This window comes from Kluyvera sp. Awk 3 (assembly GCF_028069715.1).
Lineage (GTDB): Bacteria > Pseudomonadota > Gammaproteobacteria > Enterobacterales > Enterobacteriaceae > Kluyvera > Kluyvera georgiana_A.
In genome coordinates, this window is the sequence record NZ_JANEWH010000024.1 from 1 (window position 1) to 45,652 (window position 45,652).

At 56.3% G+C, this 45,652-nt stretch carries 38 protein-coding genes and 1 other RNA gene; 20 read left to right on the plus strand and 19 right to left on the minus strand.

The window, feature by feature from the left end:
• The first annotated feature begins 46 nt into the window (after positions 1-46).
• Positions 47-898 carry a helix-turn-helix domain-containing protein gene (locus tag NNN71_RS07420; protein ID WP_163446498.1) on the plus strand — a complete coding sequence of 284 codons (852 nt, stop codon included), beginning with the start codon at positions 47-49 and terminating at the stop codon, positions 896-898.
• Positions 899-1,101: 203 nt separating this feature from the next.
• Positions 1,102-3,474 (plus strand): glycoside hydrolase family 3 N-terminal domain-containing protein, encoded by a 2,373-nt coding sequence (locus NNN71_RS07425; protein ID WP_271458205.1) that lies wholly within the window; start codon positions 1,102-1,104, stop codon positions 3,472-3,474.
• A gap of 45 nt (positions 3,475-3,519) precedes the next feature.
• Here NNN71_RS07425 and rprA read toward each other — a convergent pair.
• Positions 3,520-3,619, minus strand: an RNA gene (gene rprA / locus NNN71_RS07430) — antisense sRNA RprA.
• A gap of 175 nt (positions 3,620-3,794) precedes the next feature.
• A complete protein-coding gene (gene ydiK, locus NNN71_RS07435; protein WP_271458206.1) occupies positions 3,795-4,916 on the minus strand; it encodes an AI-2E family transporter YdiK in 1,122 nt (373 codons plus the stop codon).
• Between the two features lie 246 nt (positions 4,917-5,162).
• On the opposite strand from ydiK, the gene ydiJ reads away from it, so the two are divergent.
• Positions 5,163-8,219, plus strand: coding sequence for a D-2-hydroxyglutarate dehydrogenase YdiJ (gene ydiJ, locus NNN71_RS07440; RefSeq protein WP_271458207.1), 3,057 nt, complete (start codon positions 5,163-5,165; stop codon positions 8,217-8,219).
• Entirely contained in the window at positions 8,216-8,626 is a 411-nt protein-coding gene (menI, locus tag NNN71_RS07445; protein ID WP_163446494.1) for a 1,4-dihydroxy-2-naphthoyl-CoA hydrolase, read from the plus strand. Before ydiJ ends, menI begins: the two co-directional genes overlap by 4 nt.
• 42 nt (positions 8,627-8,668) lie before the next feature.
• On the opposite strand, the gene NNN71_RS07450 is transcribed toward menI, so the two are convergent.
• From NNN71_RS07450 to NNN71_RS07460, 3 genes are all read right to left on the minus strand, one after another.
• Positions 8,669-8,962: a putative quinol monooxygenase gene (locus NNN71_RS07450; RefSeq protein WP_271458208.1), complete on the minus strand. Its 294-nt coding sequence runs from the start codon at positions 8,960-8,962 to the stop codon at positions 8,669-8,671.
• Between the two features lies 1 nt (position 8,963).
• Positions 8,964-9,971: a zinc-binding alcohol dehydrogenase family protein gene (locus NNN71_RS07455; RefSeq protein WP_271458209.1), complete on the minus strand. Its 1,008-nt coding sequence runs from the start codon at positions 9,969-9,971 to the stop codon at positions 8,964-8,966.
• A 109-nt stretch (positions 9,972-10,080) separates the two neighbouring features.
• Positions 10,081-10,893: a DNA-binding transcriptional regulator gene (locus NNN71_RS07460; protein ID WP_271458210.1), complete on the minus strand. Its 813-nt coding sequence runs from the start codon at positions 10,891-10,893 to the stop codon at positions 10,081-10,083.
• Between the two features lie 188 nt (positions 10,894-11,081).
• On the opposite strand from NNN71_RS07460, the gene NNN71_RS07465 reads away from it, so the two are divergent.
• From NNN71_RS07465 to NNN71_RS07505, 9 genes are all read left to right on the plus strand, one after another.
• The gene (locus NNN71_RS07465; protein ID WP_249023208.1) at positions 11,082-12,746 is read left to right on the plus strand and encodes a bifunctional 3-(3-hydroxy-phenyl)propionate/3-hydroxycinnamic acid hydroxylase; all 1,665 of its coding nucleotides are present in this window, start codon (positions 11,082-11,084) and stop codon (positions 12,744-12,746) included.
• A 1-nt stretch (position 12,747) separates the two neighbouring features.
• Complete coding sequence (mhpB, locus tag NNN71_RS07470) at positions 12,748-13,692, plus strand: 2,3-dihydroxyphenylpropionate/2,3-dihydroxicinnamic acid 1,2-dioxygenase (RefSeq protein WP_271458211.1); 945 nt, start codon at positions 12,748-12,750, stop codon at positions 13,690-13,692.
• Between the two features lie 17 nt (positions 13,693-13,709).
• Complete coding sequence (gene mhpC, locus NNN71_RS07475) at positions 13,710-14,576, plus strand: 2-hydroxy-6-oxonona-2,4-dienedioate hydrolase (RefSeq protein ID WP_163446488.1); 867 nt, start codon at positions 13,710-13,712, stop codon at positions 14,574-14,576.
• A 9-nt stretch (positions 14,577-14,585) separates the two neighbouring features.
• Positions 14,586-15,389 carry a 2-keto-4-pentenoate hydratase gene (gene mhpD, locus NNN71_RS07480; RefSeq protein WP_271458212.1) on the plus strand — a complete coding sequence of 268 codons (804 nt, stop codon included), beginning with the start codon at positions 14,586-14,588 and terminating at the stop codon, positions 15,387-15,389.
• On the plus strand, positions 15,386-16,336 hold the full coding sequence (gene mhpF / locus NNN71_RS07485; RefSeq protein WP_223802699.1) for an acetaldehyde dehydrogenase: 951 nt from the start codon (positions 15,386-15,388) through the stop codon (positions 16,334-16,336). The genes mhpD and mhpF overlap by 4 nt, the downstream gene beginning before the upstream one ends.
• Positions 16,333-17,352, plus strand: a complete 1,020-nt coding sequence (gene mhpE, locus NNN71_RS07490; RefSeq protein ID WP_271458213.1) for a 4-hydroxy-2-oxovalerate aldolase — start codon at positions 16,333-16,335, stop codon at positions 17,350-17,352. Before mhpF ends, mhpE begins: the two co-directional genes overlap by 4 nt.
• A 105-nt stretch (positions 17,353-17,457) precedes the next feature.
• Positions 17,458-18,675, plus strand: a complete 1,218-nt coding sequence (gene mhpT, locus NNN71_RS07495; protein WP_271458214.1) for a 3-(3-hydroxy-phenyl)propionate transporter MhpT — start codon at positions 17,458-17,460, stop codon at positions 18,673-18,675.
• 95 nt (positions 18,676-18,770) lie between these two features.
• On the plus strand, positions 18,771-19,637 hold the full coding sequence (locus NNN71_RS07500) for an aldo/keto reductase family oxidoreductase (RefSeq protein WP_163446483.1): 867 nt from the start codon (positions 18,771-18,773) through the stop codon (positions 19,635-19,637).
• Positions 19,638-19,645: 8 nt separating this feature from the next.
• Positions 19,646-20,056 (plus strand): GFA family protein, encoded by a 411-nt coding sequence (locus NNN71_RS07505; protein WP_249023212.1) that lies wholly within the window; start codon positions 19,646-19,648, stop codon positions 20,054-20,056.
• A gap of 71 nt (positions 20,057-20,127) precedes the next feature.
• Here NNN71_RS07505 and azoR read toward each other — a convergent pair whose 3' ends face one another.
• The gene (gene azoR, locus NNN71_RS07510) at positions 20,128-20,730 is read right to left on the minus strand and encodes an FMN-dependent NADH-azoreductase (RefSeq protein WP_064545170.1); all 603 of its coding nucleotides are present in this window, start codon (positions 20,728-20,730) and stop codon (positions 20,128-20,130) included.
• A gap of 200 nt (positions 20,731-20,930) precedes the next feature.
• On the opposite strand from azoR, the gene hrpA reads away from it, so the two are divergent.
• Entirely contained in the window at positions 20,931-24,833 is a 3,903-nt protein-coding gene (gene hrpA / locus NNN71_RS07515) for an ATP-dependent RNA helicase HrpA (RefSeq protein WP_271458215.1), read from the plus strand.
• Between the two features lie 90 nt (positions 24,834-24,923).
• Here the strand turns inward: hrpA and NNN71_RS07520 are convergent, their stop codons facing one another.
• From NNN71_RS07520 to NNN71_RS07555, 8 genes are all read right to left on the minus strand, one after another.
• Entirely contained in the window at positions 24,924-25,031 is a 108-nt protein-coding gene (locus NNN71_RS07520) for a type I toxin-antitoxin system toxin Ldr family protein (protein WP_163446480.1), read from the minus strand.
• A 271-nt stretch (positions 25,032-25,302) separates the two neighbouring features.
• Positions 25,303-26,604: a penicillin binding protein PBP4B gene (gene pbp4b / locus NNN71_RS07525; RefSeq protein ID WP_271458224.1), complete on the minus strand. Its 1,302-nt coding sequence runs from the start codon at positions 26,602-26,604 to the stop codon at positions 25,303-25,305.
• A 104-nt stretch (positions 26,605-26,708) separates the two neighbouring features.
• Positions 26,709-27,368, minus strand: coding sequence for an O-methyltransferase (locus NNN71_RS07530; protein ID WP_271458216.1), 660 nt, complete (start codon positions 27,366-27,368; stop codon positions 26,709-26,711).
• A 21-nt stretch (positions 27,369-27,389) separates the two neighbouring features.
• The gene (locus tag NNN71_RS07535) at positions 27,390-28,766 is read right to left on the minus strand and encodes an efflux transporter outer membrane subunit (RefSeq protein ID WP_271458217.1); all 1,377 of its coding nucleotides are present in this window, start codon (positions 28,764-28,766) and stop codon (positions 27,390-27,392) included.
• Positions 28,763-29,848 (minus strand): HlyD family secretion protein, encoded by a 1,086-nt coding sequence (locus NNN71_RS07540; protein ID WP_163446477.1) that lies wholly within the window; start codon positions 29,846-29,848, stop codon positions 28,763-28,765. Before NNN71_RS07540 ends, NNN71_RS07535 begins: the two co-directional genes overlap by 4 nt.
• Before the next feature lie 24 nt (positions 29,849-29,872).
• Entirely contained in the window at positions 29,873-31,525 is a 1,653-nt protein-coding gene (locus tag NNN71_RS07545; protein WP_163446476.1) for an MFS transporter, read from the minus strand.
• Complete coding sequence (locus NNN71_RS07550; protein ID WP_163446475.1) at positions 31,525-31,956, minus strand: MarR family winged helix-turn-helix transcriptional regulator; 432 nt, start codon at positions 31,954-31,956, stop codon at positions 31,525-31,527. Before NNN71_RS07550 ends, NNN71_RS07545 begins: the two co-directional genes overlap by 1 nt.
• Positions 31,957-32,103: 147 nt before the next feature.
• Positions 32,104-33,426: an MFS transporter gene (locus NNN71_RS07555; RefSeq protein ID WP_167575744.1), complete on the minus strand. Its 1,323-nt coding sequence runs from the start codon at positions 33,424-33,426 to the stop codon at positions 32,104-32,106.
• Between the two features lie 360 nt (positions 33,427-33,786).
• Between NNN71_RS07555 and NNN71_RS07560 the strand changes: the two genes are divergently transcribed.
• A complete protein-coding gene (locus NNN71_RS07560; RefSeq protein ID WP_271458218.1) occupies positions 33,787-34,581 on the plus strand; it encodes a YdcF family protein in 795 nt (264 codons plus the stop codon).
• Positions 34,582-34,629: 48 nt separating this feature from the next.
• On the opposite strand, the gene NNN71_RS07565 is transcribed toward NNN71_RS07560, so the two are convergent.
• The 4 genes from NNN71_RS07565 to gap form a co-directional block, all read right to left on the minus strand.
• Positions 34,630-35,148, minus strand: a complete 519-nt coding sequence (locus NNN71_RS07565) for a hypothetical protein (RefSeq protein WP_411908126.1) — start codon at positions 35,146-35,148, stop codon at positions 34,630-34,632.
• A 194-nt stretch (positions 35,149-35,342) separates the two neighbouring features.
• Entirely contained in the window at positions 35,343-36,407 is a 1,065-nt protein-coding gene (locus NNN71_RS07570; protein WP_271458219.1) for a bifunctional transcriptional activator/DNA repair enzyme AdaA, read from the minus strand.
• Positions 36,391-37,167: an isocitrate lyase/PEP mutase family protein gene (locus tag NNN71_RS07575; protein ID WP_271458220.1), complete on the minus strand. Its 777-nt coding sequence runs from the start codon at positions 37,165-37,167 to the stop codon at positions 36,391-36,393. The genes NNN71_RS07570 and NNN71_RS07575 overlap by 17 nt, the downstream gene beginning before the upstream one ends.
• A gap of 118 nt (positions 37,168-37,285) precedes the next feature.
• Positions 37,286-38,287 carry a type I glyceraldehyde-3-phosphate dehydrogenase gene (gene gap, locus NNN71_RS07580; RefSeq protein ID WP_271458221.1) on the minus strand — a complete coding sequence of 334 codons (1,002 nt, stop codon included), beginning with the start codon at positions 38,285-38,287 and terminating at the stop codon, positions 37,286-37,288.
• Positions 38,288-38,511: 224 nt separating this feature from the next.
• Here gap and cybB point away from each other — a divergent pair, with 224 nt between their 5' ends.
• The 5 genes from cybB (at position 38,512) to NNN71_RS07605 (ending at position 43,133) form a co-directional block, all read left to right on the plus strand.
• Positions 38,512-39,039 (plus strand): cytochrome b561, encoded by a 528-nt coding sequence (gene cybB, locus NNN71_RS07585; protein ID WP_163446469.1) that lies wholly within the window; start codon positions 38,512-38,514, stop codon positions 39,037-39,039.
• A gap of 74 nt (positions 39,040-39,113) precedes the next feature.
• Positions 39,114-39,752 (plus strand): leucine efflux protein LeuE, encoded by a 639-nt coding sequence (leuE, locus tag NNN71_RS07590; protein ID WP_065357142.1) that lies wholly within the window; start codon positions 39,114-39,116, stop codon positions 39,750-39,752.
• 130 nt (positions 39,753-39,882) lie between these two features.
• Positions 39,883-40,158, plus strand: a complete 276-nt coding sequence (locus tag NNN71_RS07595; RefSeq protein WP_163446466.1) for a metal/formaldehyde-sensitive transcriptional repressor — start codon at positions 39,883-39,885, stop codon at positions 40,156-40,158.
• Positions 40,159-40,181: 23 nt separating this feature from the next.
• Positions 40,182-41,300: an S-(hydroxymethyl)glutathione dehydrogenase/class III alcohol dehydrogenase gene (locus tag NNN71_RS07600; RefSeq protein ID WP_163446465.1), complete on the plus strand. Its 1,119-nt coding sequence runs from the start codon at positions 40,182-40,184 to the stop codon at positions 41,298-41,300.
• Between the two features lie 138 nt (positions 41,301-41,438).
• Entirely contained in the window at positions 41,439-43,133 is a 1,695-nt protein-coding gene (locus tag NNN71_RS07605; RefSeq protein ID WP_271458222.1) for a methyl-accepting chemotaxis protein, read from the plus strand.
• A gap of 44 nt (positions 43,134-43,177) precedes the next feature.
• On the opposite strand, the gene NNN71_RS07610 is transcribed toward NNN71_RS07605, so the two are convergent.
• Positions 43,178-45,553, minus strand: coding sequence for a membrane-bound PQQ-dependent dehydrogenase, glucose/quinate/shikimate family (locus NNN71_RS07610; RefSeq protein WP_271458223.1), 2,376 nt, complete (start codon positions 45,551-45,553; stop codon positions 43,178-43,180).
• Between the last annotated feature and the right edge of the window lie 99 nt (positions 45,554-45,652).

A 45,652-nucleotide genomic window follows, 5' to 3' on the forward strand; every position in this document is an offset into this window, starting at 1 on the left:
CTGCAATGTATAGCAGTAAAGCTTAATTTTATTGTCATGGTGAAAAATGAGTGAACCGCAAAAGCTGGAAAGAATTGCGCTAGGAAATGAGGTGGTGTCGTTTCAGAGGCCAATGGGGTCAAGCGCTCATTATTATCACTGGCATCAGTGTGTTGAGTTTCTATATATCTCAAAGGGTTATGGGATTGTTGTCGTAGACAAGCAGCACTACACGGCCAGGCCCGGCCGGCTTTTTATCTTCCCACCATTTCGCCTGCATAAGGTGCAGGTTGAGGTGGCAGAGAACAACCCTTCTTATCGCACGGCGATGCATATTGAGCACAATGAAGTGAATAGTGCCTTGCGAATGTTCCCACGTCAGCAGGCGCAATTTGCTGCACTGTCTGGCACGCACGCGCCTGCGCAAATTCACGATCTCAGCGAACATGCAGATTATGTCGCTCATATCCTCGATCGCTTCGAAGCGCTGGAGCGTAAAGGCTATAACTCCGCCAGCGATGTCGCTTTTCTGGTGATGCAGTTACTGGATTTTCTCCCTGAACAACTGCAAGGCGAGGCCCATCAGCAGCAGACGATCGCTGCCCGCATCATGCATTGGGTGGAAGAACATTATCAGCAGAAATTTTCGCTGGATGAGCTGGCATCGGACATGGGATTTTCACGCAGCTACACCTCGCGAATTTTCCGCCAACAAACGGGAGGAGGGATTCAGGAGTATATTCTGACGCGCAGGATTAAAAAAAGCTGCGATTTGTTGCGCTATTCGTCACTGAACGTGACGGAAATTGCCCATACCGTAGGTTTTACGGATATGACCTATTTTATTACCTGTTTTAAAAAAATGTTGGGCCAGTCCCCTTTGCAATACCGTAAACAATATGCCGAAGAAAACCATTGAACGCGCGCCATAGCGCTAAGAAATGCCTGTAATCATGCTACAAGAGTTGCGGGCGATCACACTCCGCAAAGAAAACCAAATATCGTAAATCTTCAGGCAATTTCAACAATTGTTCCCCATCCGTCACTTCTGAATACTGCTACCTGGACCACAAGCTTAGCGGAATATTTTCGGCTATTTATCAGCGAATCAGGAGAATGGCTATGACCCCGATTTACAAAGATCCTCAACGTCCCATTAAGGAACGCGTCGCCGACTTATTGGCGCGAATGACGCCTGAAGAGAAATACGCCCAGATGCATGCCTGGTGGCTGGTGCTGTCGGAAGATGGCAACCATCGTGAGCGTACCGACATGAGCGATGAGTTTGCGGGCGTCAGTGAGCAAACTTCCCTGAGTGAACGTTTAAAGATGGGCGTCGGGCAGATCACCCGCCCGCTGGGTACCCATATTGTCGACGCCAAAACCGGCGTGCGCGCGGCTAACCGCCTGCAAAAAATGATGATGGAGGAAACGCGTCTGGGGATTCCCGCACTGTTCCATGAAGAATGTCTGGTGGGGCTCCTGTGCAAGGATGCAACGCTGTTTCCTTCGTCGCTAAATTATGGTTCCACCTGGGATCCTGAACTGGTGAAACGCGCGGCCCGGCAAATAGGGGAGGAGGCGCGCTCCACGGGCTGTAAGCAAGGGCTGGCGCCGGTACTGGACGTTTCACGCGATGTGCGCTGGGGGCGCACGGAAGAGACATTTGGCGAGGACCCGTGGCTAGTGGGCGTGATGGCCTGCGCCTATGTTGAAGGCCTGCAGGGCGAGAAACGCGACGTGCTGGCGACGCTGAAGCACTATGTCGGCCACTCTTTCAGCGAAGGGGCGCGTAACCACGCGCCGGTGCATCTCGGCTTTCGTGAACTGAATGATACCTTCCTGCTGCCGTTTGAGATGGCGGTGAAACGTGCGCACGCCGGTTCGGTGATGCCGGCCTATCACGACATTGACAACCAACCCGGCCACAGTGACAGCTTCCTGTTGACCACCATATTGCGTGAGCGCTGGGGCTTTGACGGCATTGTGGTGGCCGATTACGGTGGCGTCAGCCTGCTGCATCAGCACCACGGCGTGGCGCAGGATGCGGCGGAATCGGCGGCGCTGGCGTTTAACGCCGGACTGGACGTTGAGCTGCCGAAAGATGACTGTGCGCGTCACCTGGCAGAGGCGGTTGCGCGTGGGCTAATCACCCCGGAAAAAATCGACGAAATCGTCTCGCGTACCTTAACGGAAAAATTCCGTCTTGGTCTGTTTGAGCATCCTTACGTTGATGAAAACGCTATCTCGCTACAGTCCGACGCTACGCGACAGGTGGCCAGAGAGGTGGCTACCCGATCTATCACGTTGCTGGAGAATCGCAATGTGCTGCCAATCGCCGGAAATTCACGCGTTGCGGTCGTTGGCCCAACCGCGGACGACCCGCTGGCACTACTTAGCGGCTACAGTTTCCCGGTGCATTTGATTATCAGCGATATGGTCGACAACACCTCGCAGGTCACCACGCCGCTGGCGGCGCTGCGTGACTATCTTGGCGACAGCCATGTACGTTATGCCAAAGGCTGTCACATCATCGAGCAGAGAATGGCCGGTGCGCCGGTTTTCCCCGGCGACAGCTCCGGCAAACCGATGCAGTCCTCCCCGGTGTCACAGGAGCTCAGCCTGATTCCCGACGCGGTGCGTGCTGCGCAGGACAGCGATGTGGTGGTGGCCTGCGTCGGCGATCTGGCGGGGCTGTTCCAGAGCGGCACCGTTGGTGAAGGCTCGGATACCGACAGCCTGAGCCTGCCAGGCGTTCAGCAACAGCTGCTTCAGGCGCTGGTCGATACCGGCAAACCGGTGGTAGTGGTGATGACCGGCGGACGGCCATATAACCTGCAAGGCTTGGAGAAGAAAGTGGCGGCGCTACTGCTGGCCTGGGCACCGGGGCAGGAAGGCGGTTGGGCGATTGCTGATGTGCTTACTGGCCGCGCTGAACCGCAGGGGCGTCTTGTGGTGAGCGTACCGAAAAGCGCGGGCGCGATGCCGTTTTACTACAACCACAAGTTGAAGAGCGGCGGTACGCCGTTTGCGTTCCATTTTGGCGCGCTGTATCCATTTGGCTACGGAAAAGGCTGGGGGGATTTCCACTACGGTGAGCCGCAGTTAGCGCAGTCTGAAGTGTCTATCGACGGTGACATCACGCTACGTGTGACGGTGAAAAACCACGGTGAACGCAGCGGCAGTGAAGTCGTTCAGGTCTATGTCCGCGATAAGGTCGCCTCAATGGTTCGCCCACTTCAGGAACTGAAAGCGTTCCAGCGCGTTACGCTTGCGCCGGGTGAACAGGCGACGCTCATCTTCACGCTGCCGGTCGATATGCTCAACTTCACCAGCTACGAAGGCCAACGCATTGTTGAGCCCGGCGAGTTTGAACTGCAGGTGGGGAGTTCTTCGGCGGACATTCATGGCCGCGCGACGGCGAGGGTAACCGGTGAGACCCGCGTTCTGCCTTTCAACTGGCAAATGATGAGCCGCTGCGAAGTGGGACGTTAATCGCGAACCCGGGTGTGATGCATCCGGGGATTGCTGTGCAACAGGCAAAAAAAAGGCCCATCGTGGGAGATGGGCAAAGACTACACACAGCAATTCGTTGTTTCACTCAGGGGATATATAAATCAAGGGGTTGATCTATTGCCTTGGTCCTTATAGTAGGCATGGCCGATTTTTGCGTCGATCGGATTCGTCTCAATAGTTAAATAAATGTGAATGATTTCCGCGGTATGTCGCAGAGAGAGGGCGCTTCAGGGGCAAAAAAGAGGAAATAAATCAGCGGTACTTAAGTAAAAGGCGGGTTTCCCCGCCTTTTATCTATCTTATTGTTTCGGATAGTTATCTTTTTCCAGCTCGTTGAGCTCTTCCAGCACGTCGTCCGGGTCGGTCGATGGCGGTGGCACTTCGTGTAGCCAGGCATCAAACAGACGCCAGGAGACAGCGAGCAACACCGGGCCGATAAACAGGCCAATCATGCCGAAGGCGACCAGACCGCCGATAACGCCGGAGAGAATCAGAATCATCGGCAGGTCAGCGCCCATACGAATCAGCATCGGGCGAATCACGTTATCCATCGTGCCCACCACGCAGCTCCACACCAGCAGCACCGTGCCCCAGGTGGTGTCTCCGGTCCAGTACAGCCAAATAATGCTCGGGACTAAAACAATCAATGGCCCCAGTTGCACCAGGCAGGAGAAGATCATCACCACCGTCAGCAGCGTGGCGTAGGGTACGCCGGAAATACCAAGGCCAATCCCGCCCAGTACCGCCTGGACCAGCGCGGTGACTACCACGCCGAGCGCCACGGCGCGGATGGCCTGTCCCGCCAGCAGCACCGCCGCGTCGCCGCGCTTGGCGGCAAGGCGCGTAGCGAAGTAGCGCATCCCGAAGGCGACTTTCTCCCCCTGCCAGTACAGCAGGGCGCTAAACAGCAGCATCAGCGCGCTGTGCATCAGGAAACGGCCGACGTGCGCCGCCTGGCCGACAAACCAGGTGGTCGTAGTGCCGATGTAAGGGCGAACTTTCGCCATCAATGCGCTGCCCCCCATGTCCAGCAGACTATGCCAGCCGCTGTAGAGCTTCGCGCCAATAAACGGAATACTGTTTAACCAGGCCAGGTCCGGCGGTGTCAAATTGCCGCTGGTGATGGCATGCACCAACGGGGTACTGCCGTCAACGAGGCTGTTGACCAGCAGAGAGATGGGAATAACAAACAGTAAAAAGAGCAAAAGCGTCATCACCAGTACGGCGAGCGAACGGCGACCGAAAAGCAGGCGCTGGAACCAGAGCAGCACAGGCCAGGTGGCAATCACGATAGTCGCCGCCCAGGCGAAGCCCAGAATAAACGGCTGAACAATCCATAAACAGGCGATGATCATCAACGCTAAAAACAGCACCGATAGCAGTATTTGTGGAATATCACGAGGCCGAGGGATCGTGTTCATAAATGAGTTTTACCTTCTGTTGCTCGTCAGATCGCTGACGCAGCGTAAATCGTTCATTGATAATAATATCAATAAATTCCCGGCGCTGATTCTGCGACAAAAACTCCCGGGCGTATAAGAAAAAAATGTGATAAAACGATAACGGCACGACGCAAACGATTAATTATCTATCCACAGTGTACCGCCTGAGCGTAAACCGGCGGACCGCTGTGCGTACAACACAACATTCAGAAAGGGTCAAACGTAATGATCCCACAGATTTCTCAGGCACCTGGCGTAGTTCAGCTGGTGTTGAATTATTTGCAGGCACTGGAGCAACAAGGCTTTACCGGCGATACCGCCACCCGCTATGCCGACAGGCTAACGATGGCGACCGATAACAGTATCTACCAGCTTCTTCCCGATGCGGTAGTATTCCCGCGCTCCACAGCGGATGTCGCGCTGCTGGCTCGTCTGGCGGCAGAAGAACGCTTTCAATCCCTGGTTTTCACCCCGCGCGGTGGCGGCACTGGCACCAACGGCCAGGCGCTGAATCAGGGCATCATTATCGACATGTCCCGTTATATGAACCGCATCATTGAAATCAACCCTGAAGAGGGCTGGGTGCGCGTGGAAGCGGGCGTGATTAAGGATCAGCTTAACCAGTACCTGAAACCCTACGGTTATTTCTTCTCCCCGGAGCTGTCGACCAGCAACCGCGCGACGCTGGGCGGGATGATCAATACCGACGCCTCCGGACAGGGGTCGCTGGTGTACGGCAAAACCTCCGACCACGTGCTGGGCGTGCGCGCCGTGCTGCTGGGGGGCGATATTCTCGATACGCAGCCGGTGCCGGTCGCGCTGGCCGAGACGTTAGCCAAAGAGCAGTCGGCAGCGGGGCGTATTTACCGCACCGTCTTTGAACGCTGCCGCGACAACCGTCAGCTGATCCTCGACAAATTCCCGAAACTGAACCGCTTCCTCACCGGTTATGATCTGCGCCACGTTTTTAACGATGAGATGACCGAGTTTGACCTTACCCGTATTCTCACCGGTTCGGAAGGCACGCTGGCGTTCATTACCGAAGCGCGACTGGATATTACGCCGCTGCCGAAGGTTCGTCGGTTGGTCAATATTAAGTATGACTCCTTTGACTCCGCGCTGCGCAATGCGCCCTTTATGGTAGAAGCGCGCGCCCTGTCGGTTGAAACCGTCGATTCGAAGGTATTGAACCTGGCGCGGGAAGATATCGTCTGGCATTCGGTGAGTGAGCTGATTACCGACGTTCCCGATAAAGAGATGCTCGGGCTCAATATCGTTGAGTTCTCTGGCGACGATGAAGCCATGATTGAAGGCCAGGTCAGCGCGCTGTGTGCACGTCTGGATGAACTGATTGCACAGAATGAAGGTGGGCTGATTGGCTGGCAGCGTTGTAACGATCTGGACGGCATCGAGCGTATTTACGCTATGCGTAAAAAAGCGGTAGGCCTGCTGGGTAACGCCAAAGGGGCGGCTAAGCCGATCCCGTTTGCTGAAGACACCTGTGTGCCGCCGGAGCATCTTGCCGACTATATTGTGGAATTCCGTGCGCTACTCGATAGCCATGGCCTGAGCTACGGTATGTTTGGCCACGTCGACGCGGGCGTGCTGCACGTGCGTCCGGCGCTGGATATGTGCGACCCGCAGCAGGAAGTGCTGATGAAGCAGATTTCCGACGAAGTGGTGGCGCTGACGGCTAAATATGGCGGTCTGCTGTGGGGCGAGCACGGAAAAGGTTTCCGTGCGGAATACAGCCCGGCTTTCTTCGGCGAGCAGTTGTACGCTGAGCTGCGCAAAGTGAAGGCGGCCTTTGACCCTGAAAACCGCCTTAACCCTGGCAAAATTTGTCCGCCGGAAGGCGTGGATGCCCCGATGATGAAGGTGGACGCGGTGAAACGCGGCACCTACGACCGACAAATCCCGGTGACCGTGCGTTCATCCTGGCGCGGCGCGATGGAGTGTAACGGCAACGGTCTGTGCTTCAACTTCGATGCCAAAAGCCCGATGTGCCCGTCGATGAAAATCACCAATAACCGCATGCACTCGCCGAAAGGCCGCGCCACGCTGGTGCGCGAGTGGTTGCGTCTGCTGGCGGATCGTGGCGTTGACCCGTTGTTACTGGAAAGAGAGCTGCCGGAGAAACGCGCCAGCCTGCGTTCGTTGGTTGAGCGCACGCGCAACAGCTGGCACGCGCGTAAGGGCGAATATGACTTCTCTCATGAGGTGAAAGAGGCGATGTCAGGCTGTCTGGCCTGTAAAGCCTGCTCAACTCAGTGTCCGATTAAAATCGACGTGCCGGAGTTCCGTTCTCGTTTCCTTCAGCTCTATCACACCCGTTATCTGCGCCCGGTGCGCGATCATCTGGTGGCAACGGTCGAAAGCTATGCTCCGCTGATGGCCCGCGCGCCGAAGACTTTCAACTTCTTTATGAGCCAACCGCTGGTGCGCAAGCTGTCGGAAAAACACATCGGCATGGTCGATTTACCGCTGCTTTCCGCGCCATCGTTGCAAAAACAGATGGTTACCCATCGTTCAGCCAATATGACGCTCGAACAGCTGGAAACGTTGACGCCGGAACAAAAAGCGCAAACCGTGCTGGTGGTGCAGGATCCGTTCACCAGCTACTACGACGCGCAGGTGGTGGCCGATTTTGTTCGCCTGATTGATAAACTCGGCTATCAGCCGGTGCTGCTACCGTTCTCTCCGAACGGTAAGGCGCAGCATATTAAGGGCTTCGTCACTCGCTTTACCAAAACCGCGCAGAAAACGGCGGATTATCTGAACCGTGTTGCGGCGCTCGGGATGCCGATGGTGGGCGTCGACCCGGCGTTGGTGCTGTGTTATCGCGACGAGTACAAGCAGGTGCTGGGCGACCAGCGCGGCGACTTCAACGTTATGCTGGTGCACGAATGGCTGCCGCAGGCGGTGGAGCAACGCGAAAGCGTGTCGCCATCGGGTGAGTCCTGGTATCTGTTTGGTCACTGTACCGAAGTGACCGCGCTGCCGACGGCGCCGAAGCAGTGGGCGACAATCTTCGCCCGCTTTGGCGCGACGCTGGAAAACGTCAGCGTGGGCTGCTGTGGTATGGCGGGAACCTACGGCCACGAGGTGAAGAACCACGCTAATTCGCTGGGGATCTACGAATTGTCGTGGCAGCAGGCGATGCAGCGCCTTCCGCGCAATCGCTGCCTGGCAACAGGTTACTCGTGCCGCAGTCAGGTGAAGCGCGTTGAGGGTAACGGCGTGCGCCATCCATTACAGGCTTTACTGGAGATTATCGGATGATCTGGAGACGGCAAACCACGCTTGAGGCGCTTAACGCCATGGGTGAGGGGAATATGGTGGGGCTGCTGGATATTCAGTTTACGCACCTGGGGGACGATGCGCTGGAAGCGACGATGCCGGTGGATAGCCGCACGCATCAACCGTTTGGCCTGCTGCACGGCGGCGCATCTGTCGTGCTGGCCGAAACGCTGGGCTCTGTCGCCGGGTACCTGTGTACTGAAGGCGAGCAGCGGGTGGTCGGGCTGGAGGTTAACGCTAACCATATTCGTTCTGTCCGCAGCGGGCGAGTACGGGGAGTGTGTAAAGCACTGCATGCCGGGCGTCGCCATCAGGTCTGGCAAATTGAGATCTTTGACGAGCAGGGGCAGCTCTGCTGCTCCTCGCGGTTGACCACCGCCGTGGTGTAAGACGATGCACTCTCTTCTGAAAAAGAGAGTGCATATTCAACGTTAGTCAGCCTCAATCGGCGTTAAGTAATCCAGCCGTAGTGGTTCCGCCAACAGGCTCTCCATCTGCCCAATAAAAGCCTGAAAGTGCGGCAACGCAATATGTTCCTCCAGCGCCGCCTCATCTCGCCAGGATTCCCGCATGTAAAACGTCTCTGGTTCATCACGCAGTTGAAAGAGCGTATAGTCGAGATTGCCGGGCTCCTGGCGTGTGGGCAGCAGCAGTGCTTTCAGCGCGTCGCGCAAGGATTGTGTTTTACCCGGCCGCGCTTTCAGCACCGCAATAATGGAAATCATCTTAAAACCCCTCCAGCACAATTTTCCCGACCGCACGACCGGTTTCCAGCTGTGCGTGCGCTTTTTGCAGATTTTCGGCGGTGATCGCGCCGTAATGCTCGCCGAGCGTGGTTTTAATCACCTGGTTATCAATTAACGTCGCCACTTCAGACAGCAATTGATGCTGGGCAATCATGTCGCGGGTTTCAAACATGGAACGAGTAAACATAAACTCCCAATGCAGCGAAATGCTTTTCAGCTTCAACGGCACCACATCAAGGCTTTGCGGATCGTCAATCAGCGCCAGTTTGCCCTGCGGGGCCAGCGCGGCGATCAGCGACAGATAATGCGCCTCAGTATTGTTCAGGCTGGCAACGTGGGTCACTTCTTTGACGCCAATACGCGCCAGCTCTTCGCTTAGCGGTTTGCTGTGATCAATCACGTGATGCGCACCGGCTTCGCGAACCCACTGCTGGCTTGCCGGACGTGAGGCCGTACCGATGACGGTCATTTTGGTCAGCTTGCTGGCTAGCTGGGTCAGAATGGAACCCACACCGCCTGCCGCGCCGACGATCAGCAGCGTATCGCCTTCGTTACCCTCACGTGTTACGCCCAGTCGGTCGAACAGCAGCTCCCATGCGGTGATGGCGGTCAGCGGTAGCGCGGCGGCAGACGCGTTATCCAGCGAGCGTGGTTTTAACGCGACAATACGTTCATCAACTAACTGGAATTCGCTGTTGCTGCCGGGGCGGCCTAACGCGCCGGCGTACCAGACTTCATCGCCAGGGGCGAAAAGGGTAACTTCATTACCCACGGCTTTTACCACGCCAACGGCGTCCCAGCCCAGCACTCGCGGCGTGTCGGCAGAGAAACCGGCACGCACTTTGGTGTCGACGGGGTTGACGGAAATCGCCTTGATTTCAACCAACAAATCATGCCCCTGAGCCTGCGGGACGGGGAGGGTAATTTCGTTGATAAACGCAATGTTGCTGCCGTTGGTGGCTGCGCGGGTAATGGCAAATGCTTTCATGATGTCTCCGGGTATGGACTGGCAATACCCGGATAGTAGAAACAACGGCTGATAAGAAAAACCCGGCTGTGGCGATAACACTTATACGTTAACTGCGAAAATCCCGCGTTTAACGGTGCTCATAAAAAATTTCTTCCTCTTCCATTCGTTCCTCAATCTGCCGGGTAACGCGCAGCAGGGCGGCCAGATGTTTTTCCGCCGCCTGTTCAATCGTCATCGCTTTGGCGATATACACCAGGTTCAGGCAGCCAATCACGCGCTCCTGGCTACGGACCGGTACGGCGATAGAGGCGATTTTCTGCTCCAGTTGCCAGCCCTGGAAGTTTGAACCGTAGCCGTTTTTGCGCGTCTTCTCGAGAATCGCGTGCAGTTTTTCCGGCTCACGGGCCAACTGGTATTCCTCTTCCGGTCTCGCTGCCAGCATCTCAATAATGGGCTGACGCTCGTGCTCCGGCGAAAAGGCCAGCCAGGTCAAGCCGGAAGCGGTCAGCAGCAACGGCAGACGGCGACCCACCATCGAACGGTGGAAGGAAAGGCGGCTAAAACGGTGGGTTGTTTCACGTACCACCATGGCGTCGACGTCCAACGTGGTTAAATCGGTCGGCCAAATGACCTCGCGCAATAATTCTCCAAGTAACGGCGTCGCAAGTGCAGAAATCCAATGTTCGTCACGAAATCCCTCACTTAACTGCCGCACTTTCATCGTCAAACGGAAACTATCATCTGACAAACTGCGTCGCACATACCCCTCTTCCTGGAGGGTCTCCAGCAGCCTTCTGACGGTGGTACGGTGCAGGCCGCTAAACTCCGCCAACGTCGCGGTTGACGCGCCTCCGTCGAATTTATTTAACAAATTCAGCAACAATAAACCCCGCGTTAAACCCCGCACGGTTTTGTAATCGGTCGCAGCGTTATTCTTCATATTTCCTGACATTTTTATATCTAAAACAACGTTGTGCACCTGGTGCGCATCCTGGTCTGTTTTGATTGTAGCCTAAATTCCCGGACATATACTGCGCTCATTATAAAAATATTTTTACATCAAGTTAACAAGCGCGCTTGTGTTGTAACACAACAAACGCGCCTGGTCCGAGTCGTGAGGTATTGAAAATGACAACATCCAATCCGGATATCCAACCCGCCGTTCAACATCAGGTTCAGGTGGCTATTGCTGGCGCCGGCCCGGTGGGGCTGATGATGGCCAATTACCTGGGGCAGATGGGCGTTGAGGTGCTGGTGGTCGAGAAGCTGGATAAATTGATCGACTATCCGCGAGCCATCGGTATTGATGACGAAGCGCTGCGCACCATGCAGTCCGTCGGGCTGGTGGATAAAGTGCTGCCGCACACCACACCGTGGCACGCTATGCGCTTTCTGACACCGAAAGGCCGCTGCTTTGCTGACATTCAGCCGATGACCGACGAGTTTGGCTGGTCGCGCCGCAATGCCTTTATTCAACCCCAGGTGGATGAGGTGATGTACCAGGGGCTGCGCCGTTTTCCAAACGTCCGCTGTCTGTTCTCTCGCGAGCTGGAAGCGTTTAGTCAAAACGGTGACACTGTCACGATCAACCTGAAAGGGCCGGATGGCGAACGTGAAACCGTGCAGGCGAACTGGCTGGTGGCGTGCGACGGCGGCGCGAGTTTTATCCGCCGCACGTTAAACGTGCCGTTTGAAGGGAAAACCGCACCAAACCAGTGGATCGTTATCGACATCGCTAATGACCCGCTGGCGACGCCGCATATCTATCTGTGCTGCGACCCGGTTCGCCCCTATGTTTCGGCGGCGCTGCCGCACGGCGTACGTCGCTTTGAATTTATGGTGATGCCGGGTGAAACCGAAGCGCAGCTGAGCGAACCGGCAAACATGCGCCGCTTACTCAGTCAGGTGCTTCCGGACCCGGATAACGTAGAGCTGATCCGCCAGCGCGTCTACACCCACAACGCGCGCATCGCCGAACGCTTCCGTGTTGATCGCGTCCTGCTGGCCGGTGACGCAGCCCACATCATGCCGGTGTGGCAGGGGCAGGGTTACAACAGCGGCATGCGCGATGCCTTTAACCTGGCGTGGAAACTGGCGATGGTGGTGAACGGCAAAGCGGGTGATTCGCTGCTCGATAGCTATCAACAAGAGCGTCGTGACCACGCTAAAGCGATGATCGATCTCTCCGTTACCGCCGGTAACGTCCTGGCTCCGGCGAAACGCTGGCATGGCACCGTGCGCGACGGTATCTCCTGGCTGCTGAACTACATTCCGCCGGTGAAACGTTACTTCCTCGAAATGCGCTTTAAGCCAATGCCACAGTACCGTGAAGGCGCGCTGTTGCTGGAAGGTGATGCGAAAGCGTCTCCGGTCGGCAAGATGTTTATCCAACCGAAAGTGACCCGCGAAAACGGCGATGTCGTGCTGCTGGATGATGTGATTGGCGCGAAGTTCGCGGTGATCGCCTGGGGCTGCAACCCATTGTGGGGGATGAGCGAGAGTCAGATTGCGCAATGGCGTGCGCTGGGAACCTGTTTTATCCAGGTGGTGCCGGACGTCCAGATTCGTACTCCGCAGGACAATTTTGACGGCGTGATTCGCCTTGGCGATACCCAGAACCGCCTGAAAACCTGGTTTGCCGCGCAGAACGCTTCGCTGGTGGTGGTGCGCCCGGACCGATTCGTCGCCGCGCTGGCTATCCCGCAAACCCTCAATAAAACCCTGGACCAGCTCGCTCACGTGATGGCGCTGACGAGCGTGGAATCGGCTCTTAATGAAGAAAAGGTGGCCTGAGATGAATACCTATCTCCACTGTCTCTCCCACACGCCGCTGGTGGGCTATGTCGACCCGGCACAGGACGTGCTGGATGAAGTGGACGGCGTGATTGCCGCCGCCAGCGCGCGTATTGCGGCGTTTGATCCCGAACTGGTGGTGTTGTTCGCCCCGGATCACTACAACGGCTTTTTCTATGACGTGATGCCCCCGTTCTGTTTAGGCGTAGGTGCCACCTCGATTGGCGATTTTTCCACCGCCGCGGGCGTGCTGTCGGTCCCGACGGAGCTGGCGGAAGCCTGTGCCCATTCGGTGATGAAAAGCGGCATCGATCTCGCCGTCTCCTACTGCATGCAGGTCGATCACGGGTTTGCTCAGCCGCTGGAGCTGCTGCTCGGCGGGCTGGACAAGGTGCCGGTGCTGCCGGTGTTTATCAACGGTGTCGCCACGCCGCTGCCGGGCTTCCAGCGCACGCGCATGCTTGGTGAAGCGATGGGCCGTTTTCTCTCAACGCTCAATAAAAGGGTGCTGATTTTAGGCTCCGGCGGCCTCTCGCATCAGCCGCCGGTCCCTGAACTGGCAAAAGTCGACGCCCATATGCGCGACCGCCTGCTGGGCAGCGGCAAGCAGCTGCCGCCGGATGAACGCGAACTGCGTCAGCGTCGGGTCATTGAAGCCGCCGAGCGCTTTGTGGAAGACCAGAAAACCCTGCATCCGCTGAACCCGATTTGGGACAACCAGTTTATGACGCTGCTGGAGCAGGGCCGCCTGGCGGAACTGGATGCCATCAGCAACGAAGAACTCTCCGCGATCGCCGGCAAATCGACCCATGAAGTGAAAACCTGGGCCGCCGCGTTCGCCACGCTTTCCGCGATGGGCAGCTACCGCACGGAAGGCCGTTACTATCGCCCGATCCCTGAATGGATCGCCGGATTTGGCTCGTTAAGCGCCACCACAACGAATTGATTAAGCAGGAGAATATGATGAGCTATCAACCTCAAACCGAAGCCGCAACCAGCCGTTTTCTCAACGTTGAAGAAGCCGGACAGACGCTGCGCATTCACTATAACGACTGCGGTCAGGGCGATGAAACGGTCGTGATGCTACACGGTTCAGGCCCGGGTGCTACGGGCTGGGCCAACTTTAGCCGCAACATCGACCCGTTAGTCGAAGCGGGCTATCGCGTGATCCTGCTGGACTGCCCTGGCTGGGGCAAAAGCGATTCGATCGTCAATACCGGCTCTCGCTCTGACCTGAATGCGCGCATTCTGAAAAGCGTGGTCGATCAGTTAGATATCCAGAAAGTTCACCTGCTGGGGAACTCAATGGGCGGTCACAGCGCTGTGGCGTTCACCCTGACCTGGCCTGAGCGTGTAGGCAAACTGGTACTGATGGGCGGCGGCACCGGCGGGATGAGCCTGTTCACCCCGATGCCGACGGAAGGTATCAAGCTGCTTAATGGCCTGTACCGCGAGCCGACCATCGAAAACCTCAAGAAAATGATGAGTATTTTCGTCTATGACACCAGCGACCTGACGGAGGCGCTGTTTGAAGCGCGCCTGAACAATATGCTGTCGCGCCGCGATCACCTGGAAAACTTTATCAAGAGCCTGGAAGCCAACCCGAAACAGTTCCCGGATTTCGGCCCGCGTCTGGGGGAAATTAAGGCCCAGACCCTGGTGGTATGGGGACGTAACGATCGTTTCGTGCCGATGGACGCGGGCCTGCGCCTGCTTTCCGGCATCAACGGTTCCGAACTGCACGTTTACCGCGACTGCGGGCACTGGGCGCAGTGGGAACATGCGGAAGCCTTCAACCAGCTGGTGCTGAACTTCCTCGCGCGTCAATAAGGAGCCGCTATGTCTACAAATTCTCTGGCCTCGCTGGCCGCCGCATTGCGTGAAGCCGAGCAGACGGGTGTGGTTGTTGAGCCGCTGCGTGAGGTGATTGGTATTGATAACGCGGAAGCAGCGTATGCCATTCAGCGTCTTAACGTTGAGCACGCAGTGGCGCAAGGGCGTCGTATCGTCGGGCGTAAGGTGGGGTTGACCCATCCGAAAGTGCAGCAGCAGTTGGGCGTTGACCAGCCGGACTTCGGCACGCTGTTTGCCGATATGTGTTACGGCGATAACGAAACCATTCCCTTTGGTCGCGTTCTACAGCCAAAAATTGAAGCGGAAATCGCGCTGGTGTTAAAGCGCGATCTGCCGCATGCCGACACCACGTTTGATGAGTTGTACAACGCTATCGAATGGGTGGTTCCGGCCCTGGAAGTGGTGGGCAGCCGCGTGCGCGACTGGTCAATCAAATTCGTGGATACCGTGGCGGATAACGCTTCCTGCGGCGTGTATGTGGTTGGCGGCCCGGCGCAGCGTCCGGCAGCGCTGGATCTCAAAAACTGCGCGATGACCATGACGCGTAATAACGAAGAGGTTTCCAGCGGTCGCGGTAGTGAATGCCTGGGCCATCCGCTCAACGCCGCCGTTTGGCTGGCGCGCAAAATGGCCAGCCTGGGCGAGCCGCTACGTGCGGGTGACATCGTGCTCACCGGCGCGCTGGGGCCGATGGTGGCGATAAAGCCGGGCGATCGTTTCGAGGCGGTAATCGAGGGCATTGGCTCGGTATCCGCGACGTTTTCAGAGCAAGAAGGAAGTCAGTCATGAGCAAATGTAAAGTCGCCATCATCGGTTCCGGCAATATCGGCACCGACCTGATGATCAAAATCCTGCGCCACGGCAAGCATCTGGAAATGTCGGTGATGGTTGGGATCGACCCGAACTCCGATGGTCTGGCCCGCGCCGCGCGAATGGGCGTCGCCACGACCCACGAAGGGGTGAGCGGCTTAATGGCGATGGATGAGTTTGCCGACATCGACATCGTCTTCGACGCCACCAGCGCCGGCGCGCATGTCAAAAACGACGCCGCGCTGCGCAAGGCGAAACCGGGGATTCGCCTGATTGACCTGACGCCAGCGGCCATCGGCCCTTACTGCGTGCCGGTGGTCAACCTCGACAAAAATCTGTCGCAGGGCAACGTCAACATGGTGACCTGCGGCGGACAGGCGACCATCCCGATGGTGGCCGCCGTTTCACGCGTGGCGAAGGTGCACTACGCGGAAATTATCGCTTCGATCTCCAGTAAGTCGGCCGGGCCGGGAACGCGCGCCAACATCGATGAATTCACCGAAACGACCTCGCAGGCGATTGAGGTGGTCGGCGGCGCGGCGAAAGGCAAAGCCATCATCATTCTCAACCCGGCCGAGCCGCCAGTGATGATGCGCGACACCGTATATGTGCTGAGCGAAGCGGCGTCACAGGCGGAAATTGAAGCGTCTATTGAAGAGATGGCGGCGGCGGTGCAGGCCTATGTGCCGGGCTATCGACTGAAACAAAAAGTCCAGTTTGAAGTGATTCCTCAGGATAAACCGGTCAATATTCCGGGCGTGGGGCAGTTCTCCGGGCTGAAAACCGCTGTCTATCTGGAAGTCGAAGGGGCGGCGCACTATCTGCCGGCCTACGCCGGTAACCTCGACATTATGACCTCTGCGGCAATGTCGACCGCAGAAAAAATGGCCGAAACGCTGGTGAAAGTGGCAGGAGAAGTCGCATGAACGGTAAAAAACTCTATATCTCGGATGTGACCTTACGCGACGGCATGCACGCGATTCGTCATCAGTATTCGCTCGATAATGTGCGTCAGATTGCTAAAGCGCTGGACGACGCGCGCGTTGACTCGATTGAAGTGGCCCACGGCGATGGTCTGCAAGGCTCAAGCTTTAACTATGGCTTCGGCGCGCACAGCGACATCGAGTGGATTGCCGCCGCCGCCGAAGTGGTGCAGCACGCCAAAATCGCCACGCTGCTGATTCCGGGTATTGGTACGTTGCACGATCTGAAAAATGCGTACCAGGCCGGGGCGCGTGTCGTGCGTGTGGCGACGCACTGTACGGAAGCGGACGTTTCCGCGCAGCACATTGCTTACGCCCGTGAGCTGGGCATGGACACCGTGGGTTTCCTGATGATGAGCCATATGACAACGCCGGAAAATCTGGCAAAACAGGCGAAGCTGATGGAAAGCTACGGCGCGACCTGCATCTACGTGGTGGATTCCGGCGGCGCGATGAACATGAACGACATCCGCGATCGCTTCCGCGCGCTGAAAGAGGTGTTGAAGCCGGAAACCCAGACCGGTATGCACGCGCATCACAACCTGAGCCTCGGCGTCGCTAACTCGCTGGTGGCGGTAGAAGAGGGCTGCGACCGCATCGACGCCAGCCTGGCGGGGATGGGCGCGGGGGCCGGTAACGCACCGCTGGAGGTATTTATCGCCGCGGCCGATAAGCAGGGCTGGGAGCACGGTACCGACCTGTATGCATTGATGGCCGCGGCGGACGATCTGGTGCGTCCATTGCAGGACCGTCCGGTGCGCGTCGATCGCGAGACGTTAGCGCTGGGTTATGCCGGTGTTTACTCCAGCTTCCTGCGTCACAGCGAAGTGGCTGCCGCACGTTACGGCCTGAGCGCGGTAGATATTCTGGTCGAACTGGGTAAACGCCGGATGGTGGGCGGTCAGGAAGATATGATCGTCGACGTGGCGCTGGATCTGAAAGCGAAAGCGCAAGCCTGATAACGATCCGGTCGGCAATGTATCGACCGGACACATGGCAAAGAAAAAACGCGGCTGGCAATGTACCAGCCGTCTTTACACCTGCACTCTACAGAAGGTAGCACTATGTCGAATATTACCCATGTCTCCTCACCGCCGAACACCGCTCGCCTGATGCAAACCGTCGGGCTTTGCTTTTTGGTGGCCCTGATGGAAGGGCTGGATTTACAGGCTGCCGGAATTGCGGCAGTCGGCATCGCACAGGCGTTTTCACTCGATAAAATGCAGATGGGCTGGATCTTCAGCGCCGGGATCCTCGGCCTCCTGCCGGGCGCATTGTTCGGCGGCATGCTCGCCGACAGGCATGGGCGCAAGAAGGTGCTGTTGGGGTCCGTTGTGCTGTTTGGTCTGTTTTCCATCGTCACCGCGCTGGCGTGGGATTTTCACTCGCTGGTCTTTGCCCGCTTTATGACCGGGGCCGGTTTAGGCGCCGCGCTACCTAACCTTATTGCGCTCACTTCGGAAGCCGCAGGCCCGCGTTTTCGCGGCACGGCGGTGAGCCTGATGTACTGCGGCGTGCCGATTGGCGCGGCATTAGCGGCGGCGATGGGCTTTAGCGGCCTGACGCAGGCGTGGCAAACAATCTTCTGGGTCGGCGGCGTGGTGCCGCTGTTACTGGTTCCGCTGCTGATGATCCGTCTGCCGGAGTCACAGGCGTTCAGCAGCCAGCAGCAGGAGGCGCCCGCACCGCTGCGGGCAATTTTCGCTTCCGGAACCGCTTCTTCGACGCTGCTGTTGTGGTTGTGCTACTTCTTCACGCTGCTGGTGGTTTACATGCTGATCAACTGGCTGCCGATGCTGCTGGTCGATCAGGGTTTTAGCCGTTCTCAGGCGGCCGGAGTCATGTTCGCCCTGCAAATCGGCGCGGCGCTCGGTACGCTGATGCTGGGGGCGTTGATGGATAAACTCAGCCCCATCAAAATGTCGCTGCTGATCTACTGCGGCATGCTGGCATCGCTGATTTCTCTTGGTGCGGCCAGCTCGTTCGGCATGATGCTGGCCGCAGGCTTCGTGGCCGGGATGTTCGCCACCGGCGGGCAGAGCGTGCTTTATGCGCTGGCGCCGCTGTTCTACCGCACCGAAATCCGCGCCACCGGCGTTGGCACCGCGGTGGCAGTAGGGCGCTTAGGGGCGATGAGCGGCCCGCTGCTGGCGGGAAAAATGCTGGCGCTGGGCACCGGGACCGTCGGCGTGATGGCAGCTTCGGCGCCTGGAATTGTGCTGGCGGGCGTAGCGGTGTTCTGGCTGATGAATCGTCACCAGCGTAGTGTGGCAGGACAATAAGCTTTTTTTGTCGTTATGGCATAAAAAGCACAGTTACTAACGGGAAAGCGTTTCTATACTGTCTGTCACTTTCATGATGCTACAGGCAGGACGTTATGACTCAGTACGGTACGTTTTCCCTTGGTTCTCAATTTGTTAATCGCCTCGGCTACGGGGCGATGCAGCTTGCTGGTCCCGGCGTTTTTGGCCCACCGAAAGACCGTCATGCGGCCATTTCCGTGCTGCGCGAAGCCCTCGAACTGGGGGTTAATCATATCGACACAAGCGATTTCTACGGCCCACACGTCACTAACCAGATCATTCGCGAAGCGCTGCATCCCTATGCTGACGACCTGACGATTGTCACCAAAATCGGCGCCCGCCGCGGCGATGACGCCTCCTGGCTACCGGCATTTTCCCCGGAAGAGCTCAAGCAGGCGGTCCATGACAACCTGCGTAATCTCGGCCTGGACGTGTTGGATGTGGTCAATATGCGCGTGATGATTGGCGATGGTCATGGGCCGGGCGAAGGCTCGATTGAAGCCAGCGTCAGCGTGCTGGCTGAGCTCCAGCAGCAGGGGCTGGTGAAGCATATCGGGCTGAGCAACGTGACGCCGACGCAGGTGGCGGAAGCGCGCAAGATTGCGCCGATTGTCTGCGTCCAGAACGAATACAACATTGCCCATCGCGGCGATGACGCGCTGATTGATGCGCTGGCGCGTGACGGTATCGCCTATGTGCCGTTCTTCCCTTTGGGCGGGTTTTCTCCGCTGCAATCCTCCACGTTGAATGAGGTTGCCCATTCGCTTGGCGCGACGCCTATGCAGGTTGCACTGGCCTGGCTGTTGCACCGTTCGCCGAATATTTTGCTGATCCCCGGTACCTCGTCGGTGGCGCACTTGCGGGAAAATATGGCGGCTGCGGAATTGACCTTGTCCGCTGAGACGCTGGCAACCCTTGACGGTATTGCCGCGAAAGGCTGACGGGAGGCGTGATGACTAACAAACTTTCCGCCCAGTGTCACTGTGGCGCAGTGGCGTTTACCGTTGAATTGAGCGATGGCTTCAACACTGTGCGTCGCTGTAACTGCTCGTACTGCCGGATGCGTGGGGCGGTTGCCGTTTCTGCGCCGCTGGCGGGAATCGAAATCCTACGAGGGAAGGATAAACTCACCGAGTATCGTTTTAATACCGGTGAGGCGGCGCACTTTTTCTGCTCGGTGTGCGGCATTTATACCTTCCATCAGCGGCGTTCGAATCCGCAGCAGTATGGCGTAAATGTGGCCTGTATTGAGGGTGTATCACCGTTTGATTTCGCCTGTGTGGAGGTTCATGACGGCGTTCACCACCCGAAAGATGGCGGCGGCGGTATTGCAGGCTACCTGCGTTACGAGAAAAAGTAACCGTAGCACGCTGTCGGGAAGGCAAAAAAAAGCCCTGCGCTTGCGCAGGGCTTTTGACTGTCAGACGGCGATTACGCCACGAGGCTGTCGATCGCCGCTTTGGCTTCAGCAGTCGCTTTGGTCGCCATTTCCGGGCCGTAAGCGATGCCTTCAGCGAAGACGACGTTCACGTCGGTGATGCCGATGAAGCCCAGGAACACGTTCAGGTACGGGGTGATCAGGTCGGTCGGGGTATCTTTATGGATGCCGCCGCGGCTGGTGAGAATGATCGCGCGTTTACCGGTCACCAGGCCTTCCGGGCCTTTTTCGGTGTAGCGGAAGGTGACGCCAGCGCGGGCAATCAGGTCGAAATAGTTTTTCAGCTGAGTCGGGATGTTAAAGTTGTACATCGGCGCGGCGATAACAATCACATCGTGGGCTTTCAGCTCGGCAATCAGTTCGTCAGAAAGATTCAGCGCTTCCTGCTGGCGCGGAGTCAGCGGGGAATCGCTCGGACGCAGCGCGCCGACCAGTTCACCATCCAGTACCGGAATCGGGTTGGCGGCCAGGTCACGTACGGTGATTTCATCTGCGGAGTGCTTTTCACGCCACTGTTCAACAAAATAGTCGGACAGCTGACCAGATTGAGAGTAGCCTGCCAGGATGCTGGATTTCAGAACTAATACTTTGCTCATTACGTGATTCCTTATATTTGATTGACGGGCTGTGCCCTGTTGCTTAGTGACACTCTATTCACAATCCTGCCACAGGGATAGCGCAATATATCGAATTCTATATTCAGTTTTTTTGAACAAAGCTCAGAATGCCCGAATGTGGTATGATAGAGCGATACTTGATAAGCGTTTTTCCAGGCACTGTACTGCCCAATAAGACTATGACAGAACAACAAAAAATAACCTTCGCTATGCTTAGTCAGCGCCTTGATGCGCTAACCTTGCGGGATAAACAGCGGTTTGCCCGTCGACTGCACGGCGTTAAGAAAGTTAAAAATCCTGATGCTCAACAGGCCATTTACCAGGAGATGGCGCAGGAAATTGAACAGGCTGCCGGTAAGGTTGTGCTGCGTGAAGCGTCACGCCCGGTCATTGACTACCCGGAAAATCTGCCTGTCAGCCAGAAAAAACAGGACATCCTCAACGCGGTCCGCGATAACCAGGTGGTGATTGTTGCCGGTGAGACAGGTTCGGGTAAAACCACTCAGCTACCGAAAATCTGTATGGAGCTTGGGCGCGGCATTAAAGGCCTGATTGGCCATACTCAGCCGCGTCGTCTGGCGGCGCGAACCGTCGCCAACCGTATTGCTGAAGAGCTGAAAACCGAACCCGGTGGCTGCATTGGTTATAAGGTGCGATTCAGCGATCACGTCAGCGATAACACGATGGTCAAACTGATGACCGACGGTATTCTGCTGGCTGAAATTCAGCAGGACCGCCTGCTGATGCAGTACGACACCATCATCATCGATGAAGCGCACGAACGCAGTCTGAACATCGATTTCCTGCTCGGTTATCTGAAAGAACTGCTGCCGCGTCGCCCTGACCTGAAAGTGATCATCACCTCGGCAACCATCGACCCGGAACGCTTCTCCCGGCACTTTAACAACGCGCCAATTATTGAAGTTTCTGGCCGCACTTATCCGGTCGAAGTGCGTTATCGCCCGATCGTGGAAGAGGCGGACGATACTGAACGTGATCAGCTCCAGGCGATTTTTGACGCTGTGGATGAACTGGGGCAGGAGAGCCCGGGTGATATTCTGATCTTTATGAGCGGTGAGCGTGAAATCCGCGATACCGCCGATGCGCTGAGCAAACGCGATCTGCGCCATACCGAAATTTTGCCGCTGTACGCGCGGTTGTCGAACAGCGAACAGAACCGCGTCTTCCAGCCGCATAGCGGGCGACGTATCGTGCTGGCCACCAACGTGGCGGAAACCTCGCTGACCGTACCGGGTATTAAATACGTGATAGACCCCGGTACTGCGCGTATCAGTCGTTATAGCTACCGTACGAAGGTACAACGGCTGCCGATTGAGCCAGTGTCGCAGGCTTCCGCTAACCAACGTAAAGGCCGCTGCGGGCGTGTCTCTGAAGGGATCTGTATTCGTCTCTATTCAGAAGACGACTTCTTGTCTCGCCCTGAGTTTACCGACCCGGAAATTCTGCGTACCAACCTGGCGTCCGTTATTTTGCAAATGACCGCGTTGGGCCTGGGCGATATCGCGGCGTTTCCGTTTGTCGAAGCGCCGGATAAACGCAATATTCAGGACGGCGTGCGTCTGCTGGAAGAGCTGAGCGCCATCACCACCGACGAACAGCAAACCGCTTATAAGCTGACGCCATTAGGCCGCCAGTTGAGTCAGTTGCCGGTCGACCCGCGTCTGGCGCGGATGGTGCTGGAGGCGCAGAAACACGGCTGCGTACGTGAGGCGATGATCATCACCTCGGCGCTATCCATTCAGGATCCGCGCGAGCGCCCGATGGACAAACAGCAGGCTTCCGATGAAAAACATCGCCGCTTCCACGATAAAGAGTCTGATTTCCTGGCGTTCGTTAATCTGTGGAACTACCTCGGCGAGCAGCAGAAAGCGCTGTCGTCTAACCAGTTCCGCCGCCAGTGTAAGCTCGATTTCCTCAACTATCTGCGCGTGCGTGAGTGGCAGGATATCTACACCCAGCTGCGGCAGGTGGTGAAAGAGCTGGGCATTCCGGTCAATAGCGAGCCGGCGGCATACCGTGAAATTCACGTCGCGCTGTTAACCGGCCTGTTGTCGCACATTGGTATGAAAGACGCGGATAAACAGGAGTTTACCGGCGCGCGTAACGCGCGTTTCTCCATCTTCCCAGGCTCAGGGTTATTTAAGAAGCCGCCAAAATGGACGATGGTTGCCGAGCTGGTGGAAACCAGTCGTCTGTGGGGGCGTATCGCTGCGCGCATCGACCCGGAATGGGTTGAGCCAGTCGCCCAGCATTTGATCAAGCGCTCCTATAGTGAACCGCACTGGGAGCGGGCGCAGGGCGCGGTGATGGCCACTGAAAAGGTCACCGTCTATGGCCTGCCGATCGTTGCCGCGCGTAAGGTCAACTACAGCCAGATTGACCCGGCGCTGTGCCGCGAGCTGTTTATTCGTCACGCGCTGGTGGAAGGCGACTGGCAAACCCGTCACGCTTTCTTCCGCGATAACCTGAAGCTGCGTAGCGAAATTGAAGAGCTGGAACATAAGTCACGTCGTCGCGACATTCTGGTCGATGATGAAACGATGTTTGAATTTTACGACCAGCGTATCAGCCATGAGGTGATTTCCGCGCGCCACTTTGACAAGTGGTGGAAACAGGCCAGCCGCAAAACGCCGGATCTGCTCAACTTTGAGAAGAGCATGCTGATCAAAGAAGGGGCGGAGCAGGTCAGCAAGCTGGACTACCCGAACTTCTGGCATCAGGGCAATCTCAAGCTGCGTCTGAGCTACCAGTTTGAACCCGGGGCAGATGCCGACGGTGTGACGGTGCATATTCCGCTGCCGTTATTAAACCAGGTGGAAGAGGCCGGGTTTGAGTGGCAAATCCCAGGGCTGCGCCGCGAGCTGATTATCGCGCTGATTAAATCGCTACCGAAGCCGGTGCGCCGCAACTTCGTGCCTGCACCCAACTATGCCGAAGCGTTTTTAGGCCGCGTCACGCCGCTGGAGTTACCGCTGCTCGATTCGCTCGAGCGTGAGCTGAGACGGATGACAGGTGTGACGGTTGACCGCGAGGCCTGGCAGTGGGATCAGGTGCCCGATCACCTGAAAATCACGTTCCGCGTGGTGGACGATAAAAACAAAAAACTTCAGGAAGGCCGCTCTTTGCAAGAGCTGAAGGACGGACTGAAGGGCAAAGTGCAGGAGACCCTCTCGGCGGTGGCTGACGATGGTATCGAGCAGAATGGACTGCATATCTGGAGTTTTGGCGACCTGCCGGACCGCTACGAACAAAAGCGCGGCAACTATAAGGTGAAAGCCTGGCCTGCGTTGGTGGACGAACGCGACAGTGTCGCCATCAAGCTGTTTGATAACGAGTTGGAGCAGCAGCAGGCGATGTGGCGTGGTCTGCGCCGTTTACTGCTGCTGAACATCCCGTCGCCGATCAAGTATCTGCACGAGAAGTTGCCGAACAAAGCCAAGCTGGGGCTGTATTTTAATCCTTACGGCAAAGTGCTGGATCTGATTGATGACTGCATCTCCTGCGGTGTCGATAAGCTGATCGACGAGGCCGGCGGCCCGGTGTGGACCGAAGCGGGCTTTAACGCGCTGCATGAGAAAGTGCGCGCCGACCTTAACGAGACGGTGGTCGAGATTGCTAAACAGGTTGAGCAAATCCTCACGGCGGTATTTAACGTCAACAAACGTCTGAAAGGCCGCGTGGACATGACCATGGCGCTGGGGCTGTCGGATATTAAGGCGCAGATGAACGGTCTGGTTTATCGCGGTTTCGTCACCGGCAACGGGTTCCGTCGCCTGGGCGATACGCTGCGTTACCTGCAGGCAATTGAAAAACGGCTGGAGAAAATGGCCGTCGACCCGCATCGCGACCGTGCGCAGATGCTGAAGGTAGAGAGCGTTCAACAGTCATGGCAACAGTGGCTGAACAAGCTGCCGCCGTCACGGCGTGAGGATGACGATGTGAAGGAGATCCGCTGGATGATTGAAGAGTTGCGCGTCAGCTTCTTCGCGCAGCAGTTAGGGACGCCGTATCCGATTTCGGATAAGCGTATTTTGCAGGCGATGGAGCAGATTACGGCGTAAGTTGACGAAAAAGGCCGCAAGGTTTACCCCTGCGGCCTGGTTCGGGCGCATGTTGCCATTGTGGCGGATCATAACGCCCATCAGAATGCGTTACTTCCGGTTACGCCACCTGCTCACAATCACACTAACGAGAACGCCAGCGATGACAGGAGCGGCAAGATCGTGCCAGAAAATAACGCTAAACTGCATTAGCGTCATACAGCCGCCTGTGGTTGCAATGGCAACGGTTCGCGGCTATCCTTGAATTGTTGAGAGACAAGATTAGCCCCCGTTATGTTGCCGGTTTACACCGAACAATGTGCGGGGGTTTTCTCTTTCCAGCAACAACGCCACCGGGGATCAAGCCCCCGCAACACTGCGCCTCACCGGATAATCCCGGCTTGCGGCGAATTCTACGTCGATGCGCGACGCAAATCATCCTGCCGTTCGTCAATCTGCGTAGCGTCTCGAATGCCTTTGCAAAGCCGCTTTACTGTTTCAATGCCCCATAGATCTGATCGACAATCCAGCCATAGGTGGCGACGGGCAGTTGCCCGCTGACGAACTGATTGGGGTTCGCTTTCGGGTTAGCCACCGGCGAGTGTGGGCGATTGCCGAGGATCACTATCGCCATATGATTAACCGGGTCGATCGCCGTCAGCGTACCGGTCCAGCCGGTATGGCCGTAAACCTGTTGGTTGCTTAAGCTGCCGAAAGTGGTGGTCATCGACGAATTGCCGTTTACCCGCCAGCCAAGGCCGAAGGTAGCATCCGCTTTTGAACTGCGGGTGAAATCGCCTACCGTTTTTGCGTCAAATAGCTTCACCTTTCCGTAACCGCCGCCGTTGAGCATCACCTGCATCAACACTGCCATATCATGGGTATTCGAAAATAATCCTGCGTGGCCGGAGACGCCGCCCATCGCATACCAGGCCTTCTCATCATGCACTTCCCCCCAGATTGTCTGAGTGCGGATATGCGGAAAATGGATAACGCCGTCACGGGTGTTACCGTTAAGTTCAGTAGCCGCTATCTGATTGCGGCTGAAGCCTTTTTGCAACGGATTAAATACCGTATGGGTTAACCTTAATGGACGGTAGATTGTCTGCTCAACATAGCTATCCAGCGGCATATCCGTCACGGATTCGATGATAAAACCGAGGATCATATAATCAACGTCGCTATAGACATGCTTTGTGCCCGGCGCATACTGCAACGGCGTGCGCTTAATCATCTCCAGCGTAGTGACTTTATCCTGGGAGTAGAGTTTTCCGGCAACCTGTGGATTAGGGTATTGCGGGTCGGCGGGAAATCCTGCGGTGTGGTGCAGAATATCGCTGATGCGCAGCGTGTACTTACCTTTAATCTTATCCTCTGGCCGGTCGGCAAAGCCGGGCAGGTAGGTGGCAACGCGGTCATCGATGCGGATTTTGCCTTCATAGACCAGTTTCTGCAGCGCAAAATTGGTGGCATACATTTTGGTATTCGAGGCGAGATCGTACAGCGTGGCGGTGGTGGCTCGAAGCGGTGAGGACATTAACGTGGAACCGTCGTACTTCTTCGCATCGCCAAATGCTTTTTGATAAACAATATGGTTGTCTTTAACGATCAGCAGATTGAGGCTGGGGTAACCCTGATTAATTTGATCCTGAATCCAGCTATCCAGCTTATCAAGCCGGGCGCGATCAAAGCCCACCGACTCCGGCGCAGCTTGGGTTAAAACGGGGTAATCGGCGGCAAAGCTGCTGGCGGAAAAGGCCAGCAGTGAAACCAGTAAAAAACGTCGTGTCATCATGCGTCCCTCATCATCGTTTGCCCGATGGTGCAACTCGCGACGCGCAAATACCAGTGCGAATCAGGAGGAATGCAGGAGGGATCGCATTGTCTGTCACCGCGTTACGCGTTCACCCATGCCAGCGTAAAACCATCCCAGCCTTTGATGCCGACGGTTTGTAGTGCCGTCGCCGTCAGGCGCGGGTCGTTACGCATCATCTCAATAAACCGGCGGACGCCCTGTACGCGCTCATCATCGCTGTCTGGATGGGTGACTTCGCCGTCGCGTACTACGTTATCACCGATAATCAGCGTACCGGGCCGTGAGTATTTCAGCGCCCATTGCAGGTAGTAGGGGTTATTCGGTTTATCGGCATCGATGAAAATCAGGTCGAACGGCGCGGCGTCCTCCAGCGTCGCTAATGTATCCAGCGCCGGGCCTTCACGCAGCGTAATGCGATCCTCCAGACCCGCCAGCGCGATATTTTCCCGCGCCACCCGCGCATGCAGCGGATCGGCCTCCAGAGTGATTAAACGCCCGCCAGGCGGCAGCTCGCGAGCCATCCAGATGGTGCTGTAAGCCCCAAGCGTGCCAATCTCAAGAATGGATTTCGCCCCCACCATACGGACAAACAGCGCCAGCAGCTGCCCCTGATTAGCGGCGACATCATGCGCGGGGAGACCCGCACGATGATTGTTTTCCAGCACCTGCGCCAATATGGCATCGGTGGGGACTAAATTTTCGATCAGATACTTATCAACCTCAGACCACTGCTTTTGCATTGTGACACCTTTAAGGTTTTGTCAGCCTGACACTGAAGACCAGCCGCCTCCAAGCGACCGGTAAAGATCGATTTGCGCCAGCAGCAGGTTGTTCTTTACCTGCACCGCGCTTAATTGCGTTGAAAACAGCGTGCGCTGGGCATCCAGCACATCAAGATACGAAGAGTAACCGTTGCGATAGCGGTTCTGCGCAATGCGCAGGGTTTCCTGGGCCACGCTTTCTTGCCCCTGGAGCTCTGCCAACTGCTCGCCGTAGCGAGTGATAGCGTCAAGACTATCATTCACCTCTTTAAAGGCGTTACGCACCGTTTTCTCATAGCCGTACAGCGCCTGATTGCGTTGAGCCATCGACACGTCAACCTGTGCATTCAATGCCTGACGGTTCAACAGCGGCGCCAGAATACTGCCGCCAAGGCTCCATAAGCGCAGCGGGTTATCGAGCAGGTCGGGCAGGGTGCGATCCTGGAGGGTACCGGTGGCGGTCAGGTTGATGGACGGCAGCAGCTGCGCTTTCGACGATGCCAGTGTGGCATCAGCCGCCAGCAGCTGACGCTGTGCCTGAACGATATCCGGTCGACGCTCCAGAAGCGTCGACGGTAGCTGAGAAGGCAAGGTTAGCGGCGTGAGCTGCGCAAACTCATGGCGAGCGACAGCGCCGGGATTATTGCCCAGCAATACGCTCAGCGCGTTCTCCTGCTGGGCAATCTGATGACGTAATACCGGAACCTGAGCGCGCGTGGCCCGCAGCTCGGAGTCCGCCTGCATGAGTTCGAGCCGCGAAGTATAACCGGTCTCAAACTGCCGTTTTGCCAGATGCCAGGCATCTTCGCGCGATTTCAGCGTCTGTTCGGTGACGCGCAGCTGCTGGTCCAGTGAAAGCAGAGTGACATAGCCGGAGGCGACGGCGGTCGCCACCGTCAGGTCAGCGGCGGCGGCCGCGGCTTTTTGCGCCTCCAGACTGGCCTGTGCGGCATCAGCGGCGCTGCGGTTTGCGCCCCACAGATCGACATCGTAACTTGCCGTCAGCCCTCCTTTATAGACGGTGCTGTGAATCGGCAGGCCAGTGGCGGCAGACTGTGCGCGAGAGCGGCTTCCGCTCAGGCTGGTATCCAGTGAGGGAAACAGGCTGCTGTCGGCGGCGTAAGCGCGGGCCTGATATTCGTTGACCCGCTCGCGGGCGATCAGCACGTCGCTGTTATGGCGCAGTGCCTGGTCGACGTATTGATTCAGCGCACTGTCGTGGAAGTTACGCCACCAGACGCCTTCCACGGTGCTGGTTGGGCCAATATCGGCGCGCCAGGCGGCAGGGATTGCCAGCGTAGGTTGCGCTTGCTGGACATCCACCGACTGGCAACCCACCAGGGCGAGCGCTAAAGCAAGGGCCTGAGGACGGATCATTTTTCCGCCTCCGCACGCGTATCAATGGTCACCTGTACCGACATCCCTGGGCGCAGGCGTTCAAGGTTTTTTTGCCCGTCGTCAACAGCGATACGTACCGGAATACGTTGAGCGATTTTGACGAAATTACCGGTGGCGTTGTCCGGCGAAATGGCGCTGAACTCGACGCCAGTGGCGGGCGAGATACTTTGTACGGTACCGCGGAATTTCTCGCTGTTCAGGGCGTCAACGCTAAACGTCGCTGGCTGGCCGACGCGGATGTTTGCCAACTGCGTTTCTTTCAGATTAGCAATGACCCAGTGCTGCGGGGGAACCAGCGGCGTCAGGTGCGTGCCCGCGGTAACGTATGCGCCTAAACGCACGGCAATCTGGCCGAGCTGCCCATCGGTGGGGGCGATAATGCGCGTGTTTTGCAGGTCAATTTCCGCCAGTTCCAGCGCCGCTTTGGCGTTGGCAACGTCCGCTTCCAGCGAGTCGCGGTTAACGATGGTGGACTGCAGATCCTGACGCGACATCTCCAGCGTGGCTTTCGCCTGTTCAATATCGGCAGTACCCTGCGCGGCGCTGGCGCGAGCGGAATCGCGCTCACGAACGGACAGCGAACCATCGGCGGTGAGTTCCTGCACGCGTTTTAAATCTGCCTGTGATTTTAGATTTTGCGCGCGCGCGTTTTGTAGCGCCGCTTCGTTGCGGACGATCACCGCCTCGGCGCTTTTCCGCTGCTGAAGATTGTTTTTTAACGCCGCCTCTTTCATGGCCAACTGAGCCTGCGCCTGATGTACGCGCTGTTTATAGATGCGATCGTCAATCTGAAACAGCACCTGACCTTTTTTCACCTGATTAAAATCCTGCACGTTAACGCCGGTGACATAACCGCTGACCTGCGGGCTGATAAAGGTGGTCAGGCCGCGTACATAGGCGTTATCGGTAAACTGGCTATGGCGGGTGAAGGGCGGCAACTGCCAGGCGTACAGCACAACCAGTACGCCGACCAGGCCGATAGCGGCGGCGGTAAAAATAGACACCACGCGGATGTTGTTTCGGGTGTTGGCCTGTTGCTGGGCTGCGTCCTGCTGACTCATGACGACTCCGGATCTCTCTTGTTGTTACTTGCTGCCCGTCGCGCGTTTCAGCGCAATATGAGCAGTGATTTTCAGTCTGCATAATCGCCAGAACACCCACAGCAGCGTCGCGGCGGAAATCGCGGCCGTCAGCATATAGGTGTCATTGTAGGCGAGGATATTGGCCTCCAGCGTCGAGAGGGTTTGCAGGACGCTGCTGGCCTGAACGTTGAGTAGCGCGCTATCGCCAATCTGGCTTTGGTACTGCTGTGCATACTGCTGCAAACGTTCATTAATCAGTGGGTTGAGGGTGGTTATCTGGTCGGCAAGCTGGCTGGAGTGGAATTTTTCACGCCAGGTCTGAAAAGTGCCGAGAATGGCGGAACCCAGCAGGCCGCCGACGTTCTGACTCATGCCAAACAGCACCGAGAAGCTCACCAGATTGCGCTGGTCGGCCACCACGCCGCCGATGCCCGCCAGCATTGCCGGAGCGAGGAAAAAGGCGCTGCCGAAGCCGAGCAGAAACTGGCTGAACATCAGTTGGTCAGGGCGCGTCAGGCTGTTGGATTGGCTGTCGAGCAGCGAGGCAATCATGATAAGGGTCAGCGCCGTGGCGGTGGGCCAGTACAGACGGCGCGGGTTTAGCGTCAGACAGCTGGCGATAATACCGCATACGATGCCGGCGAAAATCGCCCAGGCCAGATCGGTCATCTGCTCATTTTGCAGGCCGACATACTGCAGCCAGCCGATCACGCCGGTGTTTTGTTCCGCCAGAACAATACGGATTAACACCATAATCAACCCCAAACGCAGAATACTGCCGCTGGAAAGCCAACGGGTATTGAGCAGCGGGTTGCGACGGTTATGTTCAAACGTGACGGCGGCGACAATCAAGACGATCGCGGCGGCGAGTGACCAGCCAATCCACGGCGCTTCGAACCACCAGTCGAGACGGCCCAGCGAAAGTACGGCACAGATTAGCGCCATGCCCGGCGCCAGCAGCATGAAGGTGATAAAGTCTTTTTTCTCGAAGACTTTTTTGCGATCGCTTGGCGGCAACTTCAGTGCAATCACGCAGGCCAGCGAAATTAACGCCAGCCCCAGTTCGAAGAAATAAAGCCCGCGCCATTCGTCAATTTGCAGCAGTTCGGTGGAAAACAGGCGGGCGAGAGGAATGGCCAGCGACGACCCGGTAATTCCAATGGTTAGCGCCTTCAGGCGGTGTTTCGCCGGCCAGGCCTGAACCTGATAGTAGATACCGAGAGAACTGAGCGCGGCGGCCACCATGCCGTGGGCTGCGCGAACCATCAACGCGGAGCTGAGATCGTTGACGAACAGGTGAAAGAACGTCACCAGCACGTACAGAACGAGGAAACCTTCGGTAAACGCGCGCAGGCCATACTGTTGGCGGAACTTCACCAGCAGCAGGTTAATTGAGACGTTGGTCATCACGTATACCGCGGGCAGCCAGGCAATCTCCGTTGACCAGGCGGCGAAGGACCCTTGTAAATTCTGCAGGTTGGCGGTGACCACCGCGTTGCCAAGCGCGCCAGTCAGGCATACCAGTAGCCCAACAATACCGTAGGCGATGCGCTTTGGCGTGCTGTGGATGGGCGTTGATGGCGAGCCGAGGATGGCAGGTTTTTCGTGCGGTTCCCAGTCGTGGGGGGCGTAAGGGTCGCGACGTGGCGGAGCCATTATTTTTTCTCCACTTCACGTAGCAACTTCATCAGCACCTCGTAGGTCTGTTCCTGCTCCTGAGGCGTGATGACGGTCATTATCTCTTCGCGCAAGGTGTCGGCGACGTCTTTCACCTGATGATACAGCGCGATACCTTTCTCCGTTGCGACCAGCAGACGTTTGCGTTTATCGCGCTCGGTGATAACGCGTTCGACCAGCCCGAGACTGACCAACCGATTGATCAACGGCACCACGGTAGCGCCTTCTACGCCCAGTTCCTGCGCCAGTTCAGTTTGTGACAGCGGGCGTTCGTTACGCGCAATGCTGGCAACGGCAACCCAGGTTGCCTGGCTCATGCCTAACCCTTTCAGACGGCGGTCAACGGCAAGCCGCCAGTGGTGGGCGGTCAGGTAGAGAAGATGGGAGAAATTCAGCTGGCGGTTGTCCATGGCGTTTATTCAGAATCATTAGAGCTCTAATGATTCTAAGTTCGCTGTGAACCATAATTCAAGAGAATGTGAAAAATAATTGTTATTGGGTAGTGACTATTCGTGGATAACCCGGCCAGGCGCGGTGGCTCTGGCCGGGCTTCTGGTTTAGATCTGGCTGGCCTGCGCGTTAACCGAGGACGTATGACGCTTACTGCGGCTGGCGAAGAAAATGGCGGTCAGCGAGATAGCCACTGTGGCGGCCAGATACCACGCAACCGGCACCCAGTCACCGTTGTATTTTGCCAGCAGGCCGGTGGCGATCAGCGGGGCGGTGCCGCCAGCCAGCGCGGCGCCAATCTGATAGCCGAGCGTGATACCCGTGTAGCGGACGTTGGCGCTGAAAATTTCCGAACACAGCGTCCCCAGCACGGCGGTAATGGGCGACCACAGGATCCCAAAAGTGATCACCGTTGCCAGAATAATGCCCCAGGTGGTACCGGTGTTAAGCAGCATAAACCACGGGACGATAAACAGGCCCAGCAGTACGACGCTGATGGCATACATGCGTTGACGGCCAATTTTGTCAGACAGCAGGCCCATTAGCGGGATCATCACCGTCGACACCAGCGCCCCGAGCGTAACGGCTTCCAGCACCTGTGATTTTTGATAGGTCAGGGTGGTGGTGGCGTAGCTGACCACAAAGGTCGAGAAAATGTAGAACGGCGCGGTTTCCACCACCTTCAGCCCGGCCGCGATAATCACTTCACGCCAGTGATGGGTCAGGGTATCGCGCAGCGGCGCTTTTGCCACTTTGCCAGACTCTTTCACCTTTTTGAATTCCGGGGTTTCGTCGATATCTTTACGGATCCACAGGCCAATCAAGACCAGTACGGCGCTCATCAGGAACGGGATACGCCAGCCCCAGGAGAGGAACTGCTCTTCACTAAACATGGTCATCAGCGAGACGATGAACGTCGCCATCAGCATGCCGATGGTCACGCCCGCCTGCGGAATACTGCCAAAAAAGCCTTTGCGTTTTTCCGGCGCGTATTCGTAGGCCAGCAGCAGCGCGCCGCCCCATTCGCCGCCGATGCCCATACCCTGGATGATACGCATCAGAATCAACAGAATGGGCGCCCAGATACCGATCTGGTCATAGGTCGGCAGCAAACCGATCATCACGGTTGCACTTCCCATCAGCGACAGGGTCAAGACCAGCGTTTTTTTACGTCCGATACGGTCGCCAATGTGGGCAAAAATGACGCCGCCAATCGGACGAATGAAGAAGGTCAGCGAGAAGGAAAGGTAGGAGAGAATCAAGCCGATGACCGGATCAACCATCGGGAAAAATATCTTGTTGAACACCAATGCAGCAGCTGTGCCGTACAGAAAATAATCAAACCATTCAATGGAACTGCCCGTCAGGCTAGCAATCAAAACCCTTTTATTCTTTTTCAGGATCGTGGTGCTGCTTTCTTGTATTGTCATGAAGAATAACTCCCGCCACATTGGGTTAAAATCTGGTGCCACCTTTTTTACAAAGGGGTGCAACCTGGATTGTGAAAAAGGTTGTGTGTTTGTTAAGCAAATTAGATATGGGCGTTATCTTTGGCAAGCGCGGCGTTGAAATTTGTGAGTTAAAATGAGAGTCATTTTCATTTTTTGTGACTTAATAGTCGCTGTTTTACGGTTTTAAGTTCCAAATAAAAACATTTTTATAGTGTATTATTCAGGTGCAACCGCATTGTTTTTAGACGTTTCTGGTTATTTCATCTTTGTTACAAAATGGTTGAGCTGAGGGCGTTTTTATCCCGCAATTCACGGTAAAAGAAAGGAGCCGAGTTCACGATGAGTCTGTTACATCTGTCGGAAAACACGCTGGCTGCCGCCAATCTTCTCGGTAGTTGGCTGGCACAAAATGACTTTACTTCGTCACCGGACGCGCATGAGAGCCAGCTGGTGGTGATGGCGGGGAATGCGGTGATGCCAACCATTGATGCTGGCTGTCAGCTGGTCAGTCAATATGGCGGCGTGTTGTTGATTAGCGGTGGTGTTGGCCATTCAACGTCGTTTCTTTATGAGGCGATTGCCCGACATCCTCGCTATTGCAGTATTGAAACCCAGGGTCAGCCGGAAGCCGTGCTGCTGGCGGAAATTGCCTACCGTTTCTGGCAGATTCCGCGTGAGCGGATTGTGATTGAGGACCGCTCAACCAACTGTGGTGAGAATAGTTGGTTTACGCGTCGCATGATGGAACAACAGGGCATCACCGCCCCTTACGCCACGGTGATTCAGGACCCCACGATGCAGCGCCGTACCATGGCGACTTTCGCTCGCGTCTGGCAGGATGTTGGCGATGCACCGTGCTGGTTAAGCTATCCGGGCTTTACACCGGAATTAGTGAATTCGCCGAACGGCATTGCCTGGAAGCAACCCGCTGAAGGGTTATGGTCGGTAACGCGCTACCTGTCGCTGATCCTCGGTGAATTGCCGCGTTTGCGTGATGATGCACAAGGGTATGGGCCGCGGGGCAAAGATTTTATTGCCCATGTAGACATTCCAGCGGCGGTCGAGGAGGCCTGGCAGCAGATCAGCACCGATCCACAATTACAAGACGCGCTTGCCAGCCGTACCCTGGCTTGAACATCGTTTCCCGGCCAAGCGAATAGTGACGCCGGGACGACAAAGCGCTTAACGGAAACTCCACTGCATGCTCACCACGAAGATCGATGGCAGAATAATCCCGCTCTCAAGGCCAAAGTAGTCGGTAAAGTTATATTGCAGCCCATGATAAATGTACGGCGAGAACCCCACGCCGGTAATCTTCCTGGCCGTATGGTAAGCACCTTCATCCCCGCAGTGGCTGAATGCATCGAAAAAGAACTCGCCGGTGTAGGCGTATATGCCTTTGAATGTCCACCCTTTGTTATGATTACTGCCCTGCAGCCAGTCACGACGCACGCCTAGCGTCAGGCAACGATCGGCAAAGCTGTTTTTCATTGTCCCAATGAGCAGGCTGTATTTTGATTCCGCAGAGAATTTCCGTTCAACGGAAAAGAAATCGTTGTTGAATTTCTCATTATATTGGCCGTGATTACCGGTCATATGGTAGACAAACGAGCCTGTGTTCACGGAGTACAGGTTTAGCTCACTGGAATAGCTCGACGCTGCTGGAACCACTGTCGCTATAAATACCAGCGCGTTGGGCATTTTACGCATGATAAAACTCTGGAAAGCTTAAAAAAGAAAATAATGCTCTCCATCATACGTTTTACACGATAAACAAAGACTCAACCGTCGCGGAACGTCGATTCATGATAGCCGTTCCGCGTGCTCCAGGCGCCGCCTTATCCGGCTGGATTCTGGGACTTTGCCGGAATTGGGCGGCTATACGACACCCGACTTCAGCTTACGCTTTGCCTAAGGGTGATCTTTTTCTCGTGTTCAAGTAACCAGGCTTTGCGCGCGATGCCGCCACCGTAGCCAGTCATTGAACCATCTTTGCCGATGACCCGATGGCAGGGAATGACGATAGCGATACGGTTCGCGCCGTTGGCAGCCGCTACCGCACGGGCGGCTGTGGGTTTGTGCAGGCTTTCCGCCAGGGCCTGATAGTGGGTTGTTTCTCCGCACGGCAACTGGCGTAGTGCAGCCCAGACGCTGCGCTGGAAATCGCTGCCGGGGCTATCCAGCGACAGCGAGAACTGCTGGCGCTGACCGGCAAAATACTCGCCAATTTCGCGCTCGGCCTGTTGAGTATGGGCATTTTGTCCAGCCATGATGCGTGCGCGTAACAGCCGTTGCAGATCGCTGAATTCGCTCTCCAGCATGCGGCGATCGACAAATTCCAGCAGGCAGACGCCGCGTTCGGTCGCGCAGACAAACATTGGGCCGAGCGGGGTGGTAAAACGGTGAATCAGCACGCTCTGCGGCTGCCCGGCGGGTGAGCGCCCGGTCAGTTTCTTGCAGGTATAGCCAAAGCCACTTAACGACTCATAGCCGTTATCGAATGCGACATCGGTCGTGCGGCGTCCTCCTTTTAACTCTTGCAGAGCAACATTCACCCGCTGCATGCGTTGAAACGCCTGAAAGGTGATGCCGTGATGCTGCAAGAACCAACGTCGAATGCGCTCGGGGCTAAGGTTATGTTCCCGCAGTTGACTGTCGCTAACGCGGGCTTTTGGCGTGAGCCGAACCAGTGCTAGCGCCTGTTCAATAAAGGGTGGGGCGCTGAAGGCGTTTTCCGTAGGACGGCAGACTTTGCAGGGACGATAACCGGCGTCCAGAGCCGATTTGAAATTGCTGTAAAACTCGACATTTTCACGCTTTGGCTTGCGTGCCCGACACACGGAGATGCAAAACACGCCGGTGGTCTTCACGCCAACGAAAAATACCCCGGTATATTCCGACGCGCGGGCCAGGAGGGCTCCGTACCAGGTATCGCACTGCGCGCTATCGGTGATTTTCATCGCAAAAAACTCCGGCAAATGACTGCTGCTGGTGGAGAGTTAACAGTAAAGTGTTTAGCGTACCTTGTATTGCACAATGTACGGCATTGCCCATCGAAATACGACGCACGCCCATTTTTCCCAGCGTGGCGAAGTCGGCAAGTCCTAGCACGCACATGACGTTGAGCGGCAACGAGGTATGTTGTACCAACGCCGCGATATCTTGTACATCGCTGACACAAGGGACAAACAGGCCGTCAGCGCCGCCAGTTTCATAACAGCTTATGCGTGACAGTGTCACGCTTAATGCATCGGGAAGATTCAATAGAAAGGCATCGGTACGCGCGTTGATAAACAGTGGGCAACCCTTGACTGATAATCCAGAGCGTACGGCGCTGAGGCGTTGGCTGAAAACCTCTGGGTTGTCCAGGGTGCGAACGCCTTTGATGATCCGACTATCTTCCAGATTCACACCGACCACGCCGAGCGCCGCGAGCTGGCATAAATGAGCGACAATATCCTCCGGATTATCGGCGTAGCCTGCTTCCATATCGACGCTCAACGGTAATGAGCTGACCGCGCGAATGCGGCGGACGATATAGAGCAGCTCATCAAACGCCATTCCTTCGCCGTCGGCGTAGCCCAACATATTCGCAATGGCGGCACTGGACGTGCCAAGGGCCTGGAATCCCGCCTGCTGTGCGGCAATGGCGCTTGGTGCATCCCAGACGTTGGCGATAACTAACGGTTTTTCTTGATAATGCAATGCTGTGAAATCCATGATTTTTACCGGTTGTGTGTGTCTGCCGAGTGTGCCGCGACGGCAACGTGGCCCACAACCGAAAATTGGACGAGCATTTTTTGAAAGAAACGGCGGGCGCAGATGCCCGCCGAAGGCATTACATTTTGGCGAATTTTTCCAGCACGCGAATCAGTTGGGTGACAAAACCGTACTCGTTATCGTACCAGGAGACGGTTTTCACCAGTTGCAGCCCACCGGCATCGGTGACTTCTGTCTGAGTGGCATCAAACACCGAACCGAAATGGGTGCCAATGATATCGGATGAGACAATCTCTTCCTCGGTGTAGCCAAAGGATTCGTTGTTTTCGGCGGCTTTTTTCATCACCTGGTTGACTTCATCGGCAGTGACTTTTTTACCGAGAATGGAGACCAGTTCGGTCACCGAGCCGGTTTTTGTCGGTACGCGCTGGGCGTGACCTTTCAGCTTACCGCTCAGCGCAGGAATCACCAGGCCAATCGCTTTCGCCGCGCCGGTCGTATGCGGAATGATGTTTTCAGCGGCCGCGCGTGACGCGCGCAGATCTTTACCGCGCGGACCATCGACCAGCGACTGGGTGCCGGTATAGGCGTGGATGGTGGTCATCGTCCCCACTTCAATCCCGAAAGCGTCGTTGAGCGCTTTAGCCATCGGCGCCAGGCAGTTGGTGGTGCAAGAAGCAACGGAGATGATCTTGTCACTGGCATTCAACGTATCGTCGTTGACGTTAAACACCAGCGTTTTCATCTCACCGGCCGGCGCGGAGACCAGCACTTTTTTAGCCCCGGCGTCCAGGTGGGCCTGGGATTTTTCCGTCGAGGTGTAGAAGCCGGTACACTCCACGATGAGTTCGGCGCCCTGTGCGGTCCATGGGATATTCTTTGCTTCCTTTTCAGCATAAACGGTAATGGTTTTACCGTTGACAATCAGCGCATTGTCGGTGAAATCAACGCTCCACGGGAAGGGGCCATAGTTGGAGTCGTGCTTCAGGAGATAAGCCAGCACTTTTGGCGACGTGAGGTCGTTAATCGCGACCACTTCATGACTGCTGGATACTTCCAGTAAGCGGCGTAGAACCAGACGGCCGATGCGCCCAAACCCGTTAATGCCAATTTTACTCATGGTGTTCTCCTGTCAATGATGGGGTGTCAGCCCAATACGTGTACTTGAAACCGCTGATAGATAAGTGTGGATTATATGTTTCACCTGTCCAGGCTTAGCTCAGTCATCGGAGAAGGGCAATGTCATTTTGCGCGGTTAATTTGTATCGATATGAAAAAGTTAATGAATTTTTAAGGAAACGCGGCTATTTTGCTTTTTATATTACTTTTCAGAGTGTCCCGGCGATGAACGATAAATATTCCCGCTTACAAATTGCGATCCACTGGCTGGTTTTTCTGCTGGTGGTGGTGGCCTACGCGGCGATGGAACTGCGCGGACTGTTTCCGCGCAGCGACCGCCCGATGATCAATATGGTGCATGTTTCCTGCGGTATCAGCATTCTGGTGCTGATGGTGGCGCGTCTGCTGATCCGCCTGAAGCGCCCGGCGCCGCCGATTGTGCCGAAACCCAAGCCGATGATGACCGGTCTGGCGCACCTTGGGCATCTGGCTATCTATCTGCTGTTTATCGCTTTGCCGCTGATCGGCCTGGTGATGATGTACAACCGTGGTAACCCGTGGCTGGCGTTTGGTCTCACCATGCCGCACGCCGCCGAAGCCAATTTCGACCTGGTGGATACGCTCAAGCAGTACCATGTTTTCCTGGCTAATCTGGGCTACTGGCTGATTGGTCTGCACGCGCTGGCCGCACTGGCGCATCACTATCTCTGGAAGGACAACACGCTGCTGCGCATGATGCCGCGTAAGCGTTAAGAAGGCTTTAAACTCCCTGGGCTTCGCGTTACCATACGCCATCAATTTTGTTACGTATGCGTAGGGAGAACGGGGTGTTCGCAGATTTTGGCGTGCTGAATTACTGGACGTATTTACTCGGGGCCATTTTTATTATTCTGGTTCCGGGGCCAAATACCTTTTTCGTCCTGAAAACCGGCGTCGCACACGGTATCCGTAAAGGATACATGGCCGCGCTGGCAGTGTTTATCGGCGATGCCGTGCTGATGTTCCTCTCCTTTGCCGGCGTCGCCACGCTGATAAAAACGACGCCAGTGTTGTTTAACATCGTGCGTTATCTGGGCGCTATTTATCTGCTTTATCTTGGCGGCAAGATGCTTTACAGCACGCTCAAGCGCAAAACGGCGGGGCAGGATGACGAGCCTGAGCCGGGGCACGCTATCTTCAAACGCGCGTTGACCTTAAGCCTGACAAACCCGAAAGCGATTCTGTTCTATGTTTCGTTTTTTGTGCAGTTTATTGATGTGCACGCTAAAACACCGGGTCTGGCGTTCTTTATCCTCGCGCTGACGCTGGAGTTGGTCAGCTTTACCTACCTGAGCTTCCTGATTGTTTCCGGTTCGCTGGTTACCCGCTATGTCAAAACCCGTAAAAAGCTGGCAAAAATTGGCAACAGCCTGATCGGCCTGGTGTTTGTCGGTTTTGCCGCGCGTCTGGCGACCTTGCAGTCCTGAGTTATCAATGCCGGAGAAGGCGGTAACCGCCGTCCGGCAATTCCCTCCCGCTTTTCGCAAATCCTGCGCAATCATTTTACAATTTCTTAAAACAACTGATAGTATACCCCCCTATATCACCGGAGGGCCTATGCCGCATTCACCTGAAGACAAAAAACGCGCATTAACCCGGGTTCGCCGCATTAAAGGGCAGGTTGAGGCGCTGGAGCGCGCGCTGGAGTCCGGCGATTCCTGCCTGACTATCCTGCAACAGATTGCTTCTATTCGCGGGGCCGCCAACGGCCTGATGGGCGAAATGGTCGAAATGCATCTCAAAGACGAACTGGTAAGCGGAGACACTACGCCGGATCAGCGTGCAGTACGCATGACGGAAGTAGGTCATCTGCTACGATCCTATTTAAAATAATCATCACAACGGAAGAGACAGCTATGAAATCACGTGCTGCAGTTGCGTTTGGCCCAGGTCAGCCGCTGAAAATTGTTGAAATTGACGTCGCGCCGCCAAAGAAAGGCGAAGTGCTGGTCAAAATCACCCACACCGGCGTTTGCCATACCGATGCGTTCACGCTGTCTGGCGATGACCCGGAAGGCGTTTTCCCGGCGGTGCTGGGCCATGAAGGTGGCGGCGTGGTGGTTGAAGTCGGTGAAGGCGTCACCAGCCTGAAGCCGGGCGACCATGTTATTCCGCTATATACCGCCGAATGCGGTGAGTGTAAGTTCTGTAAATCCGGTAAAACCAACCTGTGCCAGGCCGTTCGTGCCACCCAGGGCAAGGGCCTGATGCCGGACGGTACCACGCGTTTCTCTTATAACGGCGAGCCGATTTACCACTACATGGGCACCAGCACCTTCAGCGAATACACCGTGGTGGCTGAAATTTCACTGGCGAAAGTGAACCCGCAGGCGCCGCTGGACAAAGTTTGTCTGCTGGGCTGCGGCGTGACCACCGGTATTGGCGCAGTGCACAACACGGCGAAGGTGAAAGAAGGTGATACCGTGGCGGTCTTTGGTCTTGGTGGCATCGGTCTGGCGGTGATCCAGGGCGCGGTACAAGCGAAGGCGGGGCGTATTCTGGCGGTTGATACAAACCCTGAGAAATTTACGCTGGCGGCAGAAATGGGCGCGACCGACTTTATCAACCCGAAAGACTACGATAAGCCCATTCAGGATGTGATCGTCGAAATGACCGACGGTGGCGTGGACTTCAGCTTTGAATGTATCGGCAACGTCAACGTGATGCGTTCCGCGCTCGAATGCTGCCATAAAGGCTGGGGTGAAAGCATCATCATCGGCGTCGCCGGTGCGGGTCAGGAAATCAAAACTCGCCCGTTCCAACTGGTGACCGGCCGTGTATGGCGCGGTTCGGCGTTTGGCGGCGTGAAGGGCCGTACTCAGCTTCCTGGCATGGTAGAGGACGCGATGGCGGGCAAAATTCAGCTTGATCCCTTCATCACTCATCGTCTGCCGCTGGAGCAGATTAACGAAGCGTTCGATCTGATGCATGAAGGCAAATCTATCCGCACCGTGATTCATTTCGGCGATAAATAACGCCCACCTCCCGGTGGGAGTTGTCCCGCCGGGAATATGAAGTGTGACCCGCCTTACGTTTTACATCTTTCCTGATAAGAAATTAGCGGCAATGGCCGATGACTCTGGTACTTACCTCAAGTACAAGAGAGTCAACTCATGGATAAAAAGGCTGCGCCGGTCCGTGCGCAAAAGATCGGTTTCTTACACCACATCCGCCTGGTACCTTTTTTTGGTTCCGTTTTTGGCGGCATTCTGCTGCTTTTTGCCCTGAGCTCGGGGCTGGCTGGCTACTTTATGTGGAAAGCCGATATTGACCAACGTGATGTCACCCATGAGTTACAGGTACGGGTGGGGCTATCCGACAGCGCTAACTATCTGCGCGAAGCACGTCTGATGATGATTCATGCTGGAGCGGACAGCCGTATTGCGGAAATGGACAGCATGAAGAAAAACCTCGCGGCGGCAGCGCACTGGATTCAGCGCTCGCAGGATGGATTTAAGGTTTACACCGACAGAAACGTGAAAACACCGGCAGACCAGGCGTTGGATGGTGAAATGAATCAACGCTATACCGCCTACCTGGAAGGGATGAAACCGATGCTGAAATATGCCCAGAACGGCATGTTTGAAGCGATCATCAACTACGAAAGTGAGCAAGCCCGTGCGCTGGATGACGCCTACAACGAGGTACGATTGAAAGTTATCGATATCCGTACCGCTCGCGCCAATCAATTAGCTGAGATGGCTCACGATCGTACCCGCCTCGGCGTCATCTTTATGATTGGGGCCTTCGTACTGGCTCTCATCATGACGCTACTGACCTTTACCACATTACGCCGCGTGGTTATTCTGCCATTGCAGCGTGCCGGCGTACGTATCGCGCAGATTGCCAGCGGCGACCTGACCATGGCGGATGAACCGGTAGGGCGCAGCGAAATCGGCCAGCTCAATGGTAACCTGCAAAAAATGCAGCATGCGCTGGTGCAGACGGTGGGCACGGTGCGTCAGGGGGCCGAAGAGATCTACCGTGGCACCAGCGAAATTTCAGTCGGTAACACCGATCTCTCTTCCCGTACTGAACAGCAGGCCGCGGCCATTGAACAGACGGCGGCCAGTATGGAACAGCTGACCGCAACGGTGAAACAAAACGCCGATAATGCGCATCATGCCAGCAAGCTGGCGGAAGACGCTTCGGGTAAAGCGTCGCGCGGCGGTCAGTTGGTGTCCGGCGTGGTGGCGACCATGGGCAGTATCTCAACCAGCTCGAAGAAAATTTCGGAAATTACGTCGGTCATCAACAGTATTGCCTTCCAGACCAATATTCTCGCCCTGAATGCCGCGGTCGAAGCGGCGCGCGCGGGCGAGCAGGGCCGCGGGTTTGCGGTGGTGGCCAGTGAAGTGCGCACGCTGGCAAGCCGCAGCGCTCAGGCGGCAAAAGAGATTGAAGGGCTAATTAGCGAGTCTGTCACTTTAATTGAACGCGGCTCAGACGAAGTCGTGCGGGCTGGTTCGACGATGACCGATATTGTGGATGCGGTAAAACGCGTGACCGATATTATGCTGGAGATTGCGGCGGCCTCCGATGAGCAAAACCGTGGTATTCAGCAGGTGAGCCAGGCGGTGACTGAGATGGATAATGTCACTCAGCAAAACGCCTCGTTGGTAGAGGAAGCCTCAGCCGCGGCGGCTTCGCTGGAAGAGCAAGCGGCACGCCTTACCGAAGCCGTCGGGGCGTTCCGTATCCAGCGTAGTGAAAAACATGGGCATGAAAAGTCCAGCGCCAAACCGGCGTTTACGCCGACACGTCCGGCGGTGGCCACTGCGGGTGCGGATAACTGGGAAACGTTCTGATAAACAGAAAAAACCCGTAGCCAAGGGGGCTACGGGGAAGAGGATTACTGCGAATCCGGCAGGGCGTAAGCGATGATGTAGTCACCGCGATCCGGCGACTGGCGTGCGCCTCCGGCGTTAATCACGATGTACTGCTTACCGGTTTTTGGCGAAACATAGGTCATTGGGCCAGACTGGCTGCCGACCGGCAGACGGTCTTTCCAGACCTCTTTCCCGGTTGCGGTGTCAAATGCACGCAGGTAGAAGTCCTGGGTGCCCGCAAAGAACAACAGACCCGATTGCGTTGACAGCGATGCGCCAAGTGTCGGCATGCCGATCGGAATCGGCATATGCATGCGGATACCCAGCGGACCAGTGTCTTCTACGGTGCCAACCGGTACTTGCCACACGATCTTACCGGACTTCAGATCCACTGCCGACATGGTGCCAAACGGCGGTTTCTGACAGGGGATACCCAATGGTGACAAGAAGCGTTCGCGCATCGCGCCGTAGGGGGTACCTTCCATCGGCACGATTCCCATCTCGATACCACTGGCGCCTTTCGCCACGTTTTCACGCGGCACCATATAGTTAGCCAGGCCCAGGCGCATATCGTTAACGAACATCAGGCTATTGTTCGGATCAACCGACACGCTGCCCCAGTTCATACCGCCCAGTGACCCCGGATATTGCAGGGAACGGTCGACGCCCGGCGGGGTGAAAATCCCCTGATGGCGCATTTCTTTAAACTGAATACGGCATAGCAGCAAGTCCACCGGGGTTGCGCCCCACATATCGGACTCTTTCAACTGCTCGTTGCCGATCATCGGCATGCCGACGGAGTAAGGCTGCGTTGGAGAATAGCGCTCGCCATGCACGTTGCCCGCCGGAACCGGGCGCTCTTCAACTTTGGCGACCGGCTCGCCGGTTTCGCGATTGAGCATGAAGATCATGCCTTGCTTGCTGGTTTGTACCAGTACCGGCGTGGTGCTGCCTTTACCGTCTGGCAGATCGTACAGCAGCGGTTGCGAAGGCAGGTCGAAGTCCCACAGGTCGTGGTGTGTGGTTTGATAGTGCCAGCGGACTTTACCGGTTGTAGCGTCAACTGCGACGATGGAGGAACTGTATTTATCGTCCAGCGCGGTACGTTCACCGGCCCAGAAATCCGGAGTGGCGTTACCGGTTGGCAGATAAATGAGATTCAGTTTCGCGTCATAGGACATCGCAGACCAGACGTTCGGCGTACCGCGGGTGTAGGTCTGGCCTTCCGGCGGCAGGCCCGTCAGATTCGGGTTACCTGGATCCCAGGCCCAGGCCAGCTTGCCGCTACGTACGTCGTACGCGCGAACCACGCCCGGCGGTTCATCGGTAGAGAAGTTATCCGCGACTCGGCCACCCACCACCACCACATTACCCGCGACCAGCGGTGTGGATGTTTGCTGATAGTAACCCGGTTTGACTTCGCCCATACCGACGCTCAGGTCCACAATACCGTGGTTGCCAAAGTCTTCGCACAGCTTGCCGTTATCGGCGTTGATGGCGATCAGGCGCGCATCGGTGGTTGGCAGGAACAGGCGGCGCGGACAGGCGGCTGGCTGCGCTGTGCTCTGCGGCGCGTTCAGCACCTGCGTATCTTCAAAGTAGCCCAGACCACGGCAGCGTTGCCAGTTCGGCGCGGTGGCTTTCGAATCATAGCGCCACTTCTCTTTACCGGTATCGACATCCAGCGCCAGTACTTTGCTATACGGTGTACAGACAAACAGGGTATCGCCTACCTGCAACGGCGTGTTCTGATCTTCCGCACCTGAACCATTGCTCAACGGGATATCACCGGTGTGGGCAGTCCAGGCCACCTGCAGTTTATTGATGTTCTGCTTGTTAATCTGATCCAGGGCAGCAAAACGGTCACCATGGGTGGTATTACCCCAATGTTCCCAGTTTTTCTGCTCTTCACCGGCGGCTACCGGTTTAACCGGCACCGCTTCGGTAGCAGAAACCAGCGTTTGTGGCTTGAACATACCACCAATGCTTGCCAGCAGCGCGACAGCAATGACCGCCGCAAGGGCAAACGGCAGGCCTTTTTTAGCTGGCTGGGCGGTAGACATAAACGGCCAGACCAGCGCACAGAGGAAAGCCAGCACGCCAAAGGCAAACAGACGTGAGAAAAGCGGCCAGAAATCCCAGCCTGCATCGCTGATGGACCAAACGATCGCGACGATAAAGGCCAGCGCGTACAGCACAATGCCGCCGCGGCGATGACGAGCGATCAGGATGGCGCTGACCACCATCACCAGCCCCATCAGGGCAAAGAACCAGGTGCCGCCCACGGAGGCAAGTTTTGCCCCCAGGGCACCAATCGCCAGACCGATGAGCGCCATCAGCCCGATAAGAAGCCACTGCAAGATTCGGGGGAATCCTCGCGGCACGTTGCCAGTAGCCATACTGTTCTCCTTTCGACAGCATAAAATGCACGCGACTGAACCAAGTGCAACAATGGTGTCGCTATGTTGTTTTGAATGAAGCTATGAATTATTTCAAAT

Coding starts and splice junctions, on each gene's coding strand:
- mhpF (WP_223802699.1), top strand. CDS start 15,386: ATGAGCAAATGTAAAGTCGCCATCATCGGTTCCGGCAATATCGGCACC.
- NNN71_RS07610 (WP_271458223.1), bottom strand. CDS start 45,553: ATGGCTACTGGCAACGTGCCGCGAGGATTCCCCCGAATCTTGCAGTGG.
- mhpC (WP_163446488.1), top strand. CDS start 13,710: ATGAGCTATCAACCTCAAACCGAAGCCGCAACCAGCCGTTTTCTCAAC.
- NNN71_RS07460 (WP_271458210.1), bottom strand. CDS start 10,893: ATGAAGAATAACGCTGCGACCGATTACAAAACCGTGCGGGGTTTAACG.
- NNN71_RS07530 (WP_271458216.1), bottom strand. CDS start 27,368: ATGCAAAAGCAGTGGTCTGAGGTTGATAAGTATCTGATCGAAAATTTA.
- NNN71_RS07555 (WP_167575744.1), bottom strand. CDS start 33,426: ATGACAATACAAGAAAGCAGCACCACGATCCTGAAAAAGAATAAAAGG.
- gap (WP_271458221.1), bottom strand. CDS start 38,287: ATGAGTAAAATTGGCATTAACGGGTTTGGGCGCATCGGCCGTCTGGTT.
- menI (WP_163446494.1), top strand. CDS start 8,216: ATGATCTGGAGACGGCAAACCACGCTTGAGGCGCTTAACGCCATGGGT.
- mhpT (WP_271458214.1), top strand. CDS start 17,458: ATGTCGAATATTACCCATGTCTCCTCACCGCCGAACACCGCTCGCCTG.
- ydiK (WP_271458206.1), bottom strand. CDS start 4,916: ATGAACACGATCCCTCGGCCTCGTGATATTCCACAAATACTGCTATCG.
- NNN71_RS07540 (WP_163446477.1), bottom strand. CDS start 29,848: ATGAGTCAGCAGGACGCAGCCCAGCAACAGGCCAACACCCGAAACAAC.
- NNN71_RS07600 (WP_163446465.1), top strand. CDS start 40,182: ATGAAATCACGTGCTGCAGTTGCGTTTGGCCCAGGTCAGCCGCTGAAA.
- NNN71_RS07420 (WP_163446498.1), top strand. CDS start 47: ATGAGTGAACCGCAAAAGCTGGAAAGAATTGCGCTAGGAAATGAGGTG.
- azoR (WP_064545170.1), bottom strand. CDS start 20,730: ATGAGCAAAGTATTAGTTCTGAAATCCAGCATCCTGGCAGGCTACTCT.
- cybB (WP_163446469.1), top strand. CDS start 38,512: ATGAACGATAAATATTCCCGCTTACAAATTGCGATCCACTGGCTGGTT.
- NNN71_RS07520 (WP_163446480.1), bottom strand. CDS start 25,031: ATGACGCTAATGCAGTTTAGCGTTATTTTCTGGCACGATCTTGCCGCT.
- mhpB (WP_271458211.1), top strand. CDS start 12,748: ATGAATACCTATCTCCACTGTCTCTCCCACACGCCGCTGGTGGGCTAT.
- NNN71_RS07550 (WP_163446475.1), bottom strand. CDS start 31,956: ATGGACAACCGCCAGCTGAATTTCTCCCATCTTCTCTACCTGACCGCC.
- NNN71_RS07500 (WP_163446483.1), top strand. CDS start 18,771: ATGACTCAGTACGGTACGTTTTCCCTTGGTTCTCAATTTGTTAATCGC.
- hrpA (WP_271458215.1), top strand. CDS start 20,931: ATGACAGAACAACAAAAAATAACCTTCGCTATGCTTAGTCAGCGCCTT.
- NNN71_RS07565 (WP_411908126.1), bottom strand. CDS start 35,148: ATGCCCAACGCGCTGGTATTTATAGCGACAGTGGTTCCAGCAGCGTCG.
- NNN71_RS07570 (WP_271458219.1), bottom strand. CDS start 36,407: ATGAAAATCACCGATAGCGCGCAGTGCGATACCTGGTACGGAGCCCTC.
- ydiJ (WP_271458207.1), top strand. CDS start 5,163: ATGATCCCACAGATTTCTCAGGCACCTGGCGTAGTTCAGCTGGTGTTG.
- NNN71_RS07595 (WP_163446466.1), top strand. CDS start 39,883: ATGCCGCATTCACCTGAAGACAAAAAACGCGCATTAACCCGGGTTCGC.
- NNN71_RS07605 (WP_271458222.1), top strand. CDS start 41,439: ATGGATAAAAAGGCTGCGCCGGTCCGTGCGCAAAAGATCGGTTTCTTA.
- mhpD (WP_271458212.1), top strand. CDS start 14,586: ATGTCTACAAATTCTCTGGCCTCGCTGGCCGCCGCATTGCGTGAAGCC.
- NNN71_RS07425 (WP_271458205.1), top strand. CDS start 1,102: ATGACCCCGATTTACAAAGATCCTCAACGTCCCATTAAGGAACGCGTC.
- NNN71_RS07545 (WP_163446476.1), bottom strand. CDS start 31,525: ATGGCTCCGCCACGTCGCGACCCTTACGCCCCCCACGACTGGGAACCG.
- NNN71_RS07465 (WP_249023208.1), top strand. CDS start 11,082: ATGACAACATCCAATCCGGATATCCAACCCGCCGTTCAACATCAGGTT.
- NNN71_RS07575 (WP_271458220.1), bottom strand. CDS start 37,167: ATGGATTTCACAGCATTGCATTATCAAGAAAAACCGTTAGTTATCGCC.
- mhpE (WP_271458213.1), top strand. CDS start 16,333: ATGAACGGTAAAAAACTCTATATCTCGGATGTGACCTTACGCGACGGC.
- NNN71_RS07455 (WP_271458209.1), bottom strand. CDS start 9,971: ATGAAAGCATTTGCCATTACCCGCGCAGCCACCAACGGCAGCAACATT.
- NNN71_RS07535 (WP_271458217.1), bottom strand. CDS start 28,766: ATGATCCGTCCTCAGGCCCTTGCTTTAGCGCTCGCCCTGGTGGGTTGC.
- NNN71_RS07450 (WP_271458208.1), bottom strand. CDS start 8,962: ATGATTTCCATTATTGCGGTGCTGAAAGCGCGGCCGGGTAAAACACAA.
- pbp4b (WP_271458224.1), bottom strand. CDS start 26,604: ATGACACGACGTTTTTTACTGGTTTCACTGCTGGCCTTTTCCGCCAGC.
- NNN71_RS07560 (WP_271458218.1), top strand. CDS start 33,787: ATGAGTCTGTTACATCTGTCGGAAAACACGCTGGCTGCCGCCAATCTT.